The sequence below is a fragment of the Streptomyces sp. NBRC 110611 genome, from assembly GCF_001590865.1.
Taxonomy (GTDB): domain Bacteria; phylum Actinomycetota; class Actinomycetes; order Streptomycetales; family Streptomycetaceae; genus Streptomyces.
In genome coordinates, this window is record NZ_BBUY01000001.1 from 985,193 (window position 1) to 1,042,863 (window position 57,671).

Below are 57,671 nucleotides of genomic sequence, written 5' to 3' on the forward strand. Positions count from 1 at the left end.
CGGCGGGTTCGACTCCGCCCGCTCGGCGGCCGCCGCCAGCGCGGCCCGGCCCACGAAGTCGCCGTTGTTGCCGGCTTTCTCGAACTTCACGACCCGGCCCAGGCCGGCGTCGAACGGTGTGGTCGCGGTGGTCAGCTCATGCCCGTACAGCGGCATGCCCGCCTCCAGGCGCAGCGTGTCACGGCAGGACAGGCCGCAGGGGACCAGGCCGGCGTCCTGGCCGGCCGCGGTGAGCGCCTCCCAGAGGGCGACCGCGTCCGCCGGCCGGACGAACAGCTCGAAACCGTCCTCACCGGTGTATCCCGTACGGGCGATCAGCGCCTCGACGCCGGCGACGGTGCCGGGCAGGCCCGCGTAGTACTTCAGTCCGTCCAGGTCGGCGTCCGTGAGCTTGGCGAGGATGCCGGGGGACTCCGGTCCCTGCACCGCGATCAGCGCGTAGGCGTCCCGGTCGTCGCGGATCGCGGCGTCGAAGCCGCCGGCCCGGGCGGTCAGCGCGTCCAGCACCACCTGGGCGTTGGCGGCGTTGGCGACGACCATGTACTCCTGGTCCGCCAGGCGGTAGACGATCAGGTCGTCGAGGATGCCGCCCTCGGCGTCGCAGATCATCGTGTAGCGGGCCCGGCCGGTCTTCACCCCGCCGATGTTGCCCACCAGGGCGTAGTCGAGGAGGTCGGCGGCCTGCGGCCCGGTGACGGTGATCTCACCCATGTGGGAGAGGTCGAAGAGGCCGGCGCGGGTGCGGACGGCGACATGCTCCTCACGTTCGCTGCTGTAGCGCAGCGGCATGTCCCAGCCGGCGAAGTCGGTCATGGTCGCGCCGAGCGCGCGATGAGTGGCGTCCAGCGCCGTCCGGCGGGGGGCATCGGTCATGGTTCTGGCTCCCAGGCATGGGTGACAAGACGTTCTCCCCATCTGTCATCGGAACCTGAGAGGTTCACCGGGATCCCGCGAACGGACCCGGTTTGCACCTTCGGTGGAGCCGCCCCTGCCAGGCAGTGGCTCGCTTTTCAGATCTGCCTCGCCCGCGCGGTATAGGGGCCTGAGAGATTCAAGGGAGAACTTGCTCCTTCGGCGCCCCGCCGTGGCGGCCGGGGACTCTCCCGCGCGGATTCAAGCGGCCGGTATGCAGTTGGCGGCGCACACGTGAACTGCGCGCTGCACGTGGCGGGCACATCATTGCACGGGATCGCCCGTTCGAGGAGCCCTGGCCGGGGGTCCGTTCCCGGCCCGGGGGCACCGGGACAGTCCCGCGGAGCGGGGCCGTCCTCTTGAAGGCCATTACCTTTTCTTGACACTGTGCGGGTAGGGGACGGACTCGGCCCGGACCGGAACCGGAGGGGTGAGGCGATCACGATGCACAGGGACGCGGCCTTCGCGGCCACTTCAGGGGGCGTGCCCCCGGATGCCGTGGCGGTGGCCCCCGCCGTCTCCCGGCCCCGGCGCCCGGCCCGGTCCGCCGTCCGGCCGGGGCGCCGCGCACCGGTCGTGGACCTGCGCGGCGGGCGGAGCGCGTCCGGCACCGGTGAGCTGCGGTTCCCGGCGGGCGACCTGGTGGTGGTCTCCGGCCTGCCGGGCAGCGGCAAGAGCACCCTGATGCGCCGTGTGGTGCCGCCCCTGGACGGGCGCGGCGGCGCGGTGCGGTGCATCGACTCGCAGGACGTGCGCGAGCGCTGGGAGCGCGGCCGGCTGCGCCGGCTGCCGTACGTCCTGTACCGGCCGCTGGTACGGACGGCCCACTACCTGGCGCTGGGCCGCGCGCTGCGCTCCGGCGACAGCCTGGTGGTACACGACTGCGGGACGCAGACGTGGGTCCGCCGCTGGCTCGCCCGGTCGGCTCGGCGCGGCGGCCGCGGGCTGCATCTGGTGCTGCTCGACGTGCCGCCGGAGACCGCGCGCTCGGGCCAGGAGGCGCGCGGCCGCGGGGTGTCGGCGTACGCCTTCGCGCGGCACCGCGGGGCGGTGGGCCGGCTGGTCGGCGCGGCGGAGTCGGGCGGCCTGCCGAAGGGGTTCGGTTCGGCGGTGCTGCTGGACCGGCGGGCGGCGAGCGCACTGCGGACGGTCGGCTTCCGCTGAGCGGTTCCCGTCCGCCCGTCTTCCGTCCGCCCGTCTCCCGTCCGCCCGGCCCGGGGTGTCCCGTCTCTCGTCGAGGGCGGTTCCTCGTCTAGGGTCGTGGGCCGAAGAGCGGTTGGGAGCGGGCAGGTAGAGATGAACTTTCCGGAGCAGGGGATACCGCAGCTGGCGTGGCCGGCGAACGAGCTGGAGGAGGTGCTGGCCGCGTCGGTCGGGCAGCCCGGCGCCGGCGGCCGGATCGTCGAGGTGCTGGGGCGCAGCCGGCTGTGGGTGCCGCTGCCCAACGGCGGCGGCCCGGACAGCGCGGGCTTCGGCGCCCGCGGCCTGGACCTGCCCACCGTCGACATCGGCGGCACGGCCTACGTCCCCGTCTACAGCTCCGAGCAGGAGTTCCTGCGGGTCGTCGGCGCGCATCTGTCGTTCACCGTCGCGCCCGCCCGGGAGTTCGCCCGCGGACTGCCGCCGAAGATCGGTATCGCGGTCAATCCGGACGGGACGGTCGGCGTCCCGCTGCCGCCGCCCGCGGTGGCCGAACTGTGCCGGGCGGGGCGCCCGGAGGCGGAGAACCTGCCGAGCGGCGGCCGGGTGCGGCTCTTCGAGCCGGACTGGCAGGACGAGCCGGTGGACTTCCTGGCCGCCGCCGGACTGGAGTTCTCCGGCGCCGGAATTGTCCTGACTGCCCGACGTGCCCTGGCCAGCGTCGAGGGCGACACGCCCGCGCTGTTCGTCGGTGTACAGCTCGGCACGAGCCCCGCCGCGCTGGAGGACGGCACCGCCCGCGAGACGGTCCTGGCAGCCCTCGGACGTGCACTCGGCGCGGTACCGGTGCCCTGGCCCGTCCAGCTGGTGCTGCTCGACATCGCCCAGGGCGACCCGGTCGCCGACTGGATGCTGGAGCGCGTGCGGCCCTTCTACTCCCGCGACCACTCGTAAGCTTGTTGGACGACGAGAGTGTGTTGGACGACGGGCGGGCGCACCCCATCACGTGCCTGCGGCGAGAAGGGACGGACCACGTGAGCGCGGGTGCGCATCAGGGGCCGGCGGCCGGACAGCTGGAGCAGCTGCTCCAGCAGGTCTCGCCCGGCCGCTACGACGCCTACGAGGCACTGCTGCACGCACTCGCCACGGGCCAGGTCTGGATGCTCCTGTGGCACGGCCGGGCCGGTTCGCCCGACGCGCAGTACGGGAACATGGAGGTCGACGGGCTCGGCTACGCGCCCTGTGTGACCTCCGCCGCCGAGCTCGCCGCCTCCGGCTGGAACCGCGACCACGAAGTCGTCGGCGGCCTGGAGATCGCCGGCTCGCTCTTCCCCGACCGGTGGGGCCTGTGGCTGAATCCGCACGCTCCCGGCGGCGGCGTCGGCATCCCCTGGCTGGACCTCCGCCGGATCGCCGGCGGTCTGGACCGGCTGCCCGCCGGTCCGCTGCGGATCTCGGAACCGGTCATCGACATCCCGCAGTTCTACGCCCTGCTCGCCCAGAACGCCCACCGGACGCCCGCCGTCCGGTCGTTGCGCCGGGCCTGGGTGCAGCCCGCGCTGGGCGCCCCGTATCTGGCGATCGGACTGGAGCTGTACGACACCGGCCAACCGGCCGTGGAGTCGGCCCGGTTGATGATCCAGCAGTCCCTCGGCGCGGTGCCGGACGGCCTGCCGGTCTCCACGGTCGCGATGAACGACGAGTACGACCCGGTCGGGATGTGGATGCGGGCCTGCGCGCGGCCCTTCTTCGACCGCGACGGCTATGCCCAGCCGCAGGGGCCTCCGCAGCCCCCGCAGGCCCCCGCGCCCTCGTACGGCTACGGCTACCCGCGTCCCTACTGACGGCCTGGCTCTCAGCCGGTCTTGTCCCGGCCGCCGCCGATCTGATGCGGCCGGGGCAGATGGACCCCGAAGTACACCGCGCCCATCCGCAGCGCGAACACCAGCCCCGCCGAGACCATCGCGGCGGGGCTGGCCCCGACGCCGAAGTGGTGCAGCGCCAGGTAGCAGCAGGCGCCCGCCAGCGCCGCGATGGCGTAGACGTCCTCGCGCAGCAGCAGAGGCGGGAACTCCCCGCACAACACATCGCGGATGACCTCGCCGGCGACCCCGGTCAGTACCGCCAGAATGATCACGGCCAGCGGCGTGACGCCCGCCTCGATGCCCGCGCGGGCGCCGATCACGGTGACCACGGCCAGCCCGAGCGCGTCCACCACGAGCAGCGACTTGTGCGGCAGCTGCCAGAACCGCAGATAGACCATGGTGCCGACGCCGACGCAGATGATCAACGTCAGCAGGACCCAGTCGTGCGTCCAGTACAGCGGCTGCCGGCCGAGGAGGGTGTCCCGTAGCGTGCCACCGGAGATCGACGCGGCGAAGGCGAGCACCAGGCCGCCGAACGGGTCCATATTGGCCCGGTAGGCGGCCAGCACGCCGCTCGCGGCGAAGGCCGAGATGCCGACCAGGTAGAGCGCATGAAGCATGACGTCATCATCGCAGGCCCGGAGGCAGGCATTCCGCCTCGTCCGGATCCACCCGGACCGGTCATCTTGCCCGAGGTGTCGTCGGTGTCCCGGAGGAGGGCGCTTCCGCAGGTGGCCCCGTGTGGGAGGGGGCGCGGGAGGGCGGAGTGTGGCGCAAAACAGCGCACGACGGCGCGGTTCCTCGTGCCAGACTGATCGACATGGGGGACGTGGCACTGACATTGCAGGACGGGACCGTGGTATGGCTGCGAGCCGAGGGGCCGGAGACCGGCCGGATCCCGACCCCTGCCGTTGACAGCGGGCACGCCGGCGGCGGCCAGGGCGGCGAGGACGGTGAGCTGGAGCTGCCGGACGCGTTCGGCGCCGCCCAGCCGGTGAGCGTGGACAGCCGGATGGGCCGTGCGCTGACCCGCGGCGGGGAGGTCCTGGAGGAGGCCCTGCGCCCGCTCGGCGGAGTCCTCGGCCAGATCCACCGTTCCCTCGCCGCCGGAAGCCACCGCCCGGACGAGGTCACCGTGGAGTTCGGGGTCACGCTCGGCTCGGACCTGAGCCTGGGGGTGTTCTCCGGCAGCGGTGAGGCGAGCTTCACGGTCTCCGCCACCTGGAACCTCGGCGACCGCAGGGGTGAGCCGGGCGCGGGCGCCGGCGGGAGTGAGCCGGGCGGGAGCGCCGGCGTGACCGGGCCGGGTGTGGCCGGGCCGGGCGGGACCGCCGGCGCGAGTGAGCCCGGCAGGGCCGCGCCGTGAGCGCGGGCGTGGGTCCGGACGCCCCGCTCCACCTGGCCTTCGCCTCTGTGCGGGACGGCGAACGGCCGGTCGGCGGGGGCGTGTTGGTCGCCGAGCGGCTCGTTCTGACCTGCGCCCATGTCGTCAACAGCGCCCTGGGCAGGGGGCGTTACACCCAGGACACCCCCGGCCGGAACGACACTGTCCCCCTCCGGCTGCCCCATGTCGCGGCCGGCACGGACCTCGCGGCCCGGGTCGTACGGGAGATGTGGGTGCCGCCGCGGGCCCGGGCCGCCGGGCGTGACCCGGTCGAGCCCGGACAGGTGCCGTACCACGGCGATCTCGCCGTACTGGAGCTGACGGCCGCGCCGCCCGAGGGCGCCGAACCGGCGCCGTTCCTCCAGCACGGCTACGCGGGAGAGACGATCGCCTTATGGGCCAGCGGCAATCCGCTGCCCTCGGTCCGGGCCGTGCCCCGGGTCTCGGCGCCGCCCTGGATCGCCCTGGACGTGCTCGGCGGGGCTCAGGTGACGGAGGGCTTCAGCGGCGGGCCCCTGTGGGACCGGGACCGGCAGGCCGTGGTCGGCCTGGTCGCCGCCGTGCACCGTGCCCCCGGGGCGGCTGCCCCTGGTGCGGCTGTCCCGGGGGCGGCCGCTCACGGTGCGACTGCTCGCGGGGTGGCCGCCCCGGGACCGGCGGCCCCCCGGCCGGCGGCCTTCGGGGCCGCCGCCCCGGGCGTGCAGCCGGCGACGATGTACGCCATCAGCGTGCCCGCCATCGAGGCCGAACTCCCCACGCTCCCGCCCTCGGCGGTGCCCACCGCCCGGCGTGGCGTACAGCAGCTGCTCACCGCCCTGGAGCGGGTCCTCATGGGCCGCGCGGCGGTGCTGGCGTGCGAGGAGCGGCTCGCGGCCCGGCTCGGCAGACCCTCGGCCGGCCCGGCCGCCGACCTCGAACGGCTGGTCGGCCTCGCGGTCGGCGTCCGCCGCGGCGTCCCCGAACTCCTCGACCTGGTACGGGAGTACGACCCGGCCGCCCTCGCCGACCCGTACGACCTCCATGCCCGCCCCGGCCGGTACGGCGCCCGCGAGGAGCGGCCCCGTGAGGACTGGGAGCGTCTGCGCCGCGCCGCCCGTACGGTCAGGCCCGGCGAGTACCTGACGACACGCCAACGCCGTGACCTCGCCGGGCTGTTGGCCCACTGCACCCGTACGGACCCCCGCACCCTGCTGGAACGCGTCCTGCCGCACGCCCCCGAGCTGCCCGCCGTCGCGGGCCTGGCCGACGCCGTGGACGCACTGGAGGGCTTCGGCTCCACGACCGGGGGCGGCGGTGGCGCGCCGGTGCCGCCGCTGCTGCAAGGGGTGGTGCGGATCAGTATCGAGGAGCGGGCGGCCGGTGAGGCCTACCCCGCGGACGACCTGGACGCCTGGGTCGAGCGGGTGGCCGCCCGCTCGGGGGTGGACGAAGCGGCGGTCAGCCAGTTCCGCGCCGATGTCGAGGCCGCCGCGGCACCGGTCCGCGTCCCCGCCCCCACCGCTCCGGCCGGCGCCGCCGCCCGCGCCTCCGCCGCCGCCCCGCGCGTCCAGGTGGAGCTGCTGCCCACCCCCACCGGCCGCCGCTTCACGTACCAGATCTGGACCTTCGCCGACCGCCAGGCGCACCGTCTCGCGCTGGTCCGGGACGCGGAGGCGGGCAGCGAACAGGTGGTGGACGACATCCGCCGGGTGTTGCGCACCGAGGTCCGGGAGGACCCGGAGACGGCTTTGGTGGAGTACTTCCTGCCGTGCGCCTGGCTCCATCTCGACGTCGACGCCTGGGAATCGCCCGACAGCGACGAGGACGGGCCGTTCGCACCGGGCATCACCCGCCGGGTGGTGGTGCGCACCACCGAACGCTCCCGGGAGAGCTTCGCCGGCTGGAAGCAGCGCACCGCCGCCCTGCCGCACGCCAAGCGCATCGTCCTCGACCACCGCCACACCGACCGCAAAGTGGCCCGCGCGCAGCTGGAAGTGCACCGCGACGCCGGCACGGTGATCGTGTGCTGCGCACCGGACCACCACGGCGCGCTGCTGCGCCAGTGCGTCCAGGCCGGCGTGCACACCGTGCTGTGGCACCGCGCCGATCACGGCGAGCGGATCGTCCAGGACCTGCTCGCCCTGGTGGACGTCGCGGACCACACCGAGGTCCCCGAGGTGGTGCGCCTGGAGCGGGCCAAGGCCATGGCCGAGCCCGAGAGCACCGCCCACCACGGCCGCCGGCTGTCCCTGCTCTACGACGCGCCGGACCACCGTCCCCCGCAACTCGCCCCCGACGCCTGGGTATTGACACAGCCATGAACGACCGTGACCAGCAGCAGCAACAACAACGCCTCCGCGCGGACGCCGCACGGAACGAGGAGAACGCAGCGGTGACCGGACAGCGCGCAGCCTCGGCCCCCGACGAGCCGGGGGCCGAGGACTGGTGGGTCTTCCGTGGCCCATCGGACCTGCCCGCCCCGCCGCCCTGGCGGCGCTTTCCGGCCACCCGGGGGACGGCCGCCCCGGCGCCGTACCTCCTGGAGCGCAACGAGATCTCGGTCGTCAACGCCGCCCTGCATCTGCACCGCCCGCTGCTGGTCACCGGCCGCCCCGGCGCCGGCAAGAGCTCCCTGGCCCGCGCCGTCGCCGAGGAACTGGACCTCGGCGACGTCCTGCGCTGGTCGGTCAACAGCCGCTCCACGCTCCAGGACGCCCTCTACCGCTACGACGCCGTGGGCCGGCTGCGGGAGGCCTCGCTGCGCCGCGAGCGGGAGGCGTCCCGCGGATCCGGGCGCCGCCCCCGGCCGCGCCGCGGCGGCACGGCCGGCGACATCGGCCAGTACCTCCGCCTGGGCCCGCTGGGCAGCGCACTGGCCGCCGACCGCCCCCGGGTCCTGCTCGTCGACGAACTGGACAAGGCCGATATCGACCTGCCCAACGACCTGCTGGTCGTCCTGGAGGAGGGCGAGTTCGAGATCCCCGAGCTGGCCCGGCTGCCGGAACACCAGCAGGAGGTGCAGGTCCTGCTCAGCGGAAGCCGTGAACGGGTCACGGTGCGCCGCGGGGTGGTGCGCTGCGCCCACTTCCCGATCGTCATCATGACCAGCAACGGCGAACGGGACTTCCCGCCCGCGTTCCTGCGCCGCTGCGTACGGCTCGACCTGCCGGAACCGACCGGGGACCGGCTCCGGAGGATCATCGAGCACAACCTGGGCGAGCAGGCGGTGGCCGCCGCCGAGGACCTCATCGACGTCTTCCAGCAGCGCGCGAAGACCCAGACCCTGGCCACCGACCAGCTGCTGGCCGCCGTCCATCTGCGCATCAGCGGCGCCGACCTCAGCAAGGAAGAGCTCCTCGCCGCCGTGCTGCACCGCCTCGACGAACCTCTGTCGCCATGATCGACCGACTACGACAGGCGATGTCGGCCACCGGGTACGACCTCGGGGCCACCGAACTCCTCGATGTGCTGTGGCTGGCACAGGCGATGGAGGGACGCGCGGCGGCCCCCGGGCGGCGGGGCGACGCGGGGAAGCCGGCGGATGCGCCAGATGCGCCAGATACGGCGGAGTCGGGGAAGCCGGCGGCTCCGGGAAAGCCGGGGGAGCCGAGAGGGGCGAGGGAGCCGGGCGGAGGGACCGCCGTACCGGCCGGGGCGTCCGGCCGGGCGCCCGGGACCGACGATCCCGCGCCGTCCGGGCGGTCCGACTGGTCCGACCGGTCCGACCGGACCGCCCGCACCACTGACGCCACCGATGCCGCCGAGCCCCCCGCCACTTCCACCACTTCCGCCACCCCCACCGCTTCCCGTACCTCCGCCGCCGGCTCTTCCGCTGTTTCCCCTCCTGCGGTCCCGGCTGCCCCTGCGGTCCCGGCTGCCCCTGCCGTTCCTGCCGATTCCCCTGCTTCCGTCGAGCTCGACGACCTCGGTGGACCACCCCGCCGCGCGCTCTACGCCATGAGCGGCCAGGGCGGACGGCCGGGCGCCGAGCGGGCCCGCCCCGCGCGGGCGCCCGCCGGACGCGCGCTGCCCGACGCCCAGCAGCTGGGCCGCGCGCTGCGCCCGCTCCGCCGGTACCGGGACCACCCGCACCGCACGGTCACCGACATCGACGCCACCATCCGGCTCGCCGCCGAGACCGGCTTCCTCGACGTGGTCTCCCGGCCGGACCGGGAGCGGAGCTGGTCGGCCGTGCTGCTGGTGGACCGTTCGCCGGCCATGCAGGTGTGGGGGCCGCTCGCTGCCGAGCTGCGCGCACTGCTGGTCCGGAGTACGGCGTTCCGTTCCGTCCGGGTCCACTCGGTGGACCCCCAGGACCCGAGCGGCCCGGTGCCGGGCCGGCCGGTCACCGGCTCCTCGGTGACGTTCCTGCTCACCGACGGCACGAGCCCGGGATGGCGGGACCCGCGGGCCGTGCGGGCGCTGACCGCGTGGAGTCGCGGCGGCCCCATGGCCGTAGTCAATCCGCTGCCCCGGCGGCTGTGGCGCGGTACCGCCATGGACGCCCGGCCCCGACTGCTCGCCGCACCGGGCGGGTTCGACCCGGTCGGACGGCTGGTCGTGTGCGATCCGCTGAGCCGCGAACGCGATCCGGAGGCCGACGGCCTCCTCGCGCTGCCCGTGCTGCACCCCACCGCGTCCGCGCTGGAGCAGTGGGCCGGGCTGCTCACCCGCCCCGGCGTACCGCACCTGATCGACACGGCGCTGCTGGACGAGGCACGGGCGCCCGCCCCGCCGCCCCGGCCGCACGGCACCGCCGAGGAGCTGCTGACCCACTTCCGGGGCGCGTTCTCGCCCGAGGCCTACCGGCTCGCCGTCCGGCTCTCCGCTATCCGCCCGCTCACCACACCCCTGATGCAGCTGGTGCGCGCCGCCACGATGCGCGACACGGGATCCACCCATGTCGCGGAGATCCTGCTCGGCGGCCTGCTGGAGCGCACCGACCGGGTGCCGGACGCGGCCGCCGCGCGGACCCTGGACCGTGCCCTGGGCGCGCCGCCGGGCCGGCCGGCCGATCCGGTCTACGACTTCCGGCCCGGCGTACGGGAGTTGCTGTTCAGCGGGCTCGGCGCCGAACAGGCCGTGGATGTCGTCGAGGCGGTCGGCCGCTCCCTGGAGCCGTACATGGGGCGGCTTCCGGACTTCCCCGTCCTGATGGGCGACGAGGCGGGCGAGCTGCGACTGGACTCCTCGGCCCGGGCCTTCGCGGTACTGGCGAGCCCGGTGCTGGAGCGGATGGGGGCCGGGGTGCCGCCGCGGCCGGCGGCCGCACCGCACCGGCCCCCCGCACCGCTGCCCCGGCGTCCGGTGGCCGGACCGTCGCTGCGGTTCGCGGTGCTCGGGCCGGTGCGCGCCTGGCGGGGGGAGGAGGAGCTCTCCCTGGGCGGCCCGGAGGTGCCGGCGCTGCTGGCCTGCTTACTGGTCCGGCCGGGGTACGCGGCCACCGCGGACGAACTGGTCGGCGACCTCTGGGGCATCGCTCCGCCGCGGGAGGCCCGCGACCTGCTGAACGTCTGCGCCACCCGGCTGGGCCGCGCGCTCGGCTGGGACTTCGTGGCCGGTGATGTGGACGACGGGTACGGGCTGCGCCGCCCCGACGGCCGGCCCCCCGATCTCGACCTCGACCTGCACCTGGCCGAGCGGCTGGTGGCCCACGCCCGGAACGCCGCGGATCCGGCCGAGGCGCGCCAACTGCGCGACGCCGCACTGGCGTTGTGGGACGGCGAGCCGCTCGCCGGTCTCCCGGAATTCTTCGCCGAGGGGCCCCGCGAACGTCTGGCGCGCTGGCGTGCCGACCTGCTGGCCGGGCGGTACCGCTCGCTGGCCGAGGACGGCTCCGCGGCCCTGCCGCCCGTCCCCGAGCACTTCTTCGGCCGTACGAAGGAGATCGCCGAACTGACGGCGGCGCTGCGGGATACGGACGCCGAGAAGCCCTGCTGGGCCGTCCACGGGCCGCCGGGGGTGGGCAAGACGACGCTGGCGCTGCGGGTCGCGCACGAGCTCGCCGGGCAGTTCCCCGACGGGCTGCTGTTCGTCGACATGCGGGAGGCCGGCCCCGAGCGGTGGGCGCACTGCCGCGCGCTGCTGGCCCGGTGGCGGGTTCTGCTCGTCCTGGACGACGTCTCCGACGACGACGAGGCGCTCGACGCCCTGCTCCGGGAACCGCACGCCTGGGCCGGAGCCGCCCTGCTCACCGGCCGGCACCGCCCGCAACTCGACGGGCTCACCGGCGATTTCGCCCTGGCCAGGCTGTCGGCGAGCGAGGCGTACGCCGCACTGCCCGAGCACCTGCTGCTCCAGTGGCTGGACTCCCAGCTCGGCCGGAACGCCATGCGTGCCTTCTGTCTCCTGGCCGTTCCGGAGAGCGCCGGGCTGTCGTTCCCGGCGGTCTCCGCGCTGCTGGCCACGACGCCGGAGCGGGCCCGTGCGCGTCTGGAGGAGCTGCGGACGGCCGGCGTGGTGGAGAGGACGGCCCGCGGCCACTACCGCCACGTCGGCGCGCTCCGGGCCGTCGCCGGGCAGACCGCCGCCCGCGAGGTGCACGGGCAGCGGCGCGACAAGGCGCTCGCCCGGCTGCTGGACCTGTATCTGGCCATGGGGCGCGGGCTCCACGAGGCCCGGTATCCGGGGGAGCGGTGGCTGAGCCGCCTCGCCCGCGTCTCTTCCCCGTCCTCGCCCGAGGTCAAGGACGCCACCAGGGCGCTGGCCGCCTGGGCCGACGAGACGCCCCACCTCCTCGCGCTCGTCCGCCAGGTGGCGATACAGGCCCCGGCCCTGCTGCGGCCCGCCGCCGACCTCCTCCTCCTCGCCCAGGTGACGGCGGACTGCGGCGCGCGCTCCGCCGCGTTCGAGGCGGCCGCGCGGACCGTGGCCGCGCGGGCGGCCGCGGCCGGCGACCGCCAGGCGGAGGGCCGGGCCCGGGTCGCGCTCGCCGAGGCGTACCTCGCCCTGGGCAAGGCCGCCGAGGCCGGGCTCCAGGCGCGGCACGCGGACCGCCTGGCGGACCGCTCCGCCGACCCCCTGGTGCGCGCGCGGGCCCCGTACCTCCGCGGCGTCATCGCCCTCCACCAGGGGCGGCACGACGAAGCGGGGAGGTACCTCACCACGGCCTGTGTGCACTGCCGCGACCGCAAGGACGAGCCGGGCGAGGCCGTCGCGCTCGCCGCCCTGGCGCGGCTGTGGGCGGCGGTCGGCGACAGCGGCGACGCCGTCCTCTTCGCCGAGCGCAGCGTCGACATCCACCGTCGCCACGGCGACCGCTCCCGGCGCCTGGCGCACAGCCTGTACGCCCTGTCCGAGGCGCTGTCGTCGGCCGGCCGGCACACCGAGGCGCTCCGCGCGCTGTTCCAGGCGCTGCCCCTCTTCGAGGAGGACCACCAGCACCTCTGGGCGGGCCGCACCCGCTCCCGTACGGCCGAGGCGGCGGTCGCCCTGATCCGGCCCGCCGAGGCGGTCTCGGCCGCCCAGGACGCGGCGAAGCGGCTGCTGGTGCCGGGCGGTGAGCGCTGGCGGGCCGACGCCCTGACGGCGCTGGGGCACGCGGAGACCGCCCTGGGCCGCAAGCAGGGCGCCCAGGCGCACTGGCGCGAGGCGCTCGCCGTCTACGAGGCGTTCGGCGCCCCGGAGGCCGACGCCGTGCGGACGCTGCTGCCCGGCCGGCCCGGTCCGGCCGGCTCCCGCGGGGCGGGGGTGTCCCGTGCGGCGGAGGCCGCCACCGCCGGTACGGTGCTCCGCGATCTCACGGCGGCCGTCGGCACCCTCCACGACCGCCTCCGGCTCGGGGCCTCGTCCGGAGCTTCGTCCGGGACCTCCTCCGGGGGTGCCGCCTTCGGTGACCTCGGCGCACTGGAGGCCGAACTCGCCGGCCGGCTGGCCGATTTCGAGGAGGCGGGCCGCCCGTCGCGGCTCGGTCTCGGCCGCTTGCGTACGGCCTTGGAGGAGGCGGTCCCGCCCATGGCGCTCGAGCACCTCGCGCCGGACGCACGCGAGCCGGCGACCGCGGTGCGCGACCTCACCCGGCGGCTCGGCCGGTAGCCGTACGGAAGGGCGGAAGGACGCCCGAGGTTCGTGCGCTCCCGCGCCGGGCCTGCGCCCCTCCCTCGCCTCGTAGAATCGTGCGCACCATGGTTTACCTCGACCACGCCGCCACCACCCCGATGCTCCCGGAGGCGGTGCAGGCGATGACCGCCCAGCTGACCGTCACCGGCAACGCGTCCTCGCTGCACGCCGCCGGTCGGCGGGCCCGGCGTACCGTCGAGGAGGCGCGGGAGTCCCTCGCCGCCTCGCTCGGCGCGCGCCCGAGCGAGATCGTCTTCACCTCGGGCGGGACCGAGTCCGACAACCTCGCGGTCAAGGGCCTGTACTGGGCCCGCCGGGCGGCCGACCCGGCCCGCACCAGGGTGCTCGCCAGCCCGGTCGAGCACCATGCTGTCCTCGACGCCGTGGAGTGGCTCGCCGAGCAGGAGGCCGCCCGGGTCGAGTGGCTGCCGGTCGACTCCTACGGGCGGGTGCACGCCGATGCGCTGCGCGAGGCCATCGCCCGCAACCCCGCGGATGTCGCGCTGGCCACCGTCATGTGGGCCAACAACGAGATCGGCACCGTCCAGCCGGTCCAGGAACTCGCCGCGGTGGCCAGGGAGTTCGGGGTACCGCTGCACGCGGACGCGGTGCAGGCGTTCGGCCAGCTGGAGGTCGACTTCGCCGCCTCCGGGCTCGCCGCGATGACCGTCTCCGGCCACAAGATCGGCGGACCGTACGGTATCGGTGCGCTGGTGCTCGGCCGCGAGTACGCCCCGGTGCCCGTGCTGCACGGTGGCGGCCAGGAGCGGCAGGTGCGTTCCGGGACCCTGGACACCCCCGCCATCGCCGCCTTCGCCGCCGCCGGCCGCCACGCCGCCGCGCACCGCGCCGACTTCGCCCGGGACATCGGTGCCCTGCGCGACGACCTGGTCAAGGCGGTACGCGCGGCCGCCCCGGACGCCGTCCTCGGCGGCGACCCGGACCCCGCCGGCCGTCTCCCCGCCAACGCGCACTTCGCTTTCCCCGGATGCGAGGGGGACTCGCTGCTCCTCCTCCTGGACGCCCAGGGCATCGCCTGCTCCACGGGCTCCGCCTGTACCGCGGGTGTCGCCCAGCCCAGCCACGTTCTGCTGGCGACCGGTATGTCGCCGGACCTCGCCCGTGGCACGCTGCGCTTCTCCCTGGGGCACACCTCCACCGCGGCGGATGTCGCGGCGCTGGCCCAGGCCATCGGCCCGGTGGTGGAGCGGGCGCGCAGCGCGGGCCTGAGCTGAGCCGAGCCGGACCGGGCCGGGCAGAGGCGCGCGGCGCAGTCCGTGGACGGTGGCCGGTGCGGCGCAGACCGTGGACGGTGGCCGGTGCGGCTCAGTCCGTGTCCGGCGCCCTGCGCAGCTCGTCGCGGACGAGCCGCAGGTAGCGGTCCCAGTCCCAGTGCCGCCCGGGGTCGGTGTGATCCGTCCCGGGCACCTCCACATGCCCCACGACGTGCTCCCGGTCGGCCGGAAAGCCGTACCGCCGGCAGATCCCGGCCGTCAGCCGGGCGGACGACGCGTACATGGCATCCGTGAAGGACTCGGGGCGGTCGACGTAGCCCTCGTGCTCGATCCCCACGCTGCGCTCGTTGTATCCGCGGTGACCGGCGTGGAACGCCACATCCAGCTCCCGCACCGTCTGCGCGAGGTGGCCGTCCTTACGGACGACGTAGTGGGCGGCGGCCTTGTGGAACGGGTCCCGGAACACGTCCAGCGCGGTGGCGAAGCTGCCCTGGACGACATGGATCACCACCCGGTCGATGTCGTAGTCCGCCGGCCGGTCCGCGCGCCGGAAGTTCCATGAGGAGGCCGGTACCCACCGCGCGCCCGGATGGTCGACCGCGCCCGGCTCCCGCGGCTGGTCGTTCCCCGGCAGCCGCCACCACCACTGCCGCAGCTCGTCCCGTGCGACGAAGGCCGCGGCGGCCCCGGTGACCAGCAGCCCGCCGCCCACGGCCCACAGCGCCCGCCGTCGCGTGACACCGGACGATCCCCGGCCGGCCGCGCCCGCGCCTGCCGAGCCCGCCTCGACGTCCGCCTCCGCCTCCACCTCCGTCTTCGTCTCTGCCTCCGTCTTCGTCTCCGTCTCCCGGGTCCGCTGTCCCATGCGCTGCATAACGCTTTCCGCCCTGTCGGAGGTTCCGTCTACTCTGGACTGGTTATGACTGATGACGCCCCCCGCCGCCTCCGCGTACTCGCCGCCATGTCCGGCGGCGTCGACTCCGCCGTCGCGGCGGCCCGCGCCGCCGAGGCGGGCCATGACGTGACCGGCGTGCACCTCGCGCTGTCCGAGAACCCGAAGTCGTTCCGTACCGGCGCCCGCGGCTGCTGCACGATCGAGGATTCGCACGACGCCCGCCGTGCCGCGGACGTCATCGGCATCCCCTTCTACGTCTGGGACCTCGCCGAACGCTTCCGCGCCGATGTCGTCGACGACTTCATCGCCGAGTACGAGGCCGGGCGCACCCCGAACCCCTGCCTGCGCTGCAACGAGAAGATCAAGTTCGCCGCCCTCCTGGACAAGGCCCTGGCGCTGGGCTTCGACGCGGTGTGCACGGGTCACTACGCCACGGTCGTGACGAACCCGGACGGCACCCGCGAGCTCCACCGGGCCTCCGACATGGCCAAGGACCAGTCCTACGTCCTCGGCGTCCTGGACGACCGCCAGCTCGCCCACGCCCTGTTCCCGCTCGGCGACACCCGCACCACCAAGGCCGAGATCCGCGAAGAGGCCGCCCGCCGCGGCCTGTTCGTCGCCAAGAAGCCGGACAGCCACGACATCTGCTTCATCGCCGACGGCGACACCCAGGGCTTCCTCGCCAAGCGCCTCGGCACGGCCACGGGCGACATCGTCGACGAGGCGGGCAACCGCCTCGGCACGCACGAGGGCGCGTACGGTTTCACGATCGGCCAGCGCAAGGGCCTGCGCATCGGCCACCCGGCGCCCGACGGCAAGCCGCGCTACGTCCTCGACATCTCCCCGGTCGACAACACCGTCACCGTCGGCCCCGCCGAGTCCCTCGACGTCACGGCCCTCACCGCCATCCGCCCGCGCTGGTGCGGCCGCGCGCCGGCCGCCGGGCCGGGCACGTACACCGCCCAGCTCCGCGCCCACGGCGGGGAGACCGAGGTCACCGCCGAGCTGATCGACGACGCCGAACTCCGGGTGACCTTCACCGAGCCGGTCCGCGGTGTGGCCCCGGGCCAGGCGATCGTCCTCTACGACGGCACCCGTGTGGTCGGCTCGGCCACCATCGCCACCACAGAGCGCCGCGTACGGGTGGAGGCGTAGCCGACCCGGCCTCCCCCCTTCCCCCGGGCACTGACAAATGTCATGCCGAAGGCAGGACAGACGCAACTGTCGGCCGAGCGGGACGTACACGAAGCTGAACGTGTCGCGTCGAGGGATGGATGACGCGACACCGCACGTCGCGCGTCACGTCTCAACTCGGGGGAATCCGCCATGAGTCAGAACCTCATCGCCGCCGGGCACAATCCGGTGAGCCCGGCCGGCCCGGCCGGTCCTGTCAGTCCGGTGAGTCCGACGCTTCCGGCAAACCGGTCCCGTCACCTGGTGCAGAGCTTCGCGCCGCTCATCGTGGATGCCGGAATCCCGATCGCCTCGTTCTTCGTGCTCAGCGAGGGCTTCGGGCTGAGCACCGTGGCCGCGCTGGGCTGGAGCAGCGTGGTTCCGGCGCTGCGGGCGCTGTGGGATCTGGTCGGGCACCGGGGAGTCAACGGCCTGGCGCTGCTGATGCTGATCGTGAACGGCGCCGGCCTGGCGATGAGTGTGGTGGCCGGCGACGCACGGCTGATGATGGCCAAGGACAGCGCCGTCAGCAGCGTGGTGGGTCTGGCGATCCTGCTCTCCCTGCGCACCCGGCGTCCGCTGATGACCGCGGGGCTCAAGCCGTGGATCACGAAGGGCAGTGCGGCCGGCCATGCGGCCTGGGACCGGCTGATAGCCGGCTGTGAACGGTTCCGGCGGGCCGAGCGGAGGTTCTCGGCGATATGGGGGAGTGCGCTGCTGACCGAGTGCGTGCTGAAAGCCGTCGGCGCCTACACCCTGCCGGTGCCCACCATGGTCTGGCTGGGCCCGGTGCTGACGGCGGTGGCCGTGCTGCTGGCGATGCTCATCGCGGGGGGAAGCTGCGCCGACCCGATGCAGAAGATGGTCAAGGCGGAGATCGAGCGCGCCGCCGCGGGGCGGCCGCAGGAGGGCGACCGAGGCCGAGGGGACCGGTAGCTTCTCCGGCCCGTAACGTGAAGCGCATGAACATCTGCTGCTTCTGTTCCGCCGCCGACCTCGATGACCGCTACCTCACCCCGGCCCGGCAGTTCGCCGAGCTGATCGGCAAGGGCGGGCACGCCCTGGTCTGGGGCGGCTCGGACACCGGGCTGATGAAGGTCTTGGCCGACGGGGTGCAGGAGGCGGGCGGGAAGCTGATCGGCGTCTCGGTGGAGTTCCTGGTGCACAAGGCGCGCGAGGGTGTCGACGAGATGATCGTCGCCAAGGACCTCGCCGAGAGAAAGGCGCAGATGCTGGCGCGCGCCGACGCCATCGTGATCATGGTCGGCGGTATGGGCACGCTGGACGAGGCCACGGAGATGCTGGAGCTGCGCAAGCACGGGCTGCACACCAAGCCGGTCGTGCTGCTGAACACGGCGGGTTTCTACGACGGGCTGAGGGCGCAGTTCGCGCGCATGGAGTCCGAGGGGTTCCTGCCGCTTCCGCTGGCCGACCTGGTCTTCTTCGCCGAGGACGGCGCTGGTGCGCTCGCGTACCTGGAAGAGCGGGCCGCCGCCCAGAGCTAGGCGGCCTGTCTCCCTGGTCTCCGGGGAGACAGGCCCTGGGGCGCACCGGGGACGCCGAGCCGTCAGAGCGGGTTGAGGCGGGCCTTGAGCAGGCAGAACTCATTGCCTTCGGGGTCGGCGAGAACGTGCCACTGCTCCTCGCCGGTCTGGCCGATGTCTGCCGGGCGCGCCCCGAGCTTCAGGAGGCGTTCGAGCTCGGCGTCCTGATCGCGGTCGGTGGCGTTGACGTCGATGTGCAGCCGGGACTTCCCCGGCTCCGGCTCGTCCCTGCGGCTGAGGATGATCGTCGGCTGCGGGCCGCCGAACCCTTCGCGCGGCCCGATCTCGATGCAGCCGTCCCCTTCGCGATCGAGCACGACGAAGTCCAGGACCTCGCACCAGAACCGCGCCAGCACCTCGGGGTCGCGGCATCCGAGCACGAGCTCACTGATACGACATGCCATGGACGAAACCTACTCTCGGCGTGGGGGGGGGGCTGCCGGGGCGACCGCGCGCGGAGCTGCCGGGCGCCCCGCAGGGGGAACAGGATCGAGACCGTACCGGGCGAGGCGAGCAGGTGGGAAGGGCTGTGGGGCGTCGCCCCAGGTTTGTGGGGCATCGCCCCGGCCGCCCTTCAGAGGCGTTCCTCGCCCGCTCGTTAGGATCGTCCCCATGGGTACGCACTTGATCACGGGCGCAGGATCGGGCATCGGAGCGGCGGTCGCGCGGCGGCTGGCGGAGCGCGGGGAGGACCTGTGGCTGCTGGCGCGCAACGCGGTCCGGGCGAAGGAGCTGGCCGAGCAGTTCCCCGGCGCCCGCATGCTGGTGGGTGACCTGGGCAACCCCGAGAAGCTGTCCTGGGCCCTCGGCCAGCAGCCGCTGCCGGAGCGGATCGACTCGCTCCAGCACATCGCGGGCGTTATCGAGCTGGGCGCGGTCGGCGATCTGCCGGCCAAGGCCTGGCAGCGGCAGCTCGCGGCCAACCTCGTCGCGCCCGCCGAGCTGACCCGGCTGCTGCTCCCGCTGGTGCGGGTCGCCAAGGGGCACGTCGTCTTCGTCAACTCCGGTGCCGGGCTGAACGCGCACGCCAACTGGGGTGCGTACGCCGCGAGCAAGCACGGGCTGAAGGCGCTGGCCGACGCGCTGCGGGCGGAGGAGCACGCCAACGGTGTGCGGGTCACCTCGGTCTATCCGGGGCGCACGGCCACGCCGATGCAGGCGAGCACCCATCAGCAGGAGGGCAAGGAGTACGACCCGTCCCGGTGGATCGACCCGGAGTCGGTGGCGACGGCGATCCTCACGGCCATCGACCTGCCGCGGGACGCCGAGATCAACGACGTGTCGGTGCGGCCCGGGCGCTGAGCCCCGCACGTCTTCGCGGCCGTCCGCCGCGGCGACGTACGCTGCAGGAGTGAGCACTGAAGCGAAGTCGACCGCGGCGGCCGGATGCGGGTTCCGGGAGATCCGGGGCCTGGTGACGGAGTTGAGCCGCCGTCTGGACGCCCATCAGCGCAGCCGGATCGCCGAGCTGGATCTGACGCCGACACAGGCCAAGGCGCTGGAGGAGCTCGGCGAGCCGAAGACCGCGCGCGAACTGGCCGCGGTGCTGTGCTGCGAGCCGCCGAATGTCACCTATGTCGTCTCCAAGCTGGAGAAGCAGGGCATAGTCGTACGTCAGCCGCATCCGCTGGACGGGCGCGCCAAGCAGCTCGTACTGACCGAGGCGGGGCGGGAGTTGAGGCTGGATCTGCTGCGGCGGATGGGCACCGCGTCGCCGCTCGACCACCTCTCGCACGAGGAGCGCGCCGCGTTGCGCGACGACCTGTTGAAGGCGCTGGGGCGGGGCGACTGAGCCCCGCACCGCGGCGAGTGCGCCGGGGCTTGGCATGCCTTCAGTAAAGTTATAGCTGTAATCATTGCTCGCGGTGATGGATACAGCTATAACTAAATTCATGATCACTCAGAAGGCGGCGCCGCGCGCTGCGGCAAGCGGATCGCAGGCCCCGGTGGGCCGGCGGCAGGACCCGGCGGACACGCGCCCGACCCCGGCAGGCCCGTCGAAGCAGCCGCGCGGCGGGCTGCAACTCCTCGTGCTGGCACTCGGGTTCGTGATGGCGAGCCTGGACACCGGCATCATGAACGTCGCCGCGAACGACCTGCGGGACCGGCTCGGCCTGAGCATGTCCGGCCTCACCTGGGTCGTCGACGGCTATGTGCTCGCCTTCGCCGCCCTGCTGCTGCTCGCCGGCTCGCTGGCGAAGCGGTACGGGGCGCGCCGGATCTACCTCATCGGGCTCGCCGTCTTCACCGCAGCGTCCCTGCTGGGCGCCGTCGCGCCGAACGGCGCCGTCCTGGTGGCGGCCCGCTTCGCGCAGGGCGTGGGCGCCGCCCTCTTCATGCCCAGCTCGCTGTCGCTGCTGATGAACGCCTTCCCCGAGCCGGCCCGCCGGGCGAAGGTCCTCGGTGTCTGGTCGGCGATCGTCTCCACGTCCGTCGGTCTCGCGCCGACCCTCGGCGGGCTGCTGATCGGCACCCTCGGCTGGCGCTCCCTCTTCCTCGTCAACCTCCCCGTCGGCGTCGTGGGGCTGCTGCTCACCCGGCGGGTCGTCGCGGCGGTCCCGGCCCGTGGTTCGGCGCTCGCCGCCGGCGGTCATGTGCTGGGCCTGCTCGCCCTGGGGTCGCTGAGTTACGCGCTCATCGAAGGGCCCGACAAGGGGTGGTCCGCACCGTTCGTCCTGGGCGCGTTCGTGGTAGCCGTGGTCGCGGCGGCCGGATTCGTCGTCCGTGAGCGGGCCTCCCGTACGCCGGTCCTCCCGGTGTCGCTCTTCTCGGACGGCCGCTTCTCCGCGGCCAACGCGATCGGCTTCCTCTTCAACTTCGCTTTCTACGGGTCGCTGTTCGTCCTCGGCCTCTTCCTCCAGGCCGCGCGCGGCGCGAGCCCGATGACCGCGGGGTTGCAGATGCTGCCGGCCGTCCTGGTCATCCCGCTCGGCAATATGCTCTACGCCCGGATCGGGCCGCGGATCGGCAACCGGGCCGCGCTGGCCGGCTCGCTGGCGCTCTCCGCGGCGGGCTATGTCCTGCTCTTCCTGCTGCTCGCGCCCGGTCTGCCGTACGGGGTGATCGCGGTGATCCTCGCCGTCGGCAACATCGGCAGCGGAGTCAGCTCCCCGGCGATGACCGGCGTCCTGATGGAGGCGGCGGGCCGGGAGCACGCCGACATCGGCAGCGCCACCCTCAACGCCAACCGGCAGATCGGCTCCCTGGTCGGTATCGCCGGGATGGGCGCCGTACTGGCCGGGGCGGGCGGCGGCCACCAGGCCGCGGCCTACGCCTTCGCGCTCACGGCGGCCGCGCTGGCGGCCGCGGCGGTGATCGGCCTGCTGGGGGTGCGCGGTCGGGGGTGACAGGGGAGGGCGCGGAGAATCGTCAGCGTTACACAGTTGGCCGGTGTGATGCACGGGCACCTTCCGCTCTCCTCCCGGCGCCCTTCCGCTCCCGGCGCCGCGGCCCCCGCCCGGCCGCATACCCTTCCTGCGTGAGCGAGAACAGCACGGTGAACGAGCACGGCACGGTGAACGAGTACAGCGTGAGCGAGAACGCCACGGCCGGCGGGACCGGCACGCGGAAGTGGGCCGCGGGCGCGGCGACCGGGATCGGGTCGATGCCGGGCGGCGACGCGCGCGAGGCGGCCAGGACCGTCACCGGGTCGCTGGAGGGCTTTCCGTACCTGCCCGAGCTCCCGGCCCGGGGGCCCGGCGCGGACATGATCGGGCGGACCCTCGGGATGCTTGTCGAGGTCTACGGACACGTGGAGCCCAGCGGGTGGCGGATCAGCGACCGGCCGGGCCGCGACACCCGGCGCGCGCACTCCTGGCTCGGTGAGGACCTCGACGCGCTGGAGGAGTTCACCCAGGGGTACACGGGGCCGCTGAAGGTCTCCGCGGTCGGCCCGTGGACGCTGGCCACCGCACTGGAGCTGCGCAACGGCGAGGCGGCCCTCGGCGATCCCGGGGCCTGCCGGGACCTGGCCGCGTCGCTGGCCGAGGGGCTGCGCGGCCACCTCGCCGACGTACGGCGCCGGGTGCCGGGCGCGCGGGTGGTGCTGCAGCTCGACGAGCCGTCGCTGACCTCGGTGCTCCGGGGACGGGTGAAGACCGCGAGCGGCTACCGGACCCACCGGGCCGTGGACCGCGCGGTCGTCGAGGACGCGCTGCGCGACCTCGTCGGAGTGGCGGACGGCGGGCCGGTGGTCGTCCACTCGTGTGCGCCCGACGTGCCGTTCGGGCTGCTGCGGCGGGCCGGTGTGACGGGCGTCTCGTTCGATTTCGCACTGCTCACCGAGCGTGAGGAGGAGGCGGTCGGCGAGGCCGTCGAGGGCGGTACCACGCTGTTCGCGGGCGTGGTGCCCGGCGTGGACGGCCGATTGTCAGACCCTGCCGGTAGCGTCATGGGTGTCAGGACGCTGTGGCGCAGGCTGGGGCTGGCACCGGGGACTCTGAGCGAGTCTGTGGTCATCACCCCGTCGTGCGGACTGGCGGGCGCTTCGCCCGCATATGCCCGCTCGGTGCTCGCCCACTGCGTCCGGGCGGCGAGATCACTCGCAGACAACCCTGAGTGACCGCACTCGAGGACCACGGGAGGACAGGACAGTGGCTGGCGAACAGCACGCAGCGGAGTCGACGGTGCCCGCAGCGGCGCGGGAGAAGCACGCGCAGCTCGCTGAGCAGATCGAGGAGCACCGCTTCCGGTATTACGTGAAGGACGCCCCGGTCATCAGCGACGCGGAGTTCGACCGGCTGCTGCGCGCCCTGGAGGCCCTTGAGGACGAGCACCCGGAGCTGCGCACCCCGGATTCCCCGACCCAGAAGGTCGCCGGCGCGTACGCCACGGAGTTCACCGAGGTCGCGCACCGCGAGCGGATGCTCTCGCTCGACAACGCCTTCGACGACGAGGAGTTGGCGGCCTGGGCCGAGCGCATCGCCGGTGAGCTGGGCGGCGACGCCAGGAGCGCCGGCTATCACTTCCTCTGCGAGCTGAAGGTCGACGGTCTCGCCGTCAACCTCACCTACGAGCACGGCCGGCTGACCCGCGCCGCCACCCGTGGCGACGGCCGCACGGGCGAGGACATCACCCCCAACGTCCGGACCATCGGCGAGATCCCGCACCGCCTCAAGGGCGACCGTGTCCCGGACGTGGTCGAGGTGCGCGGCGAGGTCTACTTCCCGATGGAGAAGTTCCTCGAACTGAACGAGCGCCTGGTGGCCGAGGGCAAGCCGCCGTTCGCCAACCCCCGTAACGCCGCCGCCGGTTCGCTGCGCCAGAAGGACCCCAAGGTCACGGCCGGCCGCCCGCTGCACATGGTCGTGCACGGCCTGGGCGCCCGGGACGGTCTGGAGATCGGCCGGCTGTCCGAGGCGTACGACCTGCTCAAGGAGTGGGGCCTGCCGACGGCCACGCACAACAGCGTCGTCGACTCCTTGCAGGAGGTGCGCGACTTCATCGCGCACTACGGCGACCCCGACACCCGCAGTACGGCCGTCGAGCACGAGATCGACGGTGTGGTCGTCAAGCTGGACGAGATCCCGCTACAGGGACGGCTGGGGTCGACGTCCCGTGCGCCGCGCTGGGCGATCGCCTGGAAGTACCCCCCGGAGGAGGTCAACACCAAACTGGTCGACATCCGGGTCGGCGTCGGCCGTACGGGCCGGGTCACGCCGTACGCGGTGGTCGAGCCGGTGACGGTGGCCGGGTCCGAGGTGGAGTTCGCGACGCTGCACAACCAGGACGTGGTCAAGGCCAAGGGGGTGCTGATCGGGGACACCGTCGTGATCCGCAAGGCCGGCGATGTCATTCCGGAGATCCTCGGACCGGTCGTCGACCTGCGGGACGGCGGCGAGCGGGAGTTCGTGATGCCCGCCGAGTGCCCCGAGTGCGGGACGGCGCTGCAGCCCGCCAAGGAGGGCGATATCGACCTGCGCTGCCCCAACACCCGCTCCTGCCCCGCCCAGATCCGTGAGCGGCTGTTCTACCTGGCCGGCCGCAAGTGCCTGGACATCGAGAACTTCGGCTATGTCGCGGCCACGGCGCTGAGCCAGCCGCTGGAGCCCGCGGAACCGCCGCTGAAGGACGAGGGCGATCTCTTCGGGCTCTCCGTCGAGCAGCTGCTGCCGATCAAGTCCTACGTCCTCGACCCCGACTCCGGCCTGCCCAAGCGCGATCCGAAGACCGGCCAGGAGAAGATCGTCACCTTCTTCGCCAACCAGAAGGGCGAGCCGAAGAAGAACACCCTGGCCATGCTGGAGAACATCCAGGCCGCCAAGGAGCGCCCGCTGGCCCGGATCCTGACCGGCCTGTCGATCCGGCACGTCGGCCCGGTGGCGGCCGAGGCGCTGGCGCGGGAGTTCCGTTCCATCGACCGCATCCGGGACGCGGAGGAGGCCGAGCTGGCCGCCGTGGACGGTGTCGGGCCCACCATCGCCGCGTCGTTGAAGCAGTGGTTCGCCGAGGAGTGGCATCAGGAGATCATCGAGAAGTGGCGGGCCGCCGGCGTCCGAATGGAGGAGGCGCAAACGGGTGACGAGGGACCGCGTCCCCTGGAAGGCGTCACCGTCGTCGTAACGGGCACACTTCACTCACACACCAGAGATGGCGCGAAAGAGGCCCTCCAGAAGCTTGGAGCGAAGGTGACCGGTTCCGTTTCGAAGAAGACCGGTTTCGTAGTGGTGGGCGACAACCCTGGCTCGAAGTACGACAAAGCCATGCAGTTGAAGGTCCCGGTATTGGACGATGACGGCTTCGCGGTGCTGCTGGAGCAGGGTCCCGAGGCGGCGAAAGCGGTGGCCGTCACTCCGCCTGAGGAGGAGTGAGGTGTCACCCCATCGGCGCATACCAGATTGATCCCGTACGCCGGGTCGCATTCGGGCAACCGTCGGCGATCGCTGCCCGCGGCGGCCTTCCGCGGCCTACTGTTGAGGAGTGCGCCTGCCGTGGCGCGGGCACAGCCGGCTGTGAGAGGGATCGGAATGAAACCGACCGACAGCGCCGCTCCGGCGTCGCGGCTCCGGCGGCTCGTCGTGCCCGCGCTGCCCGCGACCATCGTCACCGTGGCGGGCCTCGCGCTCGCCACGGGCGTGATCCGCACCCTCGGCGACGGTGACGGGCTCTTCCCCGGAGGGCCCGTCGGCTGGTCGCTGGCGATCCTCACCGGCGTGATCGTCGGCCATCTGGTCGCCCTGGGCCGGGACCGCTGGTGGGGCGGCACGGGCTCCGGTGCCGCCCTCGCCCTCGCCGTCCTGCTGCTCTACGGCTGGCTGCCGGCCACCCTCGTCAGCCTCTCCGTCGTCGTGCTGGTCGGCGCCGCCCGCCGGAACCGCTGGCGACAGGCCGTGGTGCACGGCGCCGTGGACGTCCTCGGCATCGGCGCGGCGGCGCTCGGCCTCGCCGCGTTCGGGGTGGTCCCCGGTATCCGCCACCCCTGGACCCCGCCGGCCTGGGACCTGTCCGTCCTGCCCCAAGTGCTGGTCACGGCCGCCGGCTATCTGCTCGTCAGCCGCGGCCTGCTGTGGATCAGCCTCACCCCGCGCACCGGCACACTCCCCGCCATCCCCCGAACGGCCGTGGTGCGCCAGGCACTCGTCGGCATCGCCCTGCTCGGCATCTCCCCGCTGATCGCGGTCTGCGCCGTCCACGCCCCGTTACTGCTCCCGCTGTTCGCGGTCCCGCTGATCGCGCTGGACTCCACCCTCTGGATAGCCCGCGCCCGTGCCGAGGAGCAGCTGCGCGACCCGCTCACCGGTCTGCCCAACCGCCAGTGGCTGCTGGAACGCACCTGGACCGCACTGGACGAGGCCGAACGGGGCGGCGTCCGCGCGGCCCTGGTCCTCATCGATATGGACCGCTTCCGCTCCGTCAACGACACCCTCGGCCACCTCGCCGGCGACCGCCTGCTGCTCCAGATCGCCGACCGGCTGCGGCACGCCCTGCCGCGCGGCGCGGAAGCGGCCCGGCTCGGCGGCGACGAATTCGCCGTCCTGCTGCCCAGCACCGACTCCCTCACCAGCGCCCAGCGGGTCACCCGCAGCCTCGTCGCGGCCCTCAGCTCCCCGCTCGACCTCGACGGGCTCACCCTCGTCCTCGAAGCCAGCGCCGGCGTCGCCGTCTTCCCCGACCACGCCCTGGACGCCGAAGGGCTGCTGCGCCGCGCCGATGTGGCGATGTACCAGGCCAAACGGGACCGCAGCGGAGTGGAGCTCTACGAGGCCAAGCGGGACGGCAACACCCCCGACCGGCTCGGCCTGCTGGGCGATCTGCGACGCGCCCTGGACGCCGGCGAGGTCGAACTGCACTACCAGCCCAAGGTCGGCTTCGACGGACATGTCGCCGGTCTGGAGGCCCTGGTCCGCTGGGTGCACCCGGACCGCGGCCGGGTGCCGCCGGACGAGTTCATCGCCATCGCCGAGTCCTCCGGCCTGATGCCCCGGCTGACGGAGTACGTCCTCGAGACCGCGCTCGCCCAGGTGGCCCGCTGGCGCGCGATGGGCCTGGAGGTGCCGGTCGCGGTGAACGTCTCGCCGCGCGATGTGCACTCCCCGGGCTTCGCCGGCGCCGTCGCCGCCCGCCTCGCCCGACATCGTGTGCCACCCGGCGCCCTCCAACTGGAGATAACCGAGCACGTCCTGCTGGAGGACCCCCAGCGGGCCGCCGACACCCTCGCCGGGCTCACCGCCCACGGCGTGAAGATGTCCCTCGACGACTTCGGCACCGGCTACTCCTCCCTGGTGCACCTGCGACGCCTCCCGGTCAGCGAGCTGAAGATCGACCGCTCCTTCGTCGGCCGGCTCGCGGTGGACACCGAGGACGCCGAGATCGTCCGCTGCACCCTCGACCTCGCGCACTCCCTCGGCCTGCTGGTCGTCGCGGAGGGCGTCGAGGACGACGAGACCTGGGAGCGACTGCGCGACCTCGGCTGTGACGCCGTACAGGGCTGGCTGGTCGCCGCCGCCATGCCACCGGACGAAACCACGGCCTGGCTGAGAGCCCGCGGTGAGCAGGGATGGCACCGCGAGTCGGAGACGGCCGCCCTGGCGGCGGAGAAGGCTGCTGAGCGCCCTTCGGGACAGGTCTTGAACTGACCCGGCCACCGGCCGTCCCGTGTCCCCGCTCCGAGAACGCCCCGCACGACGAGAAGCACGACGAGAGCGTCGCGACCGGCGACGCCGGCGAGAGTGAAGCGTTCCACGACCGCGATCACCACCAGAGCGACGACAGAGACGTCAGCGACGACAGATACAACAGTAAAAACAGTGACAACACCGACAAGATCGATCAGGGCGACCAGAAGGACGACCCCGACGAGCCCGGCCTGAGCGACTAGCCCGGCGAGTCCGACGAGAGCGACGAGCCCGGCCGGACCGGCCGCACCGCCGCCAACAATGGAAATAACGACGAACGCGGCGAAAATGTTGCGCCCGGCCGGGCCCCGCTCCGATCCGTTCTCCGATCCGTTCCGCGGGCCCTCGTCCCCGCCCGGCGAAAGGGTTTCGCGGCTGCTCATCCGTACGCCATAGGATTGGGCCGGAAAGTTCCCAGAAAACCTTCCGCCAAGAACGTCAAGAACACTCCGCCAAGAAGACCAGAGGATCTCTGCATGCCTGGCATCACGCGCGAGGAGGTCGCTCACCTCGCCCGGCTGGCACGTCTGGAGCTGAAGGACGAAGAGCTCGACCACTTCGCCGGACAGCTCGACGACATCATCGGCGCGGTCGCCCGCGTCTCCGAGGTCGCCGACCAAGACGTCCCGCCGACCTCCCACCCGCTGCCCCTGACCAACGTCATGCGGCCGGACGAGGTCCGTCCGTCGCTCTCCCCCGAGCAGGCGCTCTCCGGCGCCCCGGCCCAGGAGCAGCAGCGTTTCAAGGTGCCGCAGATCCTGGGGGAGGAGTGACCGACATGGCAGACCTGACCAAGCTCACCGCCGCCGAGATCGCGACGAAGATCGCGGCCGGCGAGCTCACCGCCGTGGCGGTGACCGAGGCCCACCTGGCCCGCATCGAGGCCGTCGACGAGAAGGTCAACGCCTTCCTGCACGTCGACCGCGAGGGCGCGCTCGCCCAGGCCCGAGCCGTGGACGACAAGCGCGCCCGCGGTGAGAAGCTCGGCCCGCTGGCCGGCGTCCCGATCGCGCTGAAGGACATCTTCACGACCGAGGGCGTGCCCACCACCGTCGGCTCCAAGATCCTCGAAGGCTGGCTGCCGCCGTACGACGCGACCGTCACCAAGAAGCTCAAGGCCGCCGACGTCGTCATCCTCGGCAAGACCAACATGGACGAGTTCGCCATGGGGTCCTCCACCGAGAACAGCGCCTACGGCCCGACCGGCAACCCCTGGGACCTGACCAAGATCCCCGGCGGCTCCGGCGGCGGCTCGTCCGCCGCGCTGGCCTCCTTCCAGGCCCCGCTGGCCATGGGCACGGACACCGGCGGCTCCATCCGCCAGCCCGCCGCCGTCACCGGCACCGTCGGCGTCAAGCCCACCTACGGCGGCGTCTCCCGCTACGGCATGGTCGCCTTCTCGTCCTCCCTCGACCAGGGCGGCCCGTGCGCCCGTACGGTCCTGGACGCGGCGCTGCTCCACGAGGCGATCGCCGGACACGACCCGCTGGACTCCACCTCCATCGACGCCCCCGTCCCGCCGGTCGTCGAGGCGGCCCGCAACGGCAGCGTCGAGGGCATGCGGGTCGGTGTCGTCAAGCAGTTCCGCGGCGAGGGCTACCAGGCCGGCGTGGTGCAGCGCTTCGACGAGTCGGTGGCGCTGCTCAAGGAGCTGGGCGCGGAGATCGTCGAGCTGGACTGCCCGTCCTTCGACCTGGCGCTCGCCGCGTACTACCTGATCGCGCCGTCCGAGTGCTCCTCCAACCTGGCCCGCTTCGACGCCATGCGCTACGGCCTGCGGGTCGGCGACGACGGCACGAAGTCCGCCGAGGACGTCACCGCCCTGACCCGTGAGGCCGGCTTCGGCCCCGAGGTCAAGCGCCGCATCATGCTCGGCACCTACGCCCTGTCGTCCGGCTACTACGACGCGTACTACGGCTCGGCCCAGAAGGTGCGGACGCTGATCACCCGCGACTTCGAGCAGGCCTTCGAGCAGGTCGACGTGATCGTCTCGCCGACCACGCCGACCACCGCCTTCCCGATCGGCGAGCGTGTGGACGACCCGATGGCGATGTACCTCGCCGATGTGTGCACGCTCCCCGTCAACCTGGCGGGCAACGCCGCCATGTCGCTGCCCTGCGGCCTGGCCCCCGAGGACGGTCTGCCGGTCGGTCTGCAGATCGTCGCCCCCGCCATGAAGGACGACCGGCTCTACAAGGTCGGTGCCGCGGTCGAGGCCGCGTTCACCGAGCGCTGGGGCCACCCGCTGCTCGAGGAGGCACCGTCGCTGTGAGCACCCTGAAGAAGGCCAGGAACTTCAAGAAGTCCAAGCCGGGCCTGTACCTGTCCATCGGCGGTTCCGCCTTCGGCGCCCTCAGCGCCGTCAAGCAGATCAAGGAGGCCCGCGCCGAGCAGGACAAGCTCCAGCTCGTCGACGCGCTCGTCTCCGCCGCCGCGGTCGTCACCACCGTCGCCCTGCTCGTACGCGAGATCAAGCGGCTCGGCGACGACGACGTCCTCGCGCCCTGAGCCGACCGAGCGGACTGAGAGGTAATTTTCCGTGACCGTCACTGAACTGGTGTCGTACGAGGACGCGTTGGCCGCCTACGAGCCCGTCATGGGTCTCGAGGTGCACGTCGAACTCGGCACCAAGACCAAGATGTTCTGCGGGTGCGCCACGGCGCTGGGCGCCGAGCCCAACACGCAGACCTGCCCCACCTGCCTCGGCCTGCCCGGCTCCCTCCCGGTGATGAACGCCACCGGAGTCGAGTCCGCGATCCGCATCGGCCTCGCGCTGAACTGCGAGATCGCCGAGTGGTGCCGCTTCGCCCGGAAGAACTACTTCTATCCGGACATGCCGAAGAACTTCCAGACCTCGCAGTACGACGAGCCGATCGCCTTCAACGGCTATCTGGACGTCCAGCTGGAGGACGGCGAGGTCTTCCGCGTGGAGATCGAGCGCGCCCACATGGAGGAGGACACCGGCAAGTCCACCCACGTGGGCGGCGCGACCGGCCGTATCCACGGCGCCACCCACTCCCTCCTCGACTACAACCGGGCCGGCATCCCGCTCATCGAGATCGTCACCAAGCCGATCGTCGGCGCGGGCGACAAGGCCCCCGAGGTCGCCAAGGCGTACGTCGCCGAACTGCGCGAGCTCATCAAGGCGCTCGGCGTCTCCGAGGCCCGGATGGAGATGGGCCAGATGCGCTGCGACGTGAACCTGTCGCTGCGCCCGGTCGGTACCGAGAAGTTCGGCACCCGCTCCGAGACCAAGAACGTCAACTCGCTGCGCAGCGTGGAGCGGGCCACCCGCTACGAGATCATGCGGCACGCCGCCGTGCTGGGCGGCGGCGGGAAGATCGTCCAGGAGACCCGGCACTTCCACGAGGACGACGGCTCCACGACGTCCGGCCGGATCAAGGAGGAGGCGGAGGACTACCGCTACTTCCCCGAGCCGGACCTGGTCCCGGTGGCCCCGAGCCGCGAGTGGGTCGAGGAGCTGCGGGGCACCCTGCCCGAGCTGCCGCGGGTCCGCCGCAACCGGTTGCGCGAGGAGTGGGGCATCTCCGAGCACGACATGCAGTCGATCCTCAACGCGGGCGCCGTCGACCTGATCGTCGCCACCGTCGAGGCCGGAGCGGACGCCGCCGCGGCCCGTAAGTGGTGGATGGGCGCGCTGGCCCGCAGCGCCAACGAGGCCGGCGTCGAGCTGTCCGCCCTGGCCATCACCCCGGCCCAGGTCGCCCGCGTCTGCGCGCTGGTCAAGGAGGGCTCCCTCAACGACAAGCTGGCCCGCCAGGTCATCGAGGGTGTACTGGCCGGCGAGGGCGACCCGGACACGGTCGTCGAGCAGCGCGGCCTGAAGATCGTCTCCGACGAGGGTGCCCTGGGCACCGCCGTCGACGAGGCGATCGCCGCCAACGCCGCCATCGCCGACAAGATCCGCGGCGGCAAGGTGGCCGCGGCCGGCGCCCTGGTCGGCGCCGTCATGAAGGCGACGCGTGGGCAGGCCGACGCGGCCCGCGTGCGCGAGCTGATTCTCGAGCGGCTGGGCGTCGAGGGCTGACGCGGCTGTTTTTGCCCTGTCCGTGGTGACCGTCCCTCAGCGAGGGGCGGTCACCACGCCTTTGCCGTCGGCAACACGCCCGACCACGACTGGACTTCACCCGGCCGGACCGTGCGGCGCGCGCCCGGCACAGCGGCGGGATACCTCTGAACACGAGGACAGCACCGGCTGCCCCGTCATGAAGGAGGACACGCCATGCGAAAGCCCGTCACGCACCACGCCGCACTGAGCACCGCTGCCGCCCTGCTGACCGGCAGCGCCATCATGATGGGGGCCGGGACCGCCTCCGCCGCGGCCGACGATCACCAGCCGACACCGAACTCCGCGTCGGTCTCGGCATCGGTGAGACTCGGCGGACCCCAGGAAGAGCGCAGCGAATCCCAGGACCGCAGCGAACCCCAACTCCAGCGCAGCGAATCCCAGGACCACCGTGACCGTCGCGGCCACCGCACCCACAACATGGAGAGCGAAGCCGAACCCGGCCTCGTCCCCCAGCTACTGCGCGAACTCTTCTGACCGCCCCCGGAGCCACCTCGGCCTGCCGACTGGCGGGGACCGCGGCCACGATGGTGTCCCGGTCGTCTCACGTTCTCGCGCCAGGCGGGCCGGTGGTGTCTCCAGGGCGGAATGGCGCCCCTGAAGCGCATCAGCTGAGGCGCGTCTCGGTGTGGGGAAGTCCACAAAGGGGACAAAGGATCTTTTCGGCCTGACACCCTGCTGTTCTCGTCCTCGTACCTACGCGCTCGGCACCACCCGCGACCCGGGAGTTATCGACGCACAACCCGGGAAGCAGTCGACGCGTGACCGCTCTGGCTCGGTGGTGTCTCAGGCGCCGCATCGTGGTGATCGTCCTCTGGTTCGCCGCCTTCGCGGGGGTCGCCGTCGCCGCCGGGGCGACCGGGGCCGCGTACTCAAACGACTACGCGATGCCCGGGACCGAATCCGGGCAGGCGAGCGCCCTGATGGCCAAGGCCTTTCCGGGCCGGTCCGGGGACGTCAACACCATCGTGTGGCATACGGAGCGCGGGACGGTGCGCTCCGGCGCGGTCGAGACGACCATGCGGCGCACGCTGGCGGAGGTCGCCGAGCTGCCCGGAGTGTCCGAGGTGCGCGGTCCCTACGGCGGACCGGGCGGCGACGCGGACGGCGGGCGGCAGATCAGTGCGGACGGGCGCACCGCCTACGCCTCCCTCGTCTTCGACCGGGACACCGACGACCTGGACGTACGGCAGGTCCGGAAGGTCGTCGACACCGCGCGGGCCGCGTCCGGTGACGGCCTCCAGGTCGAACTGGGCGGCGCCGGGATCGCGTTGACCGAGGCGCCGCGCGCCCAGCTGGCGGAGCTCATCGGGCTCGGCGCGGCGGCCGTGGTGCTGTTCCTCGCCTTCGGATCGCTCGCCGCGACCTTCCTGCCGATCGTCACCGCGGTGGCCGCCGTCGGCACCGCCTCGGCCGGTATCAGCCTGCTCAGCCACACCATCCTGGTCGCCGACTTCGCGCCGATGCTCGGCATGCTGATCGGCCTCGGTGTGGGCATCGACTACGCGCTGTTCATCGTCACCCGGCACCGTCACGGCCTCCGGGCGGGCCTTTCGGTCCAGGAGGCCGCCGAGCGCGCGGTGGCGGTATCCGGGCGCGCGGTGGTCTTCGCCGGGGCCACCGTCTGCATCGCGCTGCTCGGCATGCTGATCCTCCGGCTGGACTTCCTCGACGGGGTCGCCCTCGCCGCCGCGCTCACCGTCGTCCTGACCGTGGCGGCCGCCGTCACCCTGCTGCCGGCGCTGCTCGGGCTGATCGGGATGCGGGCGCTGGGCCGCCGTGAGCGGCGGCGGCTCGCCGAGCACGGGCCGCGGCCCGAGCGGCCCGCCGGCATCGCCGCCCGGTGGTCCGGCTTCGTCGAGCGGCACCCCAGAGTGCTGGGTGTGACGGCGGCCGCCGTGATGCTCGTCCTCGCGCTGCCGACGTTCGGACTGCACCTGGGCACCTCCGACCAGGGCAACAATCCGGCCGCCTCGACCACCCGCAAGGCGTACGACCTACTGGCCGGAGAGCGTGGCGAGGGAGGCGAGGGATCCGAGGCGTCCGAGGGAGGCGAGGGTTCCGACACCCGGAAAGTCCGGGAAGTCCGGGAAGCCGGGGACGCCCGGCCGAAGTCCGGCTTCGGGCCCGGATTCAACGGACCGCTGACCCTGGTCGGAGCCCTCGACGGCCCGCAGGACCGGACCGCCTTCGACGAGCTGCCGCAGCGGCTGCGGGCGGTGCCCGGCGTCGCCCAGGTCAGCGGCCCCGAATACGACGGCGGCCGCGGGACCGGAGTGGTCACTGTCGTACCGGACAGCTCCCCGCAGTCCCGGCAGACCTCCGACCTCGTGCAACGGCTGCGTACGGACGTCCTGCCGGCGGCCGCCGACGGGACCACGATGCGGGTGCGGGTCGGCGGGATCACCGCGAGCTACGACGACTTCGCCTCCGTCATCGTGGGCAAGCTGCCGCTCTTCGTCGGCGCGGTCATCGCGCTCGGCTCGCTCCTGCTGCTGCTCGCCTTCCGCAGCATCGGCATACCCCTCAAGGCCGCGCTGATGAACATCGCGGCCGTCGGCTCGTCCTTCGGGATCGTGGTCGCGATCTTCCAGTGGGGGTGGGGCAGCGAGCTGCTGGGCCTGGGCAGCGCCGGCCCGATAGAACCCTTCCTGCCGGTCATCATGGTGTCGGTACTCTTCGGGCTGTCCATGGACTACCAGGTGTTCCTGGTCTCGCGGATGTACGAGGAGTGGCGGCTGACCCGGGACAACCGCCGGGCGGTACGGGTCGGCCTCGCCGAGACCAGCCGGGTGATCAACTCGGCGGCGGTCATCATGATCGCGGTGTTCGCCGCCTTCATCCTCAGCGGCGACCGGATCATCGCGATGTTCGGCATCGGCCTGGCCGCCGCCGTCGCCCTGGACGCCTTCGTCCTCCGGACGCTGCTGGTCCCGGCCCTGATGCACATGCTGGGCGGCGCCAACTGGTGGCTGCCCGCCTGGCTGGACCGCCGGCTGCCCCGGATCAGCATCGAACCGGTGCCGGGGACGGGCGGCGCGGTGCCGGAGGCGGGCGGCGCGGTGCCGGGGCAGCCGGGCGGGGAGCGCCCGCTCGTGGGTGCGTAGCGCGCCGGCCGGAGTGCGCGTCCGGGCTTCCGGTCCCGCTTCTCATCTCGTTCTCAGATGCGGCACCTACGGTCGCGCCCATGGGTACGACCAGGACGAGCGAGAAGCGAACCGACGACGAGACCGTGCCGGCCCAGGCCGCCGGCACGGAGGAGGACAAGAGCGCCAGGGCCGCGGAGAAGGCCGCGGAGACGGAGCCGGCGGCGGAGGCGACGGAGAAGGACGCCGCCGCCGGGCAGGATGCCGGGCAGGCCGGGGAGTCCGGGACGAAGGACGCCACGGAGGACGAGGACGGTACGGCGAAGGACGCGGAGGACGGTGAGGAGAGCGGCGACGAGGACACCGTCTCCGAGCGCCGCTCCGGGGCCGGGATCTTCGGCGGCGCCGGTGCCGTCGTCGCCGCTGGGCTCGGCCTCGCGTCCGTCACCGGCACCTACGTCGGCCGCCTGATGGGCGAGCGGCAGACGCTCATGGGCCAGATCAAGCTCCAGTCGGGGCAGGCCACCGACCAGATCGCCGCCATGTACGGCACCCCCTGGCACACCACCGCCCTCGTCAACGGCGTCTTCGCGCTGCTCGCGGTACTGGTCGCCGTCGTGGTGCTGGCCTGGCCGCGGGCCGCCTGGGTGCGGGCCGTCGCCTGGGGCGGGCTGGCGCTCGGCGTGCTGGGCCTGCTGGTCTCCGCGGGCATGTACTTCGACCTGTTCGCGAACCTGCCCACCATCCCCAAGAGCATCGGCGGCGGCGCCTAGGGCACACGACGGCTCCCGGTCCGGAGGTGCTACGGGGTGCCCGGGCCCTCCTGCCGGGGTGCCTTGATGACGACGGCTCCCGAGGTGAGGTCTATCGGCCCCTTAGTGGGGTCGCTGTCGCCTATGTCGTCGACGACCAGCGTCATCTTCTGCCGTTCCTCGTCGGTGTGCTTACGGCCCGGCGCGAACAGCTCTTCCACGATGTTGAACACGGTGCCCTGCCCCCTCGTCGATGTGACGTGCACCCGTCCCCTGGCCTACGAGTGTAGGCACGGGACGGGCAGGCGCGGCGAAAAGGGACCAGAGGGATCTGGCGGATGAGCCGGATCAGAGGGACGATCAGGTCACGGTGATCCATGGTGACCCGTCAGGTCACCTCGAGACTCAGGTCACCTCGAGACGGAGAATCCGGTCGTCGCCCTCGTGCGGTGTGCCCCGGCCGTCCGTGTTGCCGGTGACCAGCCACAGCCCGCCGTCGTCGGTCGCCACGACGGTCCGCAGCCGCCCGTAGGTGCCCTTCAGGAAGGCCTGCGGCGCTGCTACCGGCTTCGTCCCGTCCAGCGGGATCCGCCACAGCCGCTCGCCGCGCAGCGACGCCATCCAGACCGAGCCCTTGGCGTACGCGATACCGCTGGGCGAGGCGTCCGCGGTCCGCCACTGCTCGACCGGGTCGACGAATCCGGAGCCGCTCCGGCCGTTCCCGGCCCTGCCTTCGACCTCGGGCCAGCCGTAGTTCCGGCCCGGCTCGATGAGGTTGAGCTCGTCCCAGGTGTCCTGCCCGAACTCCGAGGCCCACAGCCGGTGGTCACGGTCCCAGGCCAGCCCCTGCACATTGCGGTGCCCGTAGTCGTACACCACCGAATCGGCTTCGGGGTTGCCGTGTGCGGGCTCGCCGTCCGGCGTCATCCGCAGGATCTTGCCGCCCAGTGAGGCCTTGTCCTGCGAGTGACCGGTGTCCCCGGCCTCACCGGTGCCGGCGTAGAGCATCTTGTCCGGTCCGAACGCGATCCGGCCGCCGTTGTGGATCTGGCCCTTGGGGATGCCGCGCAGGATCGTATTGGGCGCGCCGAGCTGGTCGCCCGGGGGGCGCTTCTCGTCGTAGTTCATCCGGGCGATGCGGTTGTCGGACGCGGTGGTGAAGTACGCGTACACCTGGTGGTCCGTGCCGAAGGACGAGGGCACCGCGATCCCCAGCAGTCCGCCCTCGCCGGCCGGGGCCACGCCCGGTACCGAGCCCAGCTCGGTGGTCTTCCCGCTGTCCGCCGCGACCCGGACGATCTTCCCGGTGTCACGGGAGGAGACCAGCAGGTCACCGCCCGGCAGGGCCGCCACCCCCCACGGCGACTTCAGGCCGGTGGCCAGGGTCCTGACCACTTTTACCGAGCCTTTGGCGGGTGGTGCGGGGGACGGTGGCGTGGCGCTGGGCGCCCCGGCGGTGACCGGGGCACCGGGGCTCTTCGCCGGGGCGGCGGACATCCCGTCGCCCGGCTGCTGCCCGCCGCCCGCCGAACAGCCCGCGGCCAGCAGCAGTGCGGTGACGACGGCCAACACGCGGGTCCGGGAACGGCGTTGCACGGCGTGATCCTCTCGTCTTCCGGGCTCGTCCGTCTTGCGTCTTCCAGGCTGGGACCAGAAGACCACATCGGGAGGCCCACCGCCGGGAAATCACACCGGCCGCGTGACGATCCGCTGGAGAACCGCTGGATGACGGCCCGCCGCCTGTACGCCCCGTCGCGTGAACGCTGTCAGGAACCGGTTACAGGGCGGGGCCTTCAGGACGGACGGGGACTACCAGGACTGGCGGGCCGGCGGCAGCGACGCGATCTCCGCCAGGTCATCGTCGGTGAGCCGCAGCCCGGCCGCCTTGGCGTTCTGCGCGGCCCAGCGTTCCTTCTTGGTGCCCGGTACGGGGACGACGTGCCGGCCCTGGGCCAGCACCCAGGCCAGTGCCACCTGCCCGGGCGTGGCGCCGTGCCGGGCACCGACCCGGCGCAGCCCGGCCACCACCGGCTGGTTCGCGGCCATCATCTCGGCGGTGAAGCGCGGATGGCGGGCCCGGAGGTCCTCCGGTTCGAAGCCCTGGCCGGGGGTGAGGGTGCCGGTCAGGAAGCCGTTGCCCAGCGGCATCGCCGCCAGGAAGCCGACACCGCGGGACTCGCACCACGGGAGCAGCGCCTCCAGCGCCTCCGGCGACCACACCGACAGCTCGGCCTGCACACTGCTGACGGGGAACACCTGCTGGATGCGCTCCAGTTGGGCCAGCGTCCCGTCATGAGGGCGGGGGCGCGGACGGGCCACGGCCCGCCGTCCCGCATGGGCGGTGCGGGGCGGGCGTACCCGGCGGGCGGCCCGGGCGCCCACCGCGCACAGGCCCAGCGACCGCACCTTCCCGGCCGCCACCAGATCCGCCATCGCCCCCCAGGTCTCCTCGATGGGTACTTCCGGATCGGCCCGGTGGAGCTGGTAGAGGTCGATGTGGTCGGTCTGCAGGCGCCGCAGCGAGGCGTCGCAGGCCCGCTTGACGTAGCCGGGCCGCCCGTTGGCGACGATGTGCCGCTCCCGCCCCGGGCTCTGCGGGTGTGGGGGGACCCCCACCAGCAGTCCGCACTTGGTCGAGACGAACGCCTCCGCCCGCCGCTCCCTGAGCACCCGGCCCACCAGCAGCTCATTGGTGAACGGCCCGTACATGTCGGCGGTGTCCAGCAGGCTGCAGCCCCGGTCCAGCGCGGTGTGCAGCGCCCGCAGCGACCCCTCCCCGCTGCGCTGTGACTCGGTGTACCCCCAGTTCATCGGCATACAGCCGAGCCCGATGGCGCCCACTTCAAGGGCCGCCGCACCGATCGTCCTGCGCTCCACCTGGCTGTGCCTCCGTCCCCTCGCCCCCGATCAAGGGCCAGACCAAACTAACGTCTGAACAGAACATTCCTTCGCATAGCCTCGGGGCATGACGACCACACACCAGCGCGGCGGTGCAGTGAACGACGTGAGCGACGTGAGCGGCGTGGACGGCGTACCGGGCGGCGCGGACGATGTCTGGCTTCCGATCCCGCCCGACGAGATCGACGGCCTGCCCGACGGCCTGCGCTACGTCCACTGGGACGCCGGCCCCGACTACCCGGCCGACCCGGCCCGGTGCGTCTTCTACACCGTGCCGTACCTGAAGGGCACCGAAGCCGCCCTGCGGCCGCTCTCCCGGATGAGCCGGGTCCGGGTGGTGCAGACCCTCACCGCCGGTGTGGACGACATCCTTCCGGGGCTGTCGCGGATGCCGTCCGGTGCCCGGCTGTGCAACGCCCGCGGGCTGCACGACGCCAGCACCGCCGAGCTCGCGCTCACCCTGATCCTGGCGTCGCTGCGGGACATCCCCGGTTTCGTACGGAGCCAGGACGCGGGGGAGTGGCGCACGGGTTTCCGTCCGGCTCTCGCCGACAAGTCGGTGCTCATTGTGGGCTATGGTTCGATCGGCAGTGCCATCGAAGACCGGCTCACCCCCTTCGAGTGTGCGCGGGTGGTGCGCGTCGCTCGCACCGCGCGTGACGCAGTGCGCGGTCCTGTGCACCCAATCTCCGAACTGTCCGCCCTCCTGCCCGCGGCGGATGTCGTCGTCCTCGCCACTCCGCTCACCGAAGACACCCGTGACCTGGTCGGACGCGATTTCCTGGCGCGGATGAAGGAGGGCGCACTGCTGGTGAACGTCGCGCGCGGTGCGGTCGTCGACACCGCGGCGCTGCTGGCCGAACTGGAGTCGGGGCGCTTGCGCGCGGCGCTCGATGTCACCGATCCGGAACCCCTCCCCGCCGGGCATCCGCTGTGGCACGCTCCCGGCGTGCTCATCACTCCACACGTCGGTGGCCCCAGCTCTGCTTTTCTGCCTCGCGCGAAGCGGCTCCTGCGGGACCAGCTGACCCTTTTCGCGGCCGGCGAACCCCTCCGAAACGTCGTTGCCTCCGCGGAATAAGCGGGTTGCGGATAGCGCTACGAGGCCGTACGACTGCGGGGGGTGTTCAAAAAAAGCCCCCCATCACGCTGCGTAGAGGCCCTATATCCCTGAGTGACGGAACTGGTGTATCGTCCACGGGCGGGGCGGCGTCGGACGAAAACGGCGCTGTGCGAACGATCCGGAACGCAAGGGGGGCGACGGGCGATGTACTGCCGATGGTTGATCCGCGAGATGCGCGATCCACGGGCGCCCGCAGGAATGCGGCGAGACCGCCAGGCGCACCGCTCGCGACGGCACCCGGCACGGGACACCGGGAGAGTACGGTGAGCGCCCCCGGGGCGATGCTCTCCACCAAGCCGCCGACGCCGGCCGGCAGTCCGTCGGGCCCGGTGCCGCAGATCGCGCTGGCAGTGGTCTGCGGCGGCTACGCCGTCGGTGCCGCGCTCGGGTGGGGCTCGCCGCGGATCTCGCTGTTCATGGGGGACTTCGGCCTCAGCATCGCGGCTTTCGTGGCGGCCGTGTCCTGCGGTCTGTACGCGCGCCGGCACCGCAGCCGGTTCCGTCCGGCCTGGATGCTGTTCGCCGCCTCCTCCGCGATGGCCGGTCTCGGCAACGGCATATGGGGCTGGTACGAGGTCATCAAGGGGGTGGCCGTGCCCAGCCCCTCGCCGGCGGACTTCTGCTTCCTGCTGTTCGCGCCGCCGGCGATCGTGGGCCTGCTGGTGCTTGCCAAGCGGCCGGTGAGCAGGGCCGGTTGGGTCTGCCTCGGCCTGGACTCCTGGCTGATCGCCGGGTCGCTGCTCACTCTCTCATGGAGCCTGGCGCTCGCCCACACCGCCCACTTCCAGGGCCGCAGCGTGGCGCAGAGCGCGCTGTCGCTGGCCTACCCGCTGCTGGACATCGTCCTGGTGAGCATGGTGCTCGCGCTGCACCTGCGACGCTCCTCCGTGCACCGCTCCGCCATCAACACCGCGGTCGCCGCACTGGCGTTGACGGTCCTGTGCGACGCCCTGTTCAGCTCGCCGCTGCTGCGCGAGCACTACCGCTCCGGCCAGATCCTGGACGCGGGGTGGTTCGCCGGCTCGATACTGCTGGCGTACGCACCCTGGGCCGCCCGCCGCGCGGGCGAGGAGGAGCCGGTGGAGGCCGGGCCCGCCGCCCGCCGTCCGCAGCCGCACGGCAGCCGCCCCATCGCCGGTTCGCTCGCCGCGCTCACCCCGTATCTGGCCGCCGCCGTGTGCACCCTGGGCATCCTCACCAACGTCCTGGGCGGGCGGCGGATCGACCGCGTGGTGCTCTTCACCGGCTGCACGGTCGTCCTCGCCCTGGTCGTCCGCCAGGGCATCATGCTGCTCGACAACATCACCCTCACCCAGGAACTGGCGCAGAAGGAGAACCACTTCCGCTCCCTGGTGCAGGGCTCCAGCGACGTCATCATGATCGCCGCGCCGTCCGGTGTGCTGCGCTATGTGAGCCCGGCCGCCGCCGGTGTCTACGGGCGGGACGCCGAGGAGCTGGTCGGCTCCGAACTGGCGTCGCTGATCCACCCCGAGGACCTGGGGCGGGTCGTCCACGAGGTCCGCCGGTTCCTCGCCGCCGATCCGCAGGACGAGCCGACCACCCGCATCGAGTGCCGCTTCCGCGCCGGTACGCGGCGCTCCGGCGGTGGGGGCGCCTCCCGCCCGGGCGAAGCCGGGAGCGGGGGAGGCTGGCTGAACGTCGAATCCACCGTCAACCGCCACCACGGCGGCCTGATCTTCAACTCCCGTGACGTCACCGAGCGGGTCCGGCTGCAGGCCCAGCTCCAGCACAACGCCTCCCACGACGCGCTCACCGACCTGCCCAACCGCGCCCTGTTCACCGAACGGGTCACCAAGGCCGTCACGGGCCGCCGGGCCAGCGACCACGACACCGCCGTGCTCTATATCGACCTCGACGGCTTCAAGCAGGTCAACGACACCATCGGCCATCAGGCCGGAGACGAACTGCTGGTGCAGGCGGCCCGGCGGCTGGGCGACTCGGTGCGCTCCGGCGACATAGCGGCGCGGCTGGGCGGCGACGAGTTCGCCGCGCTGATCACCGGCGACGGCACCCGCGACCGCGCCGCCCGGGAGTTCCGCGTCTGCGAGATCGCCGACCGGCTGCGCATCAGGCTCTCCGAGCCGTACCGCATCGACGGACGGGACGTCCGGGTGGCGGCCAGTATCGGCGTCGCGTTCGCCGAGCCCGGGGTGAGCCCCGCCGGTCTGCTGCGCAACGCCGACCTCGCGATGTACCGCGCCAAGCAGGCCGGCAAGGGCCGGGTGGAGCTGTACGCCCCGCAGATGCAGGACGAGGTGGCGCACCGCGCCGAGCTCGCCACCAAACTGCGGACGGCCCTGAAGGACGGTGAATTCGCGCTGCTGCACCAGCCGGTCGTGGAGCTGGCCGGCGGACGGGTCACCGCGGTCGCCGCACACGCCCGCTGGCGCTCCGCACAGGGCATACTCTTCACGCCCTCCGAGTTCCTGCGGGTGGGCGACCGCGGCCGGTTCAGCGATGCCGGGGACCGCGCCGCGGAGCTGGAGCGCTGGCAGCTGGAGGAGGCCGTCGAGCAGGCCGCCGCGCGGCACCGCGCCGGCCATCAGGTCCCGGTCGCGGTCCGGCTCACCGCCCGCCGGCTGCTGGACCGCGCACTGTCCCCGAAGGGAATCGAATCGCTGCTCACCCGGCACGGGCTGCCCTCGCGCGCACTCGTCCTGGAATTGTCCGAAAGCGACCCCCGGCTCCCGCTGGACGACCTGGAGCGCCGGCTGGCCGCGCTGCGGCGGCTCGGCGTACGGATCGCCCTGGACGGCTTCGGCAGCGGATGCGCCACGATGGGCGCGCTGCGCCGGCTGCCCATCGACATCCTGCGGCTGGACCGCGGACTGGTCGACGGCGTGGTGGAGTCCGCACGGCTGCACAAGATCACTGCCGGGCTGCTGCGGATCGCCGGAGATCTGGGGATGCAGTCCGTCGCGGACGGGGTCGATCTGCCCGAGCAGGTGCTCGCCCTGCGGGCCATGGGCTGCACCCACGCCATGGGCACGGCGTTCTCCGGCCCGCTCGACGAACACCGGCTGCGCCGGACCCTGGCACACGGCGGCTACGGCGTGCCCGACCTGGCCGGACAGGGCCGGGCCGTGGTGCTCAGCGGCAGCGGCCGGGCCGTCCGGCACGGCGGTCTGGCGGGCCCGGACGCGCTGGTCCATCCGCCATTGCGCTCAAATAGTGAGACCTCTGTCCCACCCACTTGACACCCGGTGCACGGCAGGGGGAGGGTCAGTGCCATGCGCACCCGAATTCTCGTACTTGGACGGCGCGTCGGCTGACGCCGGGACTGGAAAACACCCGGCTGACCGCACCGACGCGCTCCCCTCGCTTGCCTCCCGGCACGAGGGGTTTTTTGTTGCACAGCAACCTCACAAACCCTGCCAAAACCCTCAGCTTCGAGAAGAGATCGCAGATGACCGAGCAGGCCTCCGGGGCCCACCATCCGCAGCCGCGGGCCCGTAACGCCGGCGGACCGCAGCAGTCCGCCACCGTCGAGCACGTCACGGGCGCGCAGTCCCTCATCCGTGCGCTGGAGGAGGTCGGGGCCGACACCGTGTTCGGCATTCCCGGCGGTGCGATCCTGCCCGCGTACGACCCGATGATGGACTCCTCGAAGGTCCGGCACGTCCTGGTCCGTCACGAGCAGGGTGCCGGACACGCCGCCACGGGATACGCCCAGGCCACCGGCAAGGTCGGGGTGTGCATGGCCACCTCGGGACCGGGCGCCACCAACCTCGTCACCCCGATCGCCGACGCCCACATGGACTCCGTCCCGCTGGTCGCGATCACCGGCCAGGTCTCGTCGAAGTCGATCGGCACGGACGCCTTCCAGGAGGCGGACATCTGCGGCATCACGATGCCGATCACCAAGCACAACTTCCTGGTCACCGACCCGGCCGAGATCCCCCGGACGATCGCCGAGGCGTTCCACATCGCCGCCACCGGCCGCCCCGGCCCGGTCCTGGTCGACATCGCCAAGGATGCCCTCCAGGCGCGGACCACGTTCAGCTGGCCGCCGCACACCGAACTGCCCGGCTACCGCCCGGTCACCAAACCGCACGCCAAGCAGATCCGCGAGGCCGCCCGGCTGATCGTCGAGTCCCAGCGCCCCGTCCTCTACGTCGGCGGCGGCGTCCTCAAGGCCGGGGCCACCGCCGAGCTGAAGGTGCTCGCCGAACTGACCGGCGCGCCCGTCACCACCACCCTGATGGCACTGGGCGCCTTCCCCGACAGCCACCCCCAGCACGTCGGCATGCCCGGCATGCACGGCTCGGTCACCGCCGTCACCGCGCTGCAGAAGGCGGACCTGCTGATCACCCTCGGCGCCCGCTTCGACGACCGGGTCACCGGCAAGCTGGACTCCTTCGCCCCGTACGCCAAGGTCGTGCACGCCGACATCGACCCGGCGGAGATCGGCAAGAACCGGGCCGCCGACGTGCCGATCGTCGGTGACGCCCGCGAGGTGATCGCCGATCTGATCGTGGCCGTCCAGGCCGAGCACGACGCCGGCCACAAGGGCGACTACGGCGCCTGGTGGAAGGACCTCAACCGCTGGCGGGAGACCTACCCGCTGGGCTACGAACTGCCGGACGACGGCAGCCTCTCTCCCCAGCAGGTCATCGAGCGGATCGGCAGGCTCGCCCCCGACGGCACCATCTACGCCGCGGGCGTCGGCCAGCACCAGATGTGGGCCGCGCACTTCATCGCCTACGAACAGCCCGCCACCTGGCTGAACTCCGGCGGCGCCGGCACGATGGGGTACGCGGTGCCCGCCGCGATGGGCGCCAAGGCCGGGATGCCGGACCGTACGGTCTGGGCGATCGACGGCGACGGCTGCTTCCAGATGACCAATCAGGAGCTGGTCACCTGCGCCCTGAACAACATCCCGATCAAGGTCGCGATCATCAACAACGGCGCGCTGGGCATGGTCCGCCAGTGGCAGAGCCTCTTCTACAACCAGCGCTACTCCCACACCGCGCTGCACTCCGGCCCGGAGGCGGCCGGCGCCGCGTCCGGCAGCGGTCCCGCCGCGGGTCCCGGCCGGGGCACCCGCGTCCCCGACTTCGTCAAACTCGCCGAGGCGATGGGCTGCGTCGCGATGCGCTGCGAGGACCCGGCCGAGCTGGACAAGGTCATCGCCGAGGCCAACGCCGTCAACGACCGCCCCGTCGTGGTGGACTTCATCGTCCACGAGGACCACCAGGTGTGGCCGATGGTCGCCGCCGGCACCTCCAACGACGAGGTCATGGCCGCCCGGGGCGTGCGTCCCGACTTCGGCGACGGCGAAGACGACTGAGCCCAGGACGCCCCGGACGCACCGAAGAAGAGAGAAGACGACGCCATGTCCAAACACACGCTCTCCGTCCTGGTGGAGAACACCCCCGGCATCCTCGCCCGGATCGCCGCACTGTTCTCCCGCCGCGGCTTCAACATCGACTCGCTCGCGGTCGGGGTCACCGAGCACCCCGACATCTCCCGTATCACCATCGTGGTGAGCGTCGAGTCGCTGCCCCTGGAGCAGGTCACCAAGCAGCTCAACAAGCTCGTCAACGTCCTGAAGATCGTCGAACTGGAGCCGGCCGCCACGATCCAGCGCCGGCTGGTCCTGGTCAAGGTCCGCGCGGACAACGAGACCCGCTCGCAGATCGTCGAGATCGTCCAGCTCTTCCGCGCCAAGACCGTGGACGTCTCCCCGGAGGCGGTCACCATCGAGGCCACCGGATCCACCGAGAAGCTGGAGGCGATGCTCAAGATGCTGGAGCCGTTCGGCATCAAGGAGTTGGTGCAGTCCGGCAGCATCGCCATAGGGCGCGGCGCCCGGTCCATCACCGACCGCTCGCTGCGCGCGCTGGACCGTACGGCCTGACCCGCGCGGTCCGCACCGTACGGCCGGGTCCGCCCCGTTCACCGCGTTCACCGCGTTGTTCATCGCGTTCACCGCGTCCGAACGGACCGGATGGCGAGACCCACCGCCCTTCCCGCCCCCGCCCGACGTACTGTGTGGGCACCCCGCTAGAACCAAGGAGATACCCGAAGTGGCCGAGCTGTTCTACGACGCCGACGCCGACCTGTCCATCATCCAGAACCGCAAGGTCGCGGTCATCGGTTACGGAAGCCAGGGGCACGCCCACGCGCTGTCCCTGCGTGACTCGGGCGTCGACGTGCGCGTCGGTCTGCACGAGGGCTCCACGTCGAAGACGAAGGCCGAGGAGCAGGGCCTGCGCGTGGTGACCCCCGCCGAGGCCGCCGCCGAGGCCGACGTCATCATGATCCTGGTGCCGGACCCGATCCAGGGCAAGGTCTACGAGGAGTCTGTCGCCCCGCACCTGAAGGACGGCGACGCGCTGTTCTTCGGCCACGGCTTCAACATCCGGTTCGGCTTCATCAAGGCCCCGGCCGGTGTGGACGTCTGCATGGTCGCCCCCAAGGGCCCGGGCCACCTGGTGCGCCGCCAGTACGAGGAGGGCCGCGGTGTGCCGTGCATCGCCGCGGTCGAGCAGGACGCTTCCGGCAAGGCCTTCGAGCTGGCACTCTCGTACGCCAAGGCGATCGGCGGCACCCGCGCCGGGGTCATCAAGACCACCTTCACCGAGGAGACCGAGACCGACCTGTTCGGTGAGCAGGCGGTGCTGTGCGGCGGCGCCTCGGCGCTGGTCAAGGCGGGCTTCGAGACGCTGGTCGAGGCCGGTTACCAGCCGGAGATCGCCTACTTCGAGTGCCTGCACGAGCTGAAGCTGATCGTGGACCTCATGTACGAGGGCGGCCTGGAGAAGATGCGCTGGTCGGTCTCCGAGACCGCCGAGTGGGGCGACTACGTCACCGGTCCGCGCATCGTCACCGACGCCACCAAGGCGGAGATGAAGAAGGTGCTCGCCGAGATCCAGGACGGCACCTTCGCCACCAACTGGATGGCGGAGTACAACGCCGGTCTGCCGAAGTACAACGAGTACAAGAAGGCCGACGAGGGCCACCTCCTGGAGACCACCGGCAAGCAGCTGCGCAAGCTGATGAGCTGGGTGGACGACGAGGCGTGAGCCGGGGGACGAGGGGGCCGCGGGCACCGCGCGGCCCCCTCGTCCGTACGCTCCCCGCCAGGCCCGGCGACACGCCGCGGGCGGCGCCTTGGCCACCGCGTAGAAGCTCGCACGGGTGATCCTTCCGCATCGGCACAGGACGCGGCGGCGGCCCCCACTACACTGCCCATCACAAGCGCGTTCAGGCTCACAATGTCGTGCGTCTTCCACGCGGCTTTCCCCCTTCACCGCCTTCGGCCGTCGGGACGGCCGTCTGCGAAGGACTAGTGAGGACTGAAGACCACGTGAGCTCGAAACCTGCCGTACTGATCGCCGAAGAGCTGTCCCCCGCGACCGTCGACGCCCTCGGCCCCGACTTCGACATCCGGCACTGCAACGGACCGGACCGCGCCGAGCTGCTGGCCGCCATCGTCGACGTCGACGCCGTCCTCGTGCGCAGTGCGACGAAGGTGGACGCCGAGGCCATCGCCGCCGCCAAGAAGCTCAAGGTCGTCGCCCGCGCCGGGGTGGGCCTGGACAACGTCGACGTGGCCGCCGCCACCAAGGCCGGCGTGATGGTCGTCAACGCCCCGACCTCCAACATCGTCACCGCCGCCGAGCTGGCCTGCGGTCTGCTCGTCGCCACCGCCCGCAACATCCCGCAGGCCAACACCGCCCTGAAGAACGGCGAGTGGAAGCGCAGCAAGTACACCGGCGTCGAGCTCAGCGAGAAGACCCTCGGCGTGGTCGGCCTCGGCCGGATCGGCGTCCTGGTCGCCCAGCGGATGTCGGCGTTCGGGATGAAGGTCGTCGCCTACGACCCGTACGTCCAGCCGGCCCGCGCCGCGCAGATGGGCGTCAAGCTGCTGAGCCTGGACGAGCTGCTGGAGGTGTCGGACTTCATCACCGTCCACCTCCCCAAGACGCCGGAGACCGTCGGCCTCATCGGCGACGAGGCGCTGCACAAGGTCAAGCCGACCGTCCGGATCGTCAACGCCGCGCGCGGCGGGATCGTCGACGAGGGCGCGCTGGCCACCGCGCTCAAGGAGGGCCGGGTGGCCGGCGCGGGCCTGGACGTCTACGCCGTCGAGCCCTGCACCGACTCCCCGCTCTTCGAGTTCGACCAGGTCGTCTGCACCCCCCACCTGGGTGCCTCGACCGGTGAGGCGCAGGAGAAGGCCGGTATCGCGGTCGCCAAGTCCGTCCGCCTCGCGCTCGCCGGTGAACTGGTGCCGGACGCGGTCAACGTCCAGGGCGGAGTGATCGCCGAGGACGTCAAGCCGGGCCTGCCGCTCGCCGAGCGCCTCGGCCGGATCTTCACCGCCCTCGCCGGTGAGGTCGCCCTCCGCCTCGATGTCGAGGTCTACGGCGAGATCACCCAGCACGACGTCAAGGTGCTCGAACTCTCCGCGCTCAAGGGCGTGTTCGAGGACGTCGTCGCCGAGACGGTCTCCTACGTCAACGCCCCGCTCTTCGCGCAGGAGCGCGGTGTCGAGGTGCGGCTGACGACCAGCAGCGAGTCGCCCGAGCACCGCAACGTGGTGACCGTACGCGGCACCCTGGCGGGCGGCGAGGAGGTGTCGATCTCCGGCACGCTCGCCGGCCACAAGAACGTCCAGAAGGTCGTGGCGGTCGGCGACCACTCCATCGACCTCGCACTCGCCGACCACATGGCGTTCCTGCGCTACACCGACCGCCCCGGTGTCGTCGGCACCGTCGGCCGGATCCTCGGCGAGGCGGGCATCAACATCGGCGGGATGCAGGTCTCCCGGGCCGACGTCGGCGGCGAGGCCATGGTCGTCCTGACCGTCGACGACACCATCCCGGCGAACGTCCTCAACGAGATCTCCGACGAGATCGGCGCCACCTCGGTGCGCGCGGTGAACCTCGGCTGACGCCGGTTCCTCGCAGGTCAACGGGCCCGGGCCCCGCTTCGGCGGCGTCCGGGCCCGGCCGCGTGCGCGGTTGCGCGTCCCCGCCGGACGGCGCGCAATGGGAACGGGCGGAAGGAGGACGGACGCCATGACCGCACCCCGGAGCGATGCCCCGCAGCGCCTGACCGGCCTGCGGGTGGTTGATGTGCACGGCACGAAGGTGGGCACGGTCCAGCAGGTCTACCGGGACGACGCCACCAACGCGCCCGAGTGGATCACCGTCCGCACCGGGCTCCTCGGGCTCAAGGAGCCCTTCGTCCCGCTCGCGGGGGCCCGCCGCACCGGCGACGAGCTGCACGTCCCGCACACCAGGGGGACCATCCGGTCCGCCCCGCGCATCGACACCACCGACCACCTCGACCCCTCCGCGGAGACCCGCCTCTACGACCACTACGGGATCCCCAGGCCGGGCGCGTCCGGGCCTGGCTGAGGCCCGGCCGGCGGGCAGGCCGAGAACGCCAAGTCAACCGAGCGCGGTGAGACGTGCCGCTTTGAGGGCCATGTGCACCAGTAGCCGGTGCTCGCCGTCGTCCAGGTCGAGGCCGGTCAGTTTCTCCACCCGGCTCAGGCGGTAGTAGAGGGTCTGGCGGTGGATGCCCAGTTCCTGGGCGGTGCGGCCGGCCTGGCCGGCGCAGTCGAGGAACACCTCGGCGGTGCGGGCGAGTTCGGCGTGGGCGGGTGCCAGCAGGGGGCCGAGGGCCGGGTCCGGTGCGGTGGCCGGCAGGCCGGCCAGGAGGCGGTACGAGCCGATGGCGTCCCACTGGGCGACCGGGCCCAGCCGGGGTTCGGCACGGGCTGCGCGGGCCGCGTCCAGGGCCTCCCGCCAGGCGCCCGGCAGATCCGTCAACTCCCGTGTGCCGATGCCGATTCCGGCGGCCGGGCGGGGCGGCCGGAGGTGGCCGGAAGCCGCCGTGCGAGGCTGCGGAAGGTGGTCCGTGGCGGCCGGTGCGGCGCCCGTGCGCGGCGAGCGCAGCAGATGTTCGGCCACCGTAAGGGCCGGGGCGAGCGCACCGGTCGAGCGCAGCCGTACCAGCGCCGCCAGGGCGTGCCCGGCCGTCGCGCCCCGCGGCCGCCCGGCGGTCCGCAGCGGACACGCCGCGAGCAGCCCCGGCAGGTTCGGCAGCGGTGCGGTGCCGGTGTCCGAGGGGTCCCAGGGCACCACCGCGACCAGAGTGAGCGGTACGCCCGGGGTGAAGCGCAGGGTGTCCCGCAGCGCGTCGCGCAGCGCGGTCGCCGCGGCCGGCCGCCCGGAGGGTCCGGCGGCCAGCAACTCGTGCAGCAGATCGCCGAGTTCCGAGCCGGTGCGGGCCTCGTCGGCCAGGAGCGCGCCGATCCGGGCGGCCGACTCCATCGCCTGGGTGATGCGCGGGTCGGGCGGGCTGCCATGGCCGCCCAGCGCCAGGTCGGAGAGGCGGCCGTCGTCCAGTACCCAGACGTAGCCGTGCACGATGCTCCGATGGCGTACCGGAAGGCAGATCCGGCCACGGAAGACTCCGGCCGCCGGATCCGGCGGAATGCGCAGCGGCGTCCGGGCGCGGGCGATGCCGAAGGCCTCGAACCAGGCCCGTACCGCCGCGGAGGAGCGCCGCTGGAGGATCGAGCGGGTCCGTACCGGGTCCATGACCTCGTCGTCCTCGCCGTCGTGCGCACCGAAGGCGATCAGTCCGAAGTCCCGGTCCTCCAGCGTCGCCGGGGCACCGAGCGCCGCCGAGATCTCGTCCACGAGCTGCTGGTAGTCGCCTCGCATCCGTCGCTCCGTCCTCTTCTGTCGCAGTGGTTGCCCGCATTCACCATTCTCATACATCTGTCTGAGATCCCGACCACGAAGGCGTGACAGCTGTCGATGGTCGCCAAGTGGCGAGATCCTTAAATTTCAGGTGGCTCAACCTCGCCGATGTATCCGCGTCATTCGGCGTCCCCAGGCCTTTGTCACCCTGAAACGTGGAGGTGCCCCATGCTGGGTCCCGTGCTTCTCGCCGCAGCGCGCAGCGACAGCATCCGCCGTATCGTCGCGGCCGCTCCGGTCACCCGCCCGGTGGTGGAGCGGTTCGTCGCCGGTGAGCGTCTGGACGAGGCCATGGCCGCCGTGCGGGCCCTGGCCGCGCGCGGCCTGGAGGTCACTCTCGACCACCTCGGCGAGGACATCACCGACCCGGCGGAGGCGCTGCGCAACCGTGACGCCTACCTCCAGCTGGCCGACGCCCTCAAGGCACAGGGGCTCGGCACCAGGGCCGAGATGTCGGTCAAACTGTCCGCCTTCGGCCAGGCGCTGCCCGGCGGTCACGAGCTGGCGCTGAAGAACGTCACCCCGGTGGTCGAGGCCGCCGCCGAGGCCGGGACGACCGTGACCCTCGACATGGAGGACCACACCACGGTCGACTCCACCCTCGCGATCCTGGCCGAGCTGCGCGAGCGCTTCCCCCAGACGGGCGCGGTGCTCCAGTCCTACCTCTTCCGCACCGAGGACGACTGCCACGCGCTCGCCGGGGAAGGCTCCAGGGTGCGACTGGTGAAGGGCGCGTACAAGGAGCCCGCCACGGTCGCCCACCAGGAGAAGCAGGAGGTCGACAAGGCCTATGTGCGCTGCCTGAAGATCCTCATGGCCGGGAAGGGCTATCCCATGGTCGGGTCGCACGATCCGCGGATGGTGGCCATCGCCCAGGACCTGGCCCACCGCAACGGGCGCAAGCCGGCGGACTACGAATTCCAGATGCTCTACGGCATCCGCGAGATGGAGCAGCGGAGGCTGGTCACCGAGGGCGAGCGCATGCGGGTGTACGTCCCGTACGGCACGGACTGGTACGGATACTTCATGCGCCGCCTCGCCGAGCGCCCCGCGAACCTGGCGTTCTTCCTGAGGTCGCTGGCGACCCGAGGCTGACGAGCAGGCCCTGAACCCCGGGCTTCGGCCCCGCCCCCCCACGCCCCCGTACGTACGAACCGACGATCGAAGGAGACGGCCACGATGGACGCCGTAACCCAGGTCCCCGTGCCGGCCAACGAGCCGGTCCACACCTACGCCCCCGGCAGCCCGGAGCGTTCCCGTCTGGAGGCCAAGCTCAAGGAGCTGGCCGGCAACCCGATCGAACTGCCGATGACCATCGGCGGTGAGCGGCGGATGGGTGGCGGCGAGCGCTTCGACGTCGTGCAGCCGCACCACCACGCGGCCCGGCTCGGCACGTACGCCAACGCGACCGTCCAGGACGCCCAGGACGCGGTGGACGCCGCGCTGGCCGCCGCCCCGGCCTGGCGGGCGCTGTCCTTCGACGACCGCGCCGCGATCATCCTGAAGGCCGCCGACCTGCTCTCCGGTCCGTGGCGGGAGACGATGGCCGCCGCGACCATGCTCGGCCAGTCCAAGACCGCCCAGCAGGCGGAGATCGACACCCCCTGCGAGCTGATCGACTTCTGGCGCTTCAATGTGCACTTCGCGCGCCAGATCCTGGCCGAGCAGCCCCCGGCGAACTCCCCGGGCGTCTGGAACCGCTCGGACCACCGCCCGCTGGAGGGCTTCGTCTACGCGATCACGCCGTTCAACTTCACCGCGATCGCCGGCAACCTCCCGACCGCGCCCGCGCTCATGGGCAACGTCGTGGTCTGGAAGCCGTCCCCGACCCAGACCTTCGCCGCGGTGCTGCTGATGCAGCTGCTGGAGGAGGCCGGGCTGCCCAAGGGCGTGATCAACCTCGTCACCGGTGACGGCAAGGACGTCTCCGAGGTGGCGCTGAACCACCCCGAGCTGGCGGGTATCCACTTCACCGGTTCGACCAGGACCTTCCAGTACCTCTGGAAGACGGTCGGCAGCAACATCGAGAAGTACAAGACCTACCCGCGGCTGGTCGGCGAGACCGGCGGCAAGGACTTCATCGTCGCCCACCCCACGGCCGACCGCGCCGTGCTGAAGACCGCCATGACCCGTGGCGCCTTCGAGTTCCAGGGCCAGAAGTGTTCCGCGGCCTCCCGCGCCTACGTCCCGGCCTCCCTGTGGAACTCCGGCTTCAAGGAGGAGTTCGCCGCCGAGGTCGAGTCCCTGACCATGGGTGACGTCACCGACCTGGCGCACTTCATGGGTGCCGTCATCGACGAGCGCGCCTTCGCCAAGAACAAGGCGGCGATCGACCGGGCCAAGGCCGACCCGACCGTCGAGGTCGTGGCCGGCGGCAGCTACGACGACAGCGAGGGCTACTTCGTCCGCCCGACGGTCCTGGTCTCCACCGACCCGGAGAACGAGATCTTCAAGGACGAGTACTTCGGCCCGATCCTGGGTGTGTACGTCTACGACGACGCCGACTACGACGCCATGCTCACCCAGATGGAGTCCGCCTCGGCCTACGGCCTGACCGGCTGCGTCATCGCCCAGGACCGTGCGGCCGCCGCCATCACCTGCGAGAAGCTGCGCTTCGCGGCCGGCAACTTCTACATCAACGACAAGCCGACCGGTGCCGTCGTCGGCCAGCAGCCCTTCGGCGGCGGCCGCGCGTCCGGCACCAACGACAAGGCCGGCGCCAAGCAGAACCTGATGCGCTGGACCTCCACCCGCTCCATCAAGGAGACCCTCGTCCCGCCGACCGACTACCGCTACCCGCACATGGGCTGACCACCGCGGACGGGCCGACGCCCGCGCGGACGACGACGGCCCGGCGCCCCGCTCTCGGGGTGCCGGGCCGTCGTGCTCGGCAGGCGGAGTCGCCGGACCACGGGTAGCTTCCGTCTCAGATAGTAGGAAGGCCAAGTAATTGTGCAGACATCACGGCGCGGCTGTCCTAACTTTGTAGGAGCCGAACCCAACGCTCCATCGAGCGAGAGCGGGTGCGGCCCGGTGTACGAGGGCAGGTGACCCCTGCCGTGCCGAGGCCCCCGCCCCTTCCGGCCACTTCTGATCGACGCTCCCCGGCTGTTCCCGGGGCTCTGGCATTGGAGACGTGAATCATGGCCGAGACCGCTGTCCGCAGGATCCGTCACTCCGTCCGTACGACCAGCGAAGCGGACCGCAGGAACGCCGCGGCGGCGCTCCAGCGGGCGCTCGACCGGCGGGACAACGGCGGCTCGACGGGTCACTAATCGCTGCGCTTGGCCGGCTTCCCACGTTGTCGTCTGCGGCGCCGTACCTTCCGTTTCGCCGTGGCGCCTGCGGCGGGCGTGGGTTTGTCGGGTGCGGGTCCGCTCCTCCGGACTGCCGTCCTGCGGAGCGGCCCCTCCCGTGAGGGGGAGGAAAAACGGTGAGTGGGGGTGTACGTCAGTGGTCCACTACCGGCACATGGGGACTACGTACACCCCCACCGGTCTTCTTCCACCCACCCACGGGAGGGGGCGCACCGCAGGACGGCAGTCCGGAGGAGCGCACCCGTGACGTACAGCCCCGCGCAGCGGAATCCAGTCCGCCGCCAGGCGCCACGGCGGGAAAGTCAACAACGTGGGAGGGCAGCCAAGCGCAGCGGACCGCAGTCCGCATCGTGGACGTTACGTGTCAAGCAGTGGGACGCGGAGTAGGGTCCCAGACATGTCTCGCATTCGCCTCGCAGTGATCCCCGGTGACGGCATCGGCCAGGAGGTCGTCGCCCAGGGGCTGAAGGTCCTGGCCGCGGTCCTTCCGCAGGACGTGAAGCTGGAATCCAAGGAGTACGACCTCGGTGCCAGGCGGTGGCACGCGACCGGTGAGACTCTTCCGGATGCCGAGCTGGAGTCGCTCCGGCAGCATGATGCGATCCTGCTGGGCGCGATCGGTGACCCGTCCGTGCCGTCGGGGGTGCTGGAGCGCGGGCTGTTGCTCAAGCTGCGTTTCGCCTTCGATCACTTCGTCAATCTGCGTCCGTCGAAGCTGTTGCCGAATACGGCCACTCCGCTGGCCGGGCGGCCGGAGATCGACTTCGTGGTGGTGCGGGAGGGTACCGAGGGGCCGTATACGGGCAATGGCGGCTCGCTGCGTACCGGTACCGCCGCCGAGGTCGCCACCGAGGTCAGTGTGAACACCGCCTACGGCGTCGAGCGGGTGATCCGGGACGCCTACGAGCGGGCCAACGGCCGTCCGCGCAAGAAGCTGACGCTGGTGCACAAGAACAACGTCCTGGTCTACGCGGGGCATCTGTGGAAGAACATCTTCGACAGGGTCGGCGCGGAGTACCCGGAGGTCACCACGGACTATCTGCATGTCGATGCGGCGACCATCTTCTTCGTCACCCAGCCCGAGCGGTTCGATGTGATCGTCACCGACAACCTCTTCGGCGACATCCTCACCGACCTCGCCGCGGCCGTCACCGGCGGTATCGGCCTGGCGGCTTCCGGCAACATCAACCCGACCGGACAGTTCCCGTCGATGTTCGAGCCGGTGCACGGCTCCGCCCCCGACATCGCCGGCACCGGCAAGGCCGACCCCACGGCCACGGTCCTGTCCGTCGCCCTGCTCCTGCGCCACCTCGGCTACGAGCCGCAGGCGGTACGTATCGAGGAGGCCGTCGCGGCGGACCTGGCGGGCAGGGACGGCACCGCCCGCACCACGGACGAGATCGGCGACGCGCTCGCCGCACGGGCGGCGGGCTGAGGCCCGCGGCGGCGAACCAGCAGTTCACGGACGGCGCCGGGCCGGGACTCCTCGTCCTTGCCCGGCGCTGTCGCGTGGCGCGGCCGGATGCGACCATCGGAGCCGGACCGCGCAGACCGGTTCCAGCGGCGCACACCCACGAGCGATAATCGGACGTGGCATCGCCGTCGGTGAGGAAACTCGGACGTCCCAGTAACGACCGGTACGTTCAAGAGCCCTGGTGAGCGCGGCCGGCTGGGAGGTACCCCCAGGTATCGGAACACGCAGTGAAGGACACGCATATATGACGACGCCCACGATCGAGCTCAAGCCCTCCCCGCACCCGCTCTCCGACGCGGAGCGGGAGCGGATCCTGGCGGCTCCCGGCTTCGGCCGCCACTTCACCGACCACATGGTGACGATCAAGTGGACCCAGGGCCGCGGCTGGCACGACGGACAGCTCGTGCCCTACGGGCCGCTCTCCCTCGACCCGGCGACCAACGTCCTGCACTACGCCCAGGAGATCTTCGAGGGCCTCAAGGCCTACCGCCGGCCCGACGGCTCCGTCGCCACCTTCCGCCCCGACGCCAACGCCCGCCGCTTCCAGGCCTCCGCCCGCCGGCTGGCCATGCCGGAGCTGCCGGTCGAGACCTTCATCGAGGCGTGCGACGCACTCGTCCGGCAGGACAAGGACTGGGTGCCCGCGCACGGCGGTGAGGAGTCGCTCTACCTGCGCCCCTTCATGATCGCGACCGAGGTCGGCCTGGGCGTGAAGCCCGCCAACGAGTACCTCTTCGTGGTCATCGCCTCGCCCGCCGGCGCGTACTTCCCCGGCGGCGTCAAGCCGGTCTCCATCTGGATCTCCGAGGACCGGGTCCGCGCCGTCCCCGGCGGGATGGGCGACGCCAAGACCGGCGGCAACTACGCCGCGTCGCTGCTCGCCCAGGCCGAGGCCGCCGAGCGGGGCTGTGACCAGGTCGCCTACCTCGACGCCGTGGAGCACAAGTGGGTCGAGGAGCTCGGCGGGATGAACCTGTACTTCGTGTACGGCGACACCATCGTCACGCCGGCCCTCACCGGTTCGCTGCTCGCCGGCGTCACCCGGGACTCCCTGCTGTCCGTCGCCCGCGACCTGGGGTACAAGGCGGAGGAGGGCCGGGTCTCCCTCGACCAGTGGCGGGCCGACACCGAGAACGGCACCCTCACCGAGGTCTTCGCCTGCGGTACCGCCGCGGTGATCACCCCGGTCGGCACGGTGAAGACCGCGGGCGGCGAGTGGACCCAGTCCGACGGCGAACCCGGCACGGTCACGGTGAAGCTGCGCGAGGCGCTCCTCGACATCCAGCGGGGCGTCGCCGCGGACACCCACGGCTGGATGCACCCGCTGGGCTGACCCGCCCCGGGCACTCTCCCGCTGATGACGATGGCCGCCCCGGCCGCGGACCGGAGGCGGCCGTCGTCATGAGCGGACGGCGCCCGGCACCGTCCGTACGACCGCAACGCACGAAAGTACGCGCGATCGTTGTCGTCCCGGCTCTTGCCGGTCACCCGCCGGTCCGCGACCGTGATCGGCTATGGGACGAGAGCACTGGAAGAAGATCTGGGTCGGTTCGGCCGGCAACATGGTCGAGTGGTTCGACTGGTTCGTCTACGCCAGTTTCGCGGTCTACTTCGCGGACTCCTTCTTCCCCGAGGGGAACGAGACCGCGAAGCTCATGAACACCATGGGGATCTTCGCCGTCGGGTTCTTCCTGCGCCCGGTCGGCGGCTGGCTGCTCGGCCGGGTCGGCGACCGCCGGGGCCGCAAGGCTGCCCTCACCCTGACCGTCACCCTGATGTCCGCCTCGGCGGTCCTGATCGCGATCGCCCCCACCTACGACGTCGCCGGCTACGGCGGTGTCGCCGTACTGCTCCTCGCCCGGATGCTGCAAGGGCTCTCGGTCGGCGGCGAGTACGCGGCCAGCGCCACCTACCTCACCGAGGCGTCCGCTCCCGGGCGGCGCGGCTTCGCCTCCAGCTTCCAGTACGTGTCGATGACGGCGGGGCAGCTGCTCGGCCTCGGCCTGCAGATCGTGCTCCAGCGCACGCTCTCCGAGGACACGCTGCACAGCTGGGCCTGGCGGATCCCGTTCATCGTCGGTGCGCTGGGCGCCGGGGTCGTCTTCTACCTGCGCCGCAACATGCTGGAGACCGAGGTGTACGCGGAGGACGACGGCGCCCGGGCCGACCCCGGCCGCGGCACGCTCAAGGCGCTGTGGGCCCACAAGCGCGAGGCGTTCCTGGTCGTCGCGCTCACCATGGGCGGCACCGTCGCGTACTACACGTACACGACCTACCTCACCAAGTACCTCTCGGGCAGCGTGGGGATGGACAAGCCGACCGCCTCCCTGGTCAGCTTCTGCGCCCTCTTCCTCTTCATGTGCCTCCAGCCGCTGGCCGGCCGGCTCTCGGACCGGATCGGCCGCCGCCCGCTCCTGATCACCTTCGCGATCGGCTCGACCTTCCTGACCGTGCCGATCATGACGCTGCTGAAGCACGCCGGGTCCTTCTGGCCGGCCCTCGGCCTCTCCCTCCTCGCGCTGCTCGTCATCACCGGCTACACCTCGATCAACGCCTGTGTGAAGGCCGAACTGTTCCCCACCGGCATCCGCGCGCTCGGCGTCGCCCTGCCGTACGCCCTCGCCAACGCGATGTTCGGCGGTACCGCGGAGTACGTCGCCCTGTGGTTCAAGAACAGCGGTGCCGAGTCCGGCTACTACTGGTACGTCGCCGGCTGCGCCGCGGTCTCCCTGATCGTCTACCTCACCATGCGGGAGACCCGCACCATCGACCTGCACCGGGTCGGCACGGGGGAGCGCCCGGACGCCGTCCCCGCACCGGGCCGGGAGCCGGTCGCCGACTGAACGCCGCCGTCGGGCCGTCCGGCGGACGGCCCGACCGCATGGTGA

Annotated in this window: 45 protein-coding genes and 1 riboswitch (1 of these 46 cut by a window edge); of the genes, 37 read left to right on the forward strand and 8 right to left on the reverse strand. The window is 72.3% G+C overall.

Annotation, left to right across the window (positions count from 1 at the left end):
- On the reverse strand, nucleotides 1-873 hold the 5' portion of the coding sequence (gcvT, locus tag AZE13_RS04285) for a glycine cleavage system aminomethyltransferase GcvT (RefSeq protein ID WP_066926875.1). Its footprint begins 255 nt before the window's first position; 873 of the gene's 1,128 nt are visible here — the first part of the coding sequence; the start codon lies at nucleotides 871-873; the stop codon falls past the left edge of the window.
- A 147-nt stretch (nucleotides 874-1,020) separates the two neighbouring features.
- Nucleotides 1,021-1,116, reverse strand: a riboswitch (glycine riboswitch).
- A 240-nt stretch (nucleotides 1,117-1,356) separates the two neighbouring features.
- Here gcvT and AZE13_RS04290 point away from each other — a divergent pair.
- The 3 genes from AZE13_RS04290 to AZE13_RS04300 all read left to right on the forward strand — a co-directional run bounded on the left by AZE13_RS04290 (nucleotide 1,357) and on the right by AZE13_RS04300 (nucleotide 3,896).
- Entirely contained in the window at nucleotides 1,357-2,076 is a 720-nt protein-coding gene (locus tag AZE13_RS04290; protein ID WP_181690238.1) for an AAA family ATPase, read from the forward strand.
- Nucleotides 2,077-2,208: 132 nt separating this feature from the next.
- Nucleotides 2,209-3,006: an enhanced serine sensitivity protein SseB gene (locus AZE13_RS04295; protein WP_066926878.1), complete on the forward strand. Its 798-nt coding sequence runs from the start codon at nucleotides 2,209-2,211 to the stop codon at nucleotides 3,004-3,006.
- Nucleotides 3,007-3,086: 80 nt separating this feature from the next.
- The gene (locus AZE13_RS04300; protein ID WP_066926880.1) at nucleotides 3,087-3,896 is read left to right on the forward strand and encodes an enhanced serine sensitivity protein SseB C-terminal domain-containing protein; all 810 of its coding nucleotides are present in this window, start codon (nucleotides 3,087-3,089) and stop codon (nucleotides 3,894-3,896) included.
- Between the two features lie 11 nt (nucleotides 3,897-3,907).
- Here AZE13_RS04300 and AZE13_RS04305 read toward each other — a convergent pair whose 3' ends face one another.
- Nucleotides 3,908-4,537 carry a trimeric intracellular cation channel family protein gene (locus tag AZE13_RS04305; RefSeq protein WP_066926882.1) on the reverse strand — a complete coding sequence of 210 codons (630 nt, stop codon included), beginning with the start codon at nucleotides 4,535-4,537 and terminating at the stop codon, nucleotides 3,908-3,910.
- A gap of 200 nt (nucleotides 4,538-4,737) precedes the next feature.
- Here AZE13_RS04305 and AZE13_RS04310 point away from each other — a divergent pair, with 200 nt between their 5' ends.
- The 5 genes from AZE13_RS04310 to AZE13_RS04330 all read left to right on the forward strand — a co-directional run bounded on the left by AZE13_RS04310 (nucleotide 4,738) and on the right by AZE13_RS04330 (nucleotide 14,573).
- Nucleotides 4,738-5,283 carry a CU044_2847 family protein gene (locus tag AZE13_RS04310; RefSeq protein ID WP_220127557.1) on the forward strand — a complete coding sequence of 182 codons (546 nt, stop codon included), beginning with the start codon at nucleotides 4,738-4,740 and terminating at the stop codon, nucleotides 5,281-5,283.
- A complete protein-coding gene (locus tag AZE13_RS38955) occupies nucleotides 5,280-7,601 on the forward strand; it encodes a trypsin-like peptidase domain-containing protein (protein WP_066926884.1) in 2,322 nt (773 codons plus the stop codon). The genes AZE13_RS04310 and AZE13_RS38955 overlap by 4 nt, the downstream gene beginning before the upstream one ends.
- A gap of 71 nt (nucleotides 7,602-7,672) precedes the next feature.
- On the forward strand, nucleotides 7,673-8,680 hold the full coding sequence (locus tag AZE13_RS04320) for an AAA family ATPase (RefSeq protein WP_066927263.1): 1,008 nt from the start codon (nucleotides 7,673-7,675) through the stop codon (nucleotides 8,678-8,680).
- The gene (locus AZE13_RS38960; RefSeq protein WP_181690239.1) at nucleotides 8,677-13,314 is read left to right on the forward strand and encodes an SAV_2336 N-terminal domain-related protein; all 4,638 of its coding nucleotides are present in this window, start codon (nucleotides 8,677-8,679) and stop codon (nucleotides 13,312-13,314) included. Before AZE13_RS04320 ends, AZE13_RS38960 begins: the two co-directional genes overlap by 4 nt.
- Nucleotides 13,315-13,403: 89 nt before the next feature.
- Nucleotides 13,404-14,573, forward strand: coding sequence for a cysteine desulfurase family protein (locus AZE13_RS04330; RefSeq protein ID WP_066926888.1), 1,170 nt, complete (start codon nucleotides 13,404-13,406; stop codon nucleotides 14,571-14,573).
- A 91-nt stretch (nucleotides 14,574-14,664) separates the two neighbouring features.
- Here the strand turns inward: AZE13_RS04330 and AZE13_RS04335 are convergent, their stop codons facing one another.
- Entirely contained in the window at nucleotides 14,665-15,438 is a 774-nt protein-coding gene (locus AZE13_RS04335; RefSeq protein WP_107288246.1) for an N-acetylmuramoyl-L-alanine amidase, read from the reverse strand.
- Between the two features lie 54 nt (nucleotides 15,439-15,492).
- Between AZE13_RS04335 and mnmA the strand changes: the two genes are divergently transcribed.
- The 3 genes from mnmA to AZE13_RS04350 all read left to right on the forward strand — a co-directional run bounded on the left by mnmA (nucleotide 15,493) and on the right by AZE13_RS04350 (nucleotide 18,146).
- Nucleotides 15,493-16,623 (forward strand): tRNA 2-thiouridine(34) synthase MnmA, encoded by a 1,131-nt coding sequence (mnmA, locus tag AZE13_RS04340; protein WP_066926890.1) that lies wholly within the window; start codon nucleotides 15,493-15,495, stop codon nucleotides 16,621-16,623.
- A 171-nt stretch (nucleotides 16,624-16,794) separates the two neighbouring features.
- Nucleotides 16,795-17,577 (forward strand): VC0807 family protein, encoded by a 783-nt coding sequence (locus tag AZE13_RS04345; RefSeq protein WP_258527558.1) that lies wholly within the window; start codon nucleotides 16,795-16,797, stop codon nucleotides 17,575-17,577.
- A 26-nt stretch (nucleotides 17,578-17,603) separates the two neighbouring features.
- Nucleotides 17,604-18,146, forward strand: a complete 543-nt coding sequence (locus AZE13_RS04350; protein WP_066926892.1) for a TIGR00730 family Rossman fold protein — start codon at nucleotides 17,604-17,606, stop codon at nucleotides 18,144-18,146.
- Between the two features lie 62 nt (nucleotides 18,147-18,208).
- Here AZE13_RS04350 and AZE13_RS04355 read toward each other — a convergent pair whose 3' ends face one another.
- On the reverse strand, nucleotides 18,209-18,589 hold the full coding sequence (locus tag AZE13_RS04355) for a VOC family protein (RefSeq protein ID WP_066926894.1): 381 nt from the start codon (nucleotides 18,587-18,589) through the stop codon (nucleotides 18,209-18,211).
- 208 nt (nucleotides 18,590-18,797) lie between these two features.
- On the opposite strand from AZE13_RS04355, the gene AZE13_RS04360 reads away from it, so the two are divergent.
- The 13 genes from AZE13_RS04360 to AZE13_RS04420 all read left to right on the forward strand — a co-directional run bounded on the left by AZE13_RS04360 (nucleotide 18,798) and on the right by AZE13_RS04420 (nucleotide 35,244).
- Nucleotides 18,798-19,487, forward strand: coding sequence for an SDR family oxidoreductase (locus AZE13_RS04360; protein WP_066926896.1), 690 nt, complete (start codon nucleotides 18,798-18,800; stop codon nucleotides 19,485-19,487).
- A 112-nt stretch (nucleotides 19,488-19,599) separates the two neighbouring features.
- Nucleotides 19,600-19,977, forward strand: a complete 378-nt coding sequence (locus AZE13_RS04365; protein WP_066927268.1) for a MarR family winged helix-turn-helix transcriptional regulator — start codon at nucleotides 19,600-19,602, stop codon at nucleotides 19,975-19,977.
- A gap of 100 nt (nucleotides 19,978-20,077) precedes the next feature.
- Nucleotides 20,078-21,532: an MFS transporter gene (locus AZE13_RS04370; protein WP_079123666.1), complete on the forward strand. Its 1,455-nt coding sequence runs from the start codon at nucleotides 20,078-20,080 to the stop codon at nucleotides 21,530-21,532.
- 257 nt (nucleotides 21,533-21,789) lie between these two features.
- A complete protein-coding gene (locus tag AZE13_RS04375; RefSeq protein WP_398780104.1) occupies nucleotides 21,790-22,746 on the forward strand; it encodes a methionine synthase in 957 nt (318 codons plus the stop codon).
- 31 nt (nucleotides 22,747-22,777) lie between these two features.
- A complete protein-coding gene (gene ligA / locus AZE13_RS04380) occupies nucleotides 22,778-24,994 on the forward strand; it encodes an NAD-dependent DNA ligase LigA (protein WP_066926898.1) in 2,217 nt (738 codons plus the stop codon).
- Nucleotides 24,995-25,150: 156 nt separating this feature from the next.
- The gene (locus tag AZE13_RS04385) at nucleotides 25,151-27,259 is read left to right on the forward strand and encodes a putative bifunctional diguanylate cyclase/phosphodiesterase (RefSeq protein WP_066926900.1); all 2,109 of its coding nucleotides are present in this window, start codon (nucleotides 25,151-25,153) and stop codon (nucleotides 27,257-27,259) included.
- Between the two features lie 515 nt (nucleotides 27,260-27,774).
- A complete protein-coding gene (gene gatC, locus AZE13_RS04390) occupies nucleotides 27,775-28,071 on the forward strand; it encodes an Asp-tRNA(Asn)/Glu-tRNA(Gln) amidotransferase subunit GatC (RefSeq protein WP_066926902.1) in 297 nt (98 codons plus the stop codon).
- 5 nt (nucleotides 28,072-28,076) lie between these two features.
- Nucleotides 28,077-29,570, forward strand: a complete 1,494-nt coding sequence (gatA, locus tag AZE13_RS04395) for an Asp-tRNA(Asn)/Glu-tRNA(Gln) amidotransferase subunit GatA (protein WP_066926905.1) — start codon at nucleotides 28,077-28,079, stop codon at nucleotides 29,568-29,570.
- Nucleotides 29,567-29,806: a hypothetical protein gene (locus AZE13_RS04400; RefSeq protein ID WP_066926907.1), complete on the forward strand. Its 240-nt coding sequence runs from the start codon at nucleotides 29,567-29,569 to the stop codon at nucleotides 29,804-29,806. The genes gatA and AZE13_RS04400 overlap by 4 nt, the downstream gene beginning before the upstream one ends.
- A 31-nt stretch (nucleotides 29,807-29,837) precedes the next feature.
- Nucleotides 29,838-31,346, forward strand: coding sequence for an Asp-tRNA(Asn)/Glu-tRNA(Gln) amidotransferase subunit GatB (gatB, locus tag AZE13_RS04405; protein WP_066926909.1), 1,509 nt, complete (start codon nucleotides 29,838-29,840; stop codon nucleotides 31,344-31,346).
- 195 nt (nucleotides 31,347-31,541) lie between these two features.
- Nucleotides 31,542-31,862 (forward strand): hypothetical protein, encoded by a 321-nt coding sequence (locus AZE13_RS04410; protein WP_066926911.1) that lies wholly within the window; start codon nucleotides 31,542-31,544, stop codon nucleotides 31,860-31,862.
- 284 nt (nucleotides 31,863-32,146) lie between these two features.
- On the forward strand, nucleotides 32,147-34,492 hold the full coding sequence (locus AZE13_RS04415) for an MMPL family transporter (protein WP_079123667.1): 2,346 nt from the start codon (nucleotides 32,147-32,149) through the stop codon (nucleotides 34,490-34,492).
- Between the two features lie 80 nt (nucleotides 34,493-34,572).
- On the forward strand, nucleotides 34,573-35,244 hold the full coding sequence (locus tag AZE13_RS04420; RefSeq protein ID WP_066926915.1) for a hypothetical protein: 672 nt from the start codon (nucleotides 34,573-34,575) through the stop codon (nucleotides 35,242-35,244).
- A 29-nt stretch (nucleotides 35,245-35,273) separates the two neighbouring features.
- On the opposite strand, the gene AZE13_RS04425 is transcribed toward AZE13_RS04420, so the two are convergent.
- The 3 genes from AZE13_RS04425 to AZE13_RS04435 all read right to left on the reverse strand — a co-directional run bounded on the left by AZE13_RS04425 (nucleotide 35,274) and on the right by AZE13_RS04435 (nucleotide 38,100).
- Nucleotides 35,274-35,456 carry a DUF6191 domain-containing protein gene (locus tag AZE13_RS04425; protein ID WP_066926917.1) on the reverse strand — a complete coding sequence of 61 codons (183 nt, stop codon included), beginning with the start codon at nucleotides 35,454-35,456 and terminating at the stop codon, nucleotides 35,274-35,276.
- A gap of 172 nt (nucleotides 35,457-35,628) precedes the next feature.
- Nucleotides 35,629-36,819 carry a PQQ-dependent sugar dehydrogenase gene (locus tag AZE13_RS04430; protein ID WP_181690241.1) on the reverse strand — a complete coding sequence of 397 codons (1,191 nt, stop codon included), beginning with the start codon at nucleotides 36,817-36,819 and terminating at the stop codon, nucleotides 35,629-35,631.
- Nucleotides 36,820-37,032: 213 nt separating this feature from the next.
- On the reverse strand, nucleotides 37,033-38,100 hold the full coding sequence (locus tag AZE13_RS04435) for an aldo/keto reductase (protein WP_066926921.1): 1,068 nt from the start codon (nucleotides 38,098-38,100) through the stop codon (nucleotides 37,033-37,035).
- Between the two features lie 88 nt (nucleotides 38,101-38,188).
- On the opposite strand from AZE13_RS04435, the gene AZE13_RS04440 reads away from it, so the two are divergent.
- From AZE13_RS04440 to AZE13_RS04470, 7 genes are all read left to right on the forward strand, one after another.
- Complete coding sequence (locus AZE13_RS04440) at nucleotides 38,189-39,202, forward strand: 2-hydroxyacid dehydrogenase (protein WP_079123668.1); 1,014 nt, start codon at nucleotides 38,189-38,191, stop codon at nucleotides 39,200-39,202.
- A gap of 305 nt (nucleotides 39,203-39,507) precedes the next feature.
- Nucleotides 39,508-42,462 (forward strand): putative bifunctional diguanylate cyclase/phosphodiesterase, encoded by a 2,955-nt coding sequence (locus AZE13_RS04445; RefSeq protein ID WP_181690242.1) that lies wholly within the window; start codon nucleotides 39,508-39,510, stop codon nucleotides 42,460-42,462.
- Between the two features lie 209 nt (nucleotides 42,463-42,671).
- On the forward strand, nucleotides 42,672-44,555 hold the full coding sequence (locus AZE13_RS04450; protein WP_066926926.1) for an acetolactate synthase large subunit: 1,884 nt from the start codon (nucleotides 42,672-42,674) through the stop codon (nucleotides 44,553-44,555).
- 45 nt (nucleotides 44,556-44,600) lie between these two features.
- Complete coding sequence (ilvN, locus tag AZE13_RS04455; RefSeq protein ID WP_066926928.1) at nucleotides 44,601-45,125, forward strand: acetolactate synthase small subunit; 525 nt, start codon at nucleotides 44,601-44,603, stop codon at nucleotides 45,123-45,125.
- A gap of 169 nt (nucleotides 45,126-45,294) precedes the next feature.
- Entirely contained in the window at nucleotides 45,295-46,293 is a 999-nt protein-coding gene (ilvC, locus tag AZE13_RS04460) for a ketol-acid reductoisomerase (RefSeq protein ID WP_066926930.1), read from the forward strand.
- Between the two features lie 284 nt (nucleotides 46,294-46,577).
- The gene (serA, locus tag AZE13_RS04465; RefSeq protein ID WP_066926932.1) at nucleotides 46,578-48,167 is read left to right on the forward strand and encodes a phosphoglycerate dehydrogenase; all 1,590 of its coding nucleotides are present in this window, start codon (nucleotides 46,578-46,580) and stop codon (nucleotides 48,165-48,167) included.
- A gap of 127 nt (nucleotides 48,168-48,294) precedes the next feature.
- Nucleotides 48,295-48,636 carry a PRC-barrel domain-containing protein gene (locus tag AZE13_RS04470; protein WP_079123669.1) on the forward strand — a complete coding sequence of 114 codons (342 nt, stop codon included), beginning with the start codon at nucleotides 48,295-48,297 and terminating at the stop codon, nucleotides 48,634-48,636.
- Nucleotides 48,637-48,669: 33 nt separating this feature from the next.
- Here the strand turns inward: AZE13_RS04470 and AZE13_RS04475 are convergent, their stop codons facing one another.
- Nucleotides 48,670-49,953, reverse strand: a complete 1,284-nt coding sequence (locus tag AZE13_RS04475) for a PucR family transcriptional regulator (protein WP_066926934.1) — start codon at nucleotides 49,951-49,953, stop codon at nucleotides 48,670-48,672.
- Nucleotides 49,954-50,160: 207 nt separating this feature from the next.
- On the opposite strand from AZE13_RS04475, the gene AZE13_RS04480 reads away from it, so the two are divergent.
- From AZE13_RS04480 to AZE13_RS04500, 6 genes are all read left to right on the forward strand, one after another.
- Nucleotides 50,161-51,087: a proline dehydrogenase family protein gene (locus AZE13_RS04480; RefSeq protein ID WP_066926936.1), complete on the forward strand. Its 927-nt coding sequence runs from the start codon at nucleotides 50,161-50,163 to the stop codon at nucleotides 51,085-51,087.
- 84 nt (nucleotides 51,088-51,171) lie between these two features.
- Nucleotides 51,172-52,803 (forward strand): L-glutamate gamma-semialdehyde dehydrogenase, encoded by a 1,632-nt coding sequence (gene pruA / locus AZE13_RS04485; protein ID WP_066926938.1) that lies wholly within the window; start codon nucleotides 51,172-51,174, stop codon nucleotides 52,801-52,803.
- Nucleotides 52,804-53,135: 332 nt separating this feature from the next.
- On the forward strand, nucleotides 53,136-53,267 hold the full coding sequence (locus tag AZE13_RS37790) for a hypothetical protein (protein WP_258527559.1): 132 nt from the start codon (nucleotides 53,136-53,138) through the stop codon (nucleotides 53,265-53,267).
- Between the two features lie 439 nt (nucleotides 53,268-53,706).
- Entirely contained in the window at nucleotides 53,707-54,744 is a 1,038-nt protein-coding gene (locus tag AZE13_RS04490; RefSeq protein WP_066926940.1) for a 3-isopropylmalate dehydrogenase, read from the forward strand.
- A 283-nt stretch (nucleotides 54,745-55,027) separates the two neighbouring features.
- Nucleotides 55,028-56,116 (forward strand): branched-chain amino acid aminotransferase, encoded by a 1,089-nt coding sequence (locus tag AZE13_RS04495; protein ID WP_066926942.1) that lies wholly within the window; start codon nucleotides 55,028-55,030, stop codon nucleotides 56,114-56,116.
- Between the two features lie 181 nt (nucleotides 56,117-56,297).
- Nucleotides 56,298-57,626: an MFS transporter gene (locus AZE13_RS04500; RefSeq protein WP_066926944.1), complete on the forward strand. Its 1,329-nt coding sequence runs from the start codon at nucleotides 56,298-56,300 to the stop codon at nucleotides 57,624-57,626.
- Nucleotides 57,627-57,671 lie beyond the last annotated feature (45 nt).

Excerpts from the sequence above, each read along its gene's own strand:
- AZE13_RS04360 (WP_066926896.1), top strand. The coding sequence starts at position 18,798 with ATGGGTACGCACTTGATCACGGGCGCAGGATCGGGCATCGGAGCGGCG.
- AZE13_RS04500 (WP_066926944.1), top strand. The coding sequence starts at position 56,298 with ATGGGACGAGAGCACTGGAAGAAGATCTGGGTCGGTTCGGCCGGCAAC.
- AZE13_RS04410 (WP_066926911.1), top strand. The coding sequence starts at position 31,542 with ATGCGAAAGCCCGTCACGCACCACGCCGCACTGAGCACCGCTGCCGCC.
- AZE13_RS04470 (WP_079123669.1), top strand. The coding sequence starts at position 48,295 with ATGACCGCACCCCGGAGCGATGCCCCGCAGCGCCTGACCGGCCTGCGG.
- AZE13_RS04355 (WP_066926894.1), bottom strand. The coding sequence starts at position 18,589 with ATGGCATGTCGTATCAGTGAGCTCGTGCTCGGATGCCGCGACCCCGAG.
- AZE13_RS04330 (WP_066926888.1), top strand. The coding sequence starts at position 13,404 with ATGGTTTACCTCGACCACGCCGCCACCACCCCGATGCTCCCGGAGGCG.
- AZE13_RS04310 (WP_220127557.1), top strand. The coding sequence starts at position 4,738 with ATGGGGGACGTGGCACTGACATTGCAGGACGGGACCGTGGTATGGCTG.
- AZE13_RS04475 (WP_066926934.1), bottom strand. The coding sequence starts at position 49,953 with ATGCGAGGCGACTACCAGCAGCTCGTGGACGAGATCTCGGCGGCGCTC.
- AZE13_RS04370 (WP_079123666.1), top strand. The coding sequence starts at position 20,078 with ATGATCACTCAGAAGGCGGCGCCGCGCGCTGCGGCAAGCGGATCGCAG.
- AZE13_RS04335 (WP_107288246.1), bottom strand. The coding sequence starts at position 15,438 with ATGGGACAGCGGACCCGGGAGACGGAGACGAAGACGGAGGCAGAGACG.
- AZE13_RS04375 (WP_398780104.1), top strand. The coding sequence starts at position 21,790 with ATGCCGGGCGGCGACGCGCGCGAGGCGGCCAGGACCGTCACCGGGTCG.
- AZE13_RS04305 (WP_066926882.1), bottom strand. The coding sequence starts at position 4,537 with ATGCTTCATGCGCTCTACCTGGTCGGCATCTCGGCCTTCGCCGCGAGC.
- AZE13_RS04480 (WP_066926936.1), top strand. The coding sequence starts at position 50,161 with ATGCTGGGTCCCGTGCTTCTCGCCGCAGCGCGCAGCGACAGCATCCGC.
- AZE13_RS04490 (WP_066926940.1), top strand. The coding sequence starts at position 53,707 with ATGTCTCGCATTCGCCTCGCAGTGATCCCCGGTGACGGCATCGGCCAG.
- gatA (WP_066926905.1), top strand. The coding sequence starts at position 28,077 with ATGGCAGACCTGACCAAGCTCACCGCCGCCGAGATCGCGACGAAGATC.
- AZE13_RS04450 (WP_066926926.1), top strand. The coding sequence starts at position 42,672 with ATGACCGAGCAGGCCTCCGGGGCCCACCATCCGCAGCCGCGGGCCCGT.
- gatC (WP_066926902.1), top strand. The coding sequence starts at position 27,775 with ATGCCTGGCATCACGCGCGAGGAGGTCGCTCACCTCGCCCGGCTGGCA.
- AZE13_RS04420 (WP_066926915.1), top strand. The coding sequence starts at position 34,573 with ATGGGTACGACCAGGACGAGCGAGAAGCGAACCGACGACGAGACCGTG.
- AZE13_RS04295 (WP_066926878.1), top strand. The coding sequence starts at position 2,209 with ATGAACTTTCCGGAGCAGGGGATACCGCAGCTGGCGTGGCCGGCGAAC.
- AZE13_RS04495 (WP_066926942.1), top strand. The coding sequence starts at position 55,028 with ATGACGACGCCCACGATCGAGCTCAAGCCCTCCCCGCACCCGCTCTCC.
- AZE13_RS04345 (WP_258527558.1), top strand. The coding sequence starts at position 16,795 with ATGAGTCAGAACCTCATCGCCGCCGGGCACAATCCGGTGAGCCCGGCC.
- AZE13_RS38960 (WP_181690239.1), top strand. The coding sequence starts at position 8,677 with ATGATCGACCGACTACGACAGGCGATGTCGGCCACCGGGTACGACCTC.
- mnmA (WP_066926890.1), top strand. The coding sequence starts at position 15,493 with ATGACTGATGACGCCCCCCGCCGCCTCCGCGTACTCGCCGCCATGTCC.
- ilvN (WP_066926928.1), top strand. The coding sequence starts at position 44,601 with ATGTCCAAACACACGCTCTCCGTCCTGGTGGAGAACACCCCCGGCATC.
- AZE13_RS04350 (WP_066926892.1), top strand. The coding sequence starts at position 17,604 with ATGAACATCTGCTGCTTCTGTTCCGCCGCCGACCTCGATGACCGCTAC.
- AZE13_RS37790 (WP_258527559.1), top strand. The coding sequence starts at position 53,136 with ATGGCCGAGACCGCTGTCCGCAGGATCCGTCACTCCGTCCGTACGACC.
- AZE13_RS04385 (WP_066926900.1), top strand. The coding sequence starts at position 25,151 with ATGAAACCGACCGACAGCGCCGCTCCGGCGTCGCGGCTCCGGCGGCTC.
- AZE13_RS04440 (WP_079123668.1), top strand. The coding sequence starts at position 38,189 with ATGACGACCACACACCAGCGCGGCGGTGCAGTGAACGACGTGAGCGAC.
- AZE13_RS04290 (WP_181690238.1), top strand. The coding sequence starts at position 1,357 with ATGCACAGGGACGCGGCCTTCGCGGCCACTTCAGGGGGCGTGCCCCCG.
- pruA (WP_066926938.1), top strand. The coding sequence starts at position 51,172 with ATGGACGCCGTAACCCAGGTCCCCGTGCCGGCCAACGAGCCGGTCCAC.